This is a genomic window from Ideonella sp. (assembly GCF_041914305.1).
In the GTDB taxonomy this organism is placed as follows: domain Bacteria; phylum Pseudomonadota; class Gammaproteobacteria; order Burkholderiales; family Burkholderiaceae_C; genus Ideonella.
Genome location: NZ_JAYSDQ010000023.1, coordinates 55693 through 112427, shown reverse-complemented (window position 1 = coordinate 112427; position 56735 = coordinate 55693). Strand labels below are relative to the sequence as shown.

The following is a 56735-nucleotide window of genomic DNA, read 5'->3' as shown; positions in this document are numbered from 1 at the left end:
CCGGGCGCACCAGCCGGTAGGTGCCCACCGTGTCGCCCGGCTGCGGCTCGCCGGCCTCGCTGGCCCAGGCAGGCGAGGGCGCGGGGTCACCGACGGGGGGCCACAAGGTGTCGGGCGATGTCGGGGCCGGCAGCGGCAGCGCGGCGAGCCAGGCGCTGGCCGGGCCCTGCTCGCGGTCGAGCGTCTCGTCGACCAGTCGACTCCATGCATCTTTGTGTTCTACGGCCATCCCTCGAATGCCCTGGTGTCCTGTCCCGCAAATAACTGCCATTGAGATTCGACCAGATGGCGATGATCGGGTGTCCAGCCATCAGGGCAGATACCCAGCGTATCTGCCCTGATGGCCGGGCGCGCGAGCGCGCCATCTGGTCGAACCCGAAGGGCGGGCCGAAATGGGGCGCTCGCAGCGTCGCCAAGCCGGGCAGATACCACGAGGTATCTGCCCGGCCCGTCGTCTCGCGATCATCCCCATTGCGGCCCGTCGCAATGGCAGTGATTTGCGGGACAGGACACTGGCTGCGGCTGCCGCATTGGACGGTGGCGCCACGACTTGCGCAAGGTGCCCGGCGGCGTTGCCCCCTTCGTTCTGGGGACGACCGGCAAGCAAGCGAAAGACATTGTGTCTTTGCAAATGCGAATGGTTCGCAATACAATGCGAATCCAGCCAGCCTTTCGGCCTGCCTCGTTCGCCCCATCGTTGTTCGTTTGTTCGTTCGTTCGATGGCGCGCCTGTAGGTGGCGCCGCTGCCAGCCAACAAGTCCGAACCCCCGAGGCCGCTCCGCCAGGCGCGGCCTTCTTGTTGCGCCGTGGCGCCGAGGCCTGCTTTGTCCCTGTCGTCTGCCTTTTCGCCGAACCGCGGCCTGCCCCCTGCCTTGCTGGGCCGGCCGAGCGTGCCGGTGCCTGCCTGGGCGCGGCGTGGCCTGGTGGCGGGGGTGGTGGCGGCCCACGTCGGCGGGGCGTGGGGCCTGATGCAGATCGCTTCGGTGCGCGAGGCGGTGGCCGAGGTGGCGCCGCTGGTCGTCGACTTCATCGCCGCCCCACCGCCCCCATTGCCGCCCAAGTCACCACCGCCGCCTTCGCCGCCGGTGGTGCCGCGCACGTTGCCGCCGCCGCCGGCCCCGGTGATCGCCACCACGCCGGCCGTCGAGCCAGCGCAGGCTGCGATGGTGGTGCCGCCGTCGCCGGCCGACCCGCCGGCCCCTGCCGAGCCCTCGGCGCCCCCTGCGCCGCCCGCGCCGCCGGCTCCTGCGGTGGCGCGCACCATCCCCGCCACCGCGGTGAGTTACCTCGAGCCGCCGGCCCCGGTCTACCCCCTCGCATCGCGCCGCCTGCACGAGCAGGGCGAGGTGCTGCTGAAGGTCGAGATCGGCACCGATGGCCGTGCCAGCCAGGTGTTGGTGTCGCGCTCGTCCGGCTCGCCGCGGCTCGACAACGCCGCGCTCGCCGCCGTGCGCGCCGCCCGCTTCAAACCCTATACCGAGAACGGTGTGCCCCTGGTCGTGTGGACCACCGTGCCGATCCAATTCGAACTGGAGAACAAGCCGTGACTGAGCAGGGCACCTTGGGCATCGCCCACTTCCTGGGCCAAAGCGATGCGGTGGGCAAGACGCTGCTGGCGATCCTGCTGCTGATGTCGATCACCTCGTGGGTGCTGATCGCCACCAAGGGCCTGACCTCGTTCTTTCGCAAGCGCCGCTCGGAAGCTTTTCTGAGCCTGTTCTGGAACGCCACCTCGCTCGACGAAGTGCAGGCCGAGATCACCACCCACGGCGTGCAAGAGCCGTTCGCCCACCTGACCGCGCACTCGATGCACGCCAAGGCGCACCACGCCAAGTACGGCGCGGCCAAGCTGGCCGAAGCCGGCAGCGAGCAGGAGTTTCTGACCCGCACGATCAAGAAGGTGCTCGACGAAGAGACGATGCAGCTCGAAAGCGGCTTGACGCTGCTGGCCACGATCGGCGCCACCGCACCGTTCGTCGGCCTGTTCGGCACCGTCTGGGGCGTGTACCACGCGCTGGTCGCCATCGGCATGAGCGGCGCGGGCACGCTGGACAAGGTCGCCGGCCCGGTCGGCGAGGCGCTGATCATGACCGGCCTCGGCCTGGCGGTGGCGATCCCGGCGGTGATGGCTTACAACTGGCTCGCCCGCAGCAACCGCGTGCTGACCGCCAAGCTGGATGCCTTCGCTTTCGAACTGATGTCGTTCCTGACGCTGGGCCAGACGCTGCGCCAGGGGGCTGAGCCGAACGGCAACGTGCACGCCATGCCAGCGCGCGCCGGAGCTTGAGATGGCCTTCGCCAGTTTCGACTCGCAGCGCGCCGCCGCGCCGATGGGCGAGATCAACATGGTCCCGCTGATCGACGTGATGCTGGTGCTGCTGGTGATCTTCATCGTCACCGCGCCGCTGCTCACGCACGCCGTCAAGCTCGACCTGCCGCAGGTCAGCTCGCAGGTCAACGAAGTGAAGCCGCAGAAGATCGAATTCGCGATCGATGCCAGCGGCCAGCGCTTCTGGAACGGCGAGCCGGTGACGCGCACCGACGCCGCGCAGCGCTTTGCCGCCGCCGGCCGGCTGCAGCCGGTGCCCGAGGTGCATCTGCGCGCCGACCAGGCCGTGGCCTACCGCGCAGTGGCCGAGACGCTGGCCGATGCGTCGAAAGCCGGCCTGCACAAGATCGGCTTCGTCAGCCAGCCCGAAGCGCCCTGACCGTTGGCGCGGCGCAGGTATCCGCGCGGCCAACCCGTTATTTCCACACCATGCCCACGCCAGCCGCTCGCCAGCCAGGGACAACCCAGACCTGACTCCCGAGGGACTCTCCTTGAACTCGAACAAACCCACCGCCACCCCCGCGGCACTGCCGCTGAGCCTGCGCGCCGCCACGCTGGCGCTCGTCTTCGGCACCGCCCACGCGCAAACCACGGCGCCGGCCGCGGATGCCGCCAAGACCGACGCCAGCCTGCCGCCGATCAAGGCCACCGCCACCGCCGAGCGTGACAACAGCCAGGCCACGACCGGCGGCAAGTTCGAGACGCCGCTGCGCGATGTGCCGCAATCGATCACCGTGATCGACCGCAAGATGCTCGACACGCAGGCCGCCGCATCGCTGAAAGACGCGCTGCGCAACGTGCCCGGCATCACGCTCGGTGCCGGCGAAGGTGGCGTGATCGGCGACAACATCAACCTGCGCGGCTTCTCGGCCCGCACCGACGTCTACCTCGACGGCATGCGCGACCGGGGCCAGTACACCCGCGACGTGTTCGCGCTGCAGGCGGTCGAGGTGCTGAAGGGCCCGTCGTCGATGTTGTTCGGCCGCGGCTCCACCGGCGGCGTGATCAACCAGATCAGCAAGAAGCCTGAAGCGCGCGACCGCGGCGAGCTGGGCGCCACCATCGGCACCGACGGCTACTTTCGCGCCACCGGTGACTTCAACAAGGCCCTGTCGGACAGCGCGGCCTTTCGCGTGACCGCCTTCGGCCAGCAGATCGAGTCGACCCGCGACGTGACGAAGAACAAGGACGCCGGCGTGGCGCCCTCGGTGCGCCTGGGCATCAACACGCCGACCGAGTTCTCGGTGGCCGCGCTGATCCAGCGCAACCGCGACATCCCCGACTACGGTTTCCCGTTTGTCACCACAGCCGGTGCCGGCACCGCGCGCCAGCCGATCGACGCGCCGGCGCACAACTTCTACGGCTACACCGACGACCAGTTCAACCAGGACGTCAACCTGCTGAGCCTGACGTTGCAGCACAAGGCCAGCAGCACGACGACCGTGCGCACCCGCCTGCAGCTGAGCGACAACCGCACCCATGCACGCGCCAACCCGCTGGGCGCGGTGGTCCATGTCAACGGCACGGTGCCGACGCTGGACGACGATCTGAACGACCTGAGCGCAGCACGCTCGACGCGTGAGCGCCAGCTGAAAGACACCTCGGTGATCAGCCAGACCGACGTGACCACCAAGTTCAACTCGGGCCGCGTGGTTCATCAGTTGACCGCCGGCGTCGAGTTCGCGCGTGAGCGCAACCGCGACGACCGCTACGCCTGGAAGACGCCGGTCGACGCGGCGACGATCAACCTGGGCGCGCCGGTCTACGCCGGCATCAGCGGCGAGCACGCGCTGTCGCGCACGACGACGACGATCGCCGACACGGCCGCCGTCTACCTCAACGACCAGATCGAGCTGACGCCGCAGTGGAAGCTGGTCGGCGGCCTGCGCAACGAGCGCTTCATGGTTCACTCGGACCTGGTCAAGTACACGCTGCCGGCGGGCTTCCCGGCCGACACCACCGAGGCCGCGGCGCCGAAGTCCGAAAGCATGTGGAGCCCGCGCGCCGGTGTGCTGTTCCAGCCCGATGCGATGCAGACCTACTACGCGTCGTACGGCACCTCGTTCAACCCGTCGGCCGAGACGGTGACGCAAAGTGCCAGCACGGCCACGCTGGGGGCCGAGCGCAACCGCTCGTTCGAGCTCGGTGCCAAGCTGGACCTGCTGGACGGCGAGCTCAGCGTCACCGGTGCGTTGTTCCGCATCGAGAAGACCAACCCGCGCACGCAAGACGCCGCTGGCACCCAGGTGACCGAAGGCCTGATCCGCGTCGACGGGCTCGAGCTCGGGGCCACCGGCCGCCTCAGCCCGCAGTGGGAGGTGTTTGCCGGCTACACCTACCTGAACGGCAAGATCGTCGAGTCGCCGCAGATCGGCAGCAACGCCGATGCCGGCATCGCCGCCGAGGGCAAGACCGCGCCCAACACGCCGCGCCACAACGCCACGCTGTGGACCACCTACCGCCTGACCCCGCAATGGGAGCTGGGCGGTGGTGCGCAGTTCGCCAGCGAGCGCTGGCTGAACAACTTCGAAAGCGCCAAGGTCGACGGCTACACCCGCTGGGACGCAACGCTGGCCTACCTGCAGAAGTCGTGGGAGGTGCGGCTGAACCTGCAGAACCTGAGCGACGCGCTGTACTTCGAAGCCAGCAGCGCCGGCCGGGCGACGCCGGTGCGGGGCCGCACTGCGCTGGTCAGCGCGCTGGTCCGCTTCTGAGCCTTCACACCAAGCGAGGGCCCGGTTCATGATCGTGCAGATTCCCGCCGTGCTGACGCCTGATCAGGTGCAGGCGGCGTGCCACGCGCTCGACCGGGCGCCCTGGGTCGACGGCCTCGCCACGGCCGGCCACCAGGGTGCGCAGGTCAAGCGCAACCGCCAGCTGGCCGAGGGCTCGCCACTGGCGCGCGAGTTGGGCAACGTGGTGCTCGCCGCGCTCGAGCGCCACCCGCTGTTCATCAGCGCGGCGCTGCCCAACGAGGTCTACCCGCCGATGTTCAACCGCTACGAAGGCGGCGAGACCTTCGGCGCGCATGTCGACAACGCGGTGCGCCTGCTGCCCGGCAGCGGGCGCAAGCTGCGCACCGACCTGTCGGCCACGCTGTTTCTCACCGAGCCACGCAGCTACGACGGCGGCGAGCTGCTGATCGAAGACACCTACGGCGCGCATGCGGTCAAGCTGCCGGCCGGTGATTTGGTGCTGTACCCGTCGACCAGCCTGCACCGGGTCGAGCCGGTCACGCGTGGCGTGCGGCTGGCGTCGTTCTTCTGGGTCCAGAGCATGGTGGCCGACGAGGGGGAACGCAACCTGCTGTTCGACCTGGACACCGCGATCCAGCGCCTGAACCAGACCGGCGCCGACGACGCGGCGCGCCTGCAGCTGACTGGCTGTTACCACAACCTGCTGCGGCGATGGATCAAGGTCTGAGCACCCTCGAGCCGGCGGCCAGCGCGCTGGCGGCGGCCGTGCAGCGGGCGCAGCGGCGTGCGCAGTGGCTGAAGGCCATCTTGCCGCTGCACTGGATCAGCTCGGCCTTGACGCTGGCCGGGCTGCTGCTCTTTGCGCTGACCGGCATCACCTTGAACCACGCCGGCAGCATCGAGGCCAGGCCGGTGTTGCGCAGCGGCAGCTTCGAGCTGAGCCCGGCCGAGCGCGGCGCGTTTGCCCGCGGCGCACCGCCGGCCGGCGGCAGCGGGCGGGCGCCGCTGCCACTGTCGCTGCACCAGCCCTTGCAAGAGCGCCTCGGTCTGCAGTGGGCCGCCGACACCGAGGCCGAATGGAGTGCCGACGAGGTCTACCTGTCGCTGCCGCGCCCGGGCGGTGACGCCTGGCTGCGTGTGGACCGGGCCCGCGGCAGCCTCGAATGGGAAGACAGCGACCGCGGCGGGGTCGCCTGGCTGAACGACCTGCACAAGGCGCGCCACACCGGGCTGGTCTGGCGCGCCTTCATCGACATCTTCGCCATCGCCTGCGCCTTCGCGGCGGTCACCGGCTTGCTGCTGCTGGCCCTGCATGCGCGCCGCCGGCCCAGCACCTGGCCGCTGGTGGCCGCCGGCCTGTTGTTGCCGCTGTTGCTGGCCGTCTACGCCGCTCACTGAGGATTGCCCATGATTGTTCGCACCACTGTCTCGTTAGGTGCCGCGCTCGCGCTGGCGCCCCCGTCGGCCCAGGCGGCCGAGCTGGCGCTGCAGCTGGAGCTGCCGCGCCTGGGCGTGGCCGAGTACCACATGCCCTATGTGGCGATGTGGCTGCAGCGCGCCGGGGATCAAGGCTTTGCCGGGCATCTGGCCGTCTGGTACGACCTGAAGAAGAAGGACAACGGCGGCGCCAAGTGGCTGCGCGACCTGCGCCAGTGGTGGCGCCAGGGCGGGCGCGATGCGCAGATGCCGGTCGACGGCATCAGCGGTGCGACACGCGCGCCGGGCGAGCATGTGGTGCAACTGGGTGGTGCCAAGGCGCTGGCGAGTTTGCCGGCGGGCGACTACGAGGTGGTGGTCGAAGCGGCCCGCGAAGGCGGCGGCCGCGAGGTGCAGCGCCTGCCGCTGCACTGGCCGCCCGCCGGTGCGACCCTGGCCAAGGCCCAGGGCGAACACGAGTTGGGCCGACTGAGCCTGCAAGCCAAACCCTGAAACAGGACGGACACGCCATGCAGCCACTCACCTTGCAAGTGCGCACGCTCGTCGCCATGGCGGCGGCATTGGTCTCCTTCAGTGCCGCTGCCCACCACCCCTGGCTGCTGCCCAGCCAGACGCTGGTCGACGGCAAGGAGGGCATCGTCGCGATCGATGCCGCGGCCACCGAAGACCTGTTCGAGTTCGACAACCGCGGCCTGTCGCTGGATGGGCTGGTGATCACCGCGCCAGACGGCGCGCGCGTCGTGCCGACGGCGGTCAACACCACGTCGCGCCACCGCTCCAGCTTCGAGCTGAAGCTCGACCAGCCTGGCACCTACCGCGTGGCGAACCTGAGCCAGGGCGTGATGGTCAGCTACCGGCTGGGGGGCGAGACCAGGCGCTTTCGCGGCACCGCCGAGGCCTGGGAGAAAGAGCGCCCCGAGAAGGCCGAGGACGTGCGCGTGATTCAGTTCGCCAGCCGGGTCGAGACCTTCGTCGCGCGCGAGAAACCGAGCGACAAGCCGTTCACACCCACCGGGCAAGGGCTGGAGCTGATCGCGCTCGATGCGCCGGTGGACCTGAGCGACGGCGACCACACGCGCTTTCGCCTGCTGCTCGATGGCCAGCCGCTGGCCGATGCCGCGCTCAGCCTGCTGCGCGGCGGCAACCGCTACCGCTACAAGATGGGTGAGCTGACGCTGAAGAGCGACGCGAAGGGCGAGGTCACCGTCGCCTGGCCCGAGGCCGGCCGCTACTGGCTGGGTGTGAGCCACAGCACGCCGGCCGAAGCCACGAACCTGCCGCCGTTGCGCCGCCTGAGCTACAGCGCGACGCTGGAAGTGCGGCCGAAGTGAGCGGTGCCACGGCCACCGGCGACGCGCTGGTGCTGCTGCCGCCCTCGGCCCCCCTGGTGGCGGCCCCGCGCGGCGCGGTGTTGCACCGGCTGACGGGGCAGAGCATGGGCAGCGTATGGCGGCTGGTGCTGGCCGCCCCGCCTGCAACGCCGCTGGCGGTGGAGCAGGCACGCATCGAGGCCTGTCTGACCGAGTTGGTGCGCCAGATGAGCCACTGGGCGCCGGACTCGGCGCTGAGCCGCTTCAACCGTCTGCCGGCGGGGCAATGGCAGACGCTGGCGCCCGACTTCGCGCGGGTGATGCGCCTGGCGCTGCACGTGGCCGAGCAAAGCGACGGTGCGTTCGACCCAGCGCTCGGCGCGTCCATCGACTGCTGGGGATTCGGGCCCACCGGCCGCTTCGACAGTGCGGGCTTCTCGGTGCCTGCCGTGGCCGATGCGCAGCCGCCCGGCGTCTGGCGTAGGCTCAGGCTGGAAGGGGACCGCCTGCAACAACCCGGCAACTGCCAGCTCGACCTGTCGGCGATCGCCAAGGGCTACGCGGTGGACGCGGTTGCAGCGGTGATGCGCGCTGCAGGTCATCACCACTTCCTGTTCGAGCTCGGGGGTGAGCTGCGTGGCGAAGGGCTGAAGGCCGACGGCCAGCCCTGGTGGGTGGCGCTGGAGCGCCCGCCCGGCGCGGCCGGCTTGCCACCGCTGCGCGCCGCACTGGTCGGCCAGGCCATCGCCACCTCGGGCGACTACCGCCAGGGCTTTCGCGATGCGCAAGGCCGCTGGTGCTCGCACACGCTCGATCCGCGCAGCCAGGCGCCGGTGCGGCATGCATTGGCCTCGGTCAGCGTGCTGCACGAACGCTGCGCCGACGCTGACGCCTTGGCCACGGCGCTGTTCGTGATGGGGCCGGACGAAGGTCTTGCGTGGGCCAACCGACACGGCGTGGCCGCCTGGTTCGTGGCCCGCGACGACACCCGCGGTTGGCGCGAATGGCCCAGCGAGGCGCTGCAAGCCTGGTTAAGCGATTGACCGGCTCAGGCCAGCAGCGGGGCGATGTGTGCGAGGGCCCGTTCGACGTAGTCGTCTTTCTCGCCCACCGGCGCCACGTAGTGCAAGGCACTTCGCGCGGCCTCCAGGCCCTCGCTGTGGGCGATGACCCAGCCTGCCAGATACGCCGAGGCGAGGCAGCCGCCGGCGGTGGCGATCCGGCCGCGGGCGAACAGCGGCTGGTTCAGCACCTCGACCCCGGCTTCTTGCACCCAGGGCTTGGTGATCAGGTCGGTGCAGGCGGGCACGCCGGCTAACAGGCCGAGCTTCGCGAGGATCAGCGTGCCCGAGCACTGGGCGCCGATCAGCTGGCGCGCCGGGTCGAGCCGCAGCTGCTGCATCAACGCCGCATCGGCCACCACCTCGCGGGTGCGGATGCCGCTGCCGACGATGACCGCGTCCGCGGTGGCCGCTTGATCGAGGCGCGACTGCGCCATCACCGTCACGCCATTCATCGAGGTGACCGAAGGCGCCGGGCAGCACAGCGTGACGCGCCAGCCCGGACGCTTGACCCGGTTCAGCACGCCCAGGGCGATCAGCGAGTCGAGCTCGTTGAAGCCCTCGAAGGTGAGGATGGCGATGTGCATCGCGGCGGCGTCGTTGCTCAGGAGCCGGTGACGGGGTTCTGCGTCACGAACACCAGGCCGAAGGCGCCCCACGACAGGGTCTTGCCATTGGCCGTCGTGTACGACGCGACGCCCAACGAGTGGTAGGTGGACACGAACGCGGTCAGCGCGCCGAGCCCCAACGCGCCTGCGATGGGGCTGCGTTCGGAGGTGGCCTGCTTGATCTTCTCGCGGTGTGTCTCGGCCGACGGGTTCAGCACGATGGCAGCGACGAAGACGGCGGCGGTGACGAGGGCAGAGGTGATTGCACGGGCCATGGTGACGGGGCGTTGCTGCAGAAGTCAGCCCAGCATACCGCGGCGTTCGGTCACTCGACTTTCAGCGTGTAGGTCACGGCCTGGACCATGCTCGGCAGGACGCCGCCGAAGTTCAGCGTGTGGGTGCCCGGGCTCAAGGGCTTGAGCATCACGTAGTAGCCATTGGCCGCCGACGGAAAGACCCGCACCTTGGGCTCGGCCAGGGCGCCCATGTCGAAGCACTGCCTGGTCGCCTGCCGATGCGCCATCGGGTCGGCCAGGCGGCGGCCGTCGAGATCGACGATCAGCGCGCTGGCGTCGTTGGTCAACCCGGCCGCGGTGCTCATCACCGTCATGCAGTTCGACCGACCGTCGGGGCGCGGCATCGCGACGTAGTTGATCAGCGGGAAGAACAGGTACTTGCCGCTGGGGACCGTGCAGGTGCGCACCGTCCGGTGGGTGCCGTAGGTGCCGGCGAGAAACCACACCGAGCCGCTTTGCTTGCGGCCGCACAGCGCGCCGCTTTGATCACCGACCGGGCTGTCGTCGCGGTCGAACGAGCCCGCCCATTGCCACCACGCCCGCGACCACTCGGCCTGCGTCAGGCCCGCCACCGGTTCGTCCGGCGGCACCGACCAGTCGCTTTGCGCATGGCCGATGGTGGGGGTGAGCGCCGCCGTGAGCGCGGCGACGCACAGCGCCAGCCGGCAGCCGGTGAATGGGTTCATGGTTTCTCCCTCGTTTCGATGTTCTGGTCACCGGTGGTGACCCGCGGCGCCATTTTCACGCCTTGCGCGCAGGCGACGCCGTTGTCGACGCTGGCGCCGCTTTCGGATGTGGCAGCTGCCGGCCCGTCAACCCAGGCGAAACGACGGGCCTGGGCTTTCAGGGCCTTGCGCGACCGCGTCGTGCAGGGCCCGCAAGGCCGCCACGATGGTGCCGGACACCGCGGGTGAGTCGACCATGCCGTCTTCGCCCAGGTGGGCGCCCAGCAGCGGGATGCTGACCGAGGCGGGCTCGATGATGCCGGCCGACATCGTGCGCAGGGTTTCACGCAGCGCGTCGTCGGCGTGGTGGGCGCGTGGCGAGGCGTTCCACACGGCCACCGGCTTGTGCACGAAGGGCTCGAAGCTGACGAGCCAGTCGAGCGTGTTCTTGATCGTGCCGCTCACGCCGTGGGCGTATTCGGGGCTGGCGATCAGCAGCGCGTCGGCCCGCGCCACCGCGTGGCGCAGGGCCAGCACCGGGGCGGGTGGGGCGGGCTCATGATCGGGGTTGAACAGCGGCAGCACGCCCAAGCCCGTGAACGGCTCGACCGTGATCGGTGGTGGGGCCAGCCGCGCCGTCGCGCGCAGCAGCGCCGAGTTGATCGACGCGGCACGCAGGCTGCCCGACAGCGCGAGGATGTGGAAGGTGGCCAACAAGAAGCTCCGAACGAAGGCGCCGAGTGCCTTGCGAGCCCGCCACGGTAGCGCATCGGCCGATGCCCGACACGCGGGCAGGTCTCACGCGGTGTTCAAGGCGAATGCCAGGGTCTGGCCGTCGGCGGGGACATGGAAGCGGTGCGCCAGCCCGGCGCGGTGGGCCGCCTGGACCAGCGCTGCGCGCGGGGTCGGGCAGTGGTCCAGCGCTTCGAGGTGGTTGGCGATGAAGATGCCCTGGCCGAGTGCGGCCAACTCCAGCGCCTGGGGGCCGTCCATGATGAGTTCGCCGCCCAGGTCCATCGCGGCACCGCCGGCTGGCACCACGCAGACCGCCGGGGCGTTGTCGCGCACGCATTGCCGCACCGGCTCGCTCAGCACCGTGTCGCCAGCGAGATAGACGCTCGGCTCGCCAGGCTGCTCGATCAGGTAGCCGTGGCCGTGCGCCATCAGGCGGCCGACCCAGCCTTCGCCATGCAGGCAGGGCACCGGCGTGATCGTGCCGTGGCCGAAGGGCGTCGGGCCCGTTGCCTGCAGCACCTGCACGTTCAGGCCCCGCTCGCGCAGGTGGTCGGCATCGTCGGGCATGCACAGCACCGGCAGCTGCCGCTCACGCAGCCAGCGCTTGCCGGCGCGGTCCAGGTGGTCGAAGTGGCCTTTGCGGCAGTGGGTGATCAGCGCGTGGGTCGCGCTGTCGAGCAGCGCCGGTGCCTCGGCCGGCAGGTCGACCAGCGGGTTGCGGCGGCGCTGGCGGGTCAGCCACTTCAACGAGGGCAGCGTGCCCAGCGGCGCGAGCATCGGGTCGACCACGATGCGCGCGTGGCCGTAGTCGAGCAGCACGGTGGCGTTGCGGATCTGGGTGAGCTTCATCTCGGTTCGGCGGCCGGCGGCGGCGCGCAAGCAGGTGATGGCCCGATTGTTCGAGCGCTGCGCAGCGGTGAGAATGGCTTGAAATGACAAGTTGATGTCAATTCATGCCAAGGCCTGCTGTGTCTGCTGTGTCGTCGATCGAGGTTGGTTTGCTGCTGTACCCCGGCTGCATGCCGGCGGGCTTGTTCGCGGCGGCAGACCTGTTCCATGCCGCCAACCTGCGCGCCGGCCGGCCGCTGTTCCGGCTGCGGTGGGTGGCGCTGCAGGCCGGTGAGGTGCCGTGTGCCCACGGCACGCGCTTGCATGCCGAGGTGGGGCTGGCGGGCGCGGGGTGCCGGGCCTTGCTGCTGCCCGGCTTCTGGGCCCAGCAGCCGGGCCAGCTGCCTACCGGCCTGGCCGACAACCGCGAGCTGCTCCGGGCGCTGCGCGGGTTGGGCCGGCGCGTCGCGCTGTGGAGCTATTGCACCGGCGTGGCGCTCGCGGCCGAGGCCGGGCGGCTGGACGGCCAGCCGGCCACCGCGGCCTGGTGGATGGCGCCGTGGCTGGCCGAGCGTTACCCGAAGGTCGACTGGCAATGGCAGCACGCCTGCGTGGTGCAGCCGCAGCAGGCCACCGCCGCCGGTGTGCATGGTTACCTGCCGATCGTCAGCGCCCAGGTCGAGCGCCTGCTCAGCGCCGAGGCCTGGCGCGACGTGGCCCGCCTGATGGTGTTGCCGCGCCCCAGGCCCGCGGCACCGGTGTTCGACGGCCTGGCGTTGACGCCCGAGGCGCCGGCCTGGCTGCGCCGCTTGCGCGCGCTGGTGGAGCGCCTGCCCGCCAGCCAGGCCACGCTGGACCGGCTGGCGCACGAGCTCGGCCTGTCGGCCCGCACGCTGGCGCGCCACGTGCAGGCGGCCACCGGGGGGCCGGTGGGGGTGCTGGTGCGGCGCATCAAGCTGCACCAGGCCGCCGAGCGCCTGCTGCATGCCGACCAGAGCGTCGGCCAGGTCAGCGCGGCCCTCGGCTTCAGCGACGAGTCCAGCTTCCGGCGCAGCTTCAAGGCCGTGACGGGCCTGACGCCCGCGGCTTACCGCGAGGCGCACGCAGGTTGAGACTGACAACGATTCGCGGTCAGAGCGATCGAGCGCGGGATTGGCCGGACAGGCCGTTGGCCCTGCGGTGCGATCCGCCCCACAATCGCCGTTTTGACCCCGAACAAAGACCAGAAGGAGAAGGCCATGAAAGGCGACGCCAAGGTGCTGCAGTACCTGAATGCCCAGCTGAAGATGGAGCTGACGGCGATCAACCAGTATTTCCTGCACGCGCGGATGCAGAAGAACTGGGGCCTGGCGAAGCTGGCCAAGCACGAGTACGACGAGTCGATTGAGGAGATGAAGCACGCCGATCGCCTGATCGAGCGCGTGCTGATGCTCGATGGCCTGCCCAATCTGCAAGACCTGGGCAAGCTCTACATCGGCGAGTCGGCGGTCGAGACGCTGGATTGCGATCTGAAGCTCGAGGTGGCGGCGCAGGCGCACCTGAAAGAGGCGATCGCCTACTGCGAGACGGTGCGCGACTATGTGTCGCGTGAGCTGCTCAACGACATCCTCGAAGACACCGAAGAGCACATCGACTACCTCGAAACCCAGATCGGGTTGGTGGCGCAGATGGGTGAGCAGAACTGGCTGCAATCGGCCGCCGGCAGCCCCGGCAGCTGAGCCCAGGCGCGCTCAGCGCGAGGCGATCGTCAGCCGATAGCGGCCGTCGGCGAACGCGATCACCAGCGCGGCGTTGTCGCCGGCTCTGACGGCGCCGCGCGGCAGTTCGGGCGTCAGGCGTCGCAGCGCAGCCAGCGCGTCGCGCAAGGTGGGCAGGCGCTCGGCCAGGGCCTGGGCCATCGCCAGGCTGTCGCACTCGGGCTCCGGGTTGCCCGGCTCCGAGGGCCCGGCGGCCAGGCTGCATTGCGCCGGTTGGGCGTCTGCCGGTGCGGCCCAGCCGGCGACCTGGGCCTCCAGCGTGTGCAGCACCTGCTCGCGCAAAGCATGCGCAACTTCGGTGGGGACCGCGGCCACGGCCATCGGTGTTGGTGTGGCGGCTGGCGGCCGGCGTGTGCCGAAGACCGCGCCCGCGCTCGCCCCGCTGAATGGCAGGGACCAACGTGGCGGGCCGAAGGCGACGCCGGTCACGGCCGGTGCGGCCGTCGCCGGGGCCGCAGGCTGCGCGGGCGGCGCAGCGGCGGTGGCGGGTTCGGGCGCTGGCGGCAGCGCCGGCGTCTTGGCAGGTGGGCGCGCCGAAGGGGCGGGCCGGGCAGGTGCCGCGGCCACCCGTTCGGCGGCAACAGGCGCGGGCAGCGTTGGCCGCACCGCTGTGGCGAGCCGCAGCCACACCATCGGTGCGCGCTGCGGCGAGGTGGTGGGCGCCACCGGCGCAGGTGCCTGGCGCCACCACAGCAGCACCAGCACCCCATGCGCGGCCAGGCTCAGGGCCAGTGGCCAGGCGACAGGGCGTTGCCGGTGCTGCATGCGGTGACGCGCGAGGCGGCGGGTGGCCCGGTCAGTACTTCACCTCGCCGTGGATCACGCGCGGCGCGGCGGTGACCTCGGGCTTGGCGCCGATGTAGACCGGCGACGCCGGGTCGCTCGGGTTGCGCAGGTCGTCGGCCGTGGGCAGCGCCAGCCCGTCCGGCAGGGCCAGGCCGGCCGTCTGGCAGACCGAGATCTCCTTGCGCGCGAAGCGGATCTCGCGGTCCAGCCACTTGACGAGGTAGGTCGTGCCGTCGACGCTGACGCGGCCCAGCGTTTCGTCGAACGGGATCACGAAGGCCGGCACGTAGCGCGAGTCGGGGGTGTCGCAGCTGACCTTGGCGTTGGTCAGGCGCGAGACGCATTCGCCCGGGATGCCCCACAGCTCGCCGAAGCCGCCGTACTGCAGCACCAGCGTCTTGCCGGCGTAGTCGCCATAGGCAGCACCGGCGGGCACGGTGTAGTTGACCTGCAGCGGAGCGTCGAAGTTGACGAAGGCACCCTGGCTGTTCTTCAGCGCGGCGAACTGGTTCCACTGGTTGGGGCCGGTCTCCCACTGGTAGTAGGCGTCGAGCTGCTCGATCTTCTCTTCGCAGAAGTGGGTGCTGTCGCCGGTGCAGCGCGCGTCATCGAGGCTCGCGAACAAGCGGCCGCTGCGCAGGCCGTTCTGGTAGCGCGGGTTCGAGGCGAGGGCCTCGGCGTTGGTGGCGGTCACCGCCTGGCCGGCGCCGTCTTTCAGCAACGCATCGGCGGCGCTGGTGCTGTAGTCCACCGTCGCCTCGGCCGGGCCCCAGCGGTTGTAGGTGGCGGGCACGAACGGCGACTCGGCGACCGAGCCGTTGGTGAAGTAGGCCGCGATGGTCTCGGCCGTCGGGCACTCGCGCAGGCAGTGCAGTTCGGCGGGCATGTCGGCCGGGTAGACCAGGTCCTGCTGGCGGTAGACCACGTTCAGGTGCGCCGCATCGACCGGCGCGCCGCCGGTGGCGATCGGGATGTACAGCTCACCGCCCAGCGATTGCGACCAGCCGCGCATGCCGCCGATGGTGCCGAAGTAGGACGCGGGCACCGACTTCTCGACCTCGTAGGTGCGGCTCTGGCACGGGCCGTTGTCGCACACGACCTCGCCGCTGACGCGGAACTCGCCGGCCGTGTTGTCCCAGTGCATCTCGTACTGGCGGTTGGGCTGCGCGCCTTCGAAGAAGCCGTCCATCTGCCAGACCCAGGTCTGGAACGGCAGCTTGTCGATGTCGGCCAGCGTGCGTGTCTGCTTGGTGTAGCGCATCAGGCGGCCGCCGGCCTTGGCCAGGGTGTAGTCGGTCTTGACCGGGTCGTGGCCGTCCTGGTATTCGACCCGCTGCACGGTGGCGCCGTTGGCCAGCGCCGGGGCGTCGGCCGGCAGCCAGAGGCCCCAGTAGCCCATGTGTCCGCTGTAGCGCTGGCCATCACCGGCGGTGAACTCGATCGGGAAGCCCGAGTGGCGCTCGATGCGGGCACCGCTGGCCGCGTCGTACAGGCCATAGCGCCAGACCGACATCTGGGTGTCGGCGTCGCTCGCGTCGCGGCTGAAGCACTGGTCGCTCGCGCCGTCGGAGCGGCGGAAGTAGTCGGCGTTGTAGGCGAAGCGGTAGTTCACCGTGCCGTCGCCCTGCTGGTAGCTGAGCCGGCCGGCCCCGCCGTCGGCCCCGCTGCTGGTCAGGCGCAGGGCCTTGGTCGAGCTGTGATCGCCGCCGCCTTCGATCTCGAAGTAGCTGATGCCCTCGGCATTGCCGTCGAGGTAGCCGTTCATCATGCAGGGGCCGTCGCCGCCCTTGCCGCAATAGTCGAGCCGGAAGATGCCGTAGGGGTTGCTGTCGCTCGGGGCTTCGGTCGCGCTGATGTTGACGAAGATCGTCGCGGCGAAGTCCTTCTCTTTCTCGTCGATCCAGGTCTTCACGCGCATCGGCTCGTCGTTCGAGCCGCGCGCGGAGTTGACGGTCGACGTCATGTAGGCCGGGGCCGAGGTGCTGGCGCTGTCGGCGCCGGAGTTCGAGCTGCTGGCGCGCGCCTCGGGGTCGCACTTGTTGCCGTCGACCAGCGCGATGTAGTTGCCCTGGTTGACCAGCGCTTCGGGCCGCATCGCGCCCATCACGCAGGTGATCATGTTGACCTGCGAGATGCCGCGCGAGGTGGCATCTTCGACATGGCTTTGCTGTGCATCGGTGCGGTAGGCCGAGCTGCTGGCGGGGGCGGCCAGCGTGGCCGAGCAGGCGACGAGGGCGGCGGCGGCCACGGCAATGGCGCGCGGCGGGCAGGGCAGGCGATGGGTCATGGACAGGCTCCTGGCGTGCGGGCGGGTCATTGGGCGTTCTTGGCGGTCACGACCGACACGCTGGTCGGCGTGGCCACGCCTTGCACCTGGCTGGCGCCACCACTGACCGGCGGCGGTGCTTCGGTGCTGGACCCCGAGCCGCCGCCACAGGCGGTCAGCACGAGCGGGATGAGGCAGGCGGCCAGCGTCGTGGAGGCAGGGCGGAGCAACGGCATGAGGGTCCCTTCGGAGCAGGTGGGCAGGAACGAGCGCGCGACGGGCGGGTGGCGGCGTTCGCAAGTCGTCCCTGGGTTGTCGGCCCCGGCGGGGGCTGGTGAAGGTGTCCCGGGCGTGCGTATTGCGCGGTCGAACGCAGGAAAAACCCCGCTCATCAAATGTGAATGAGAAAGATTCCCATTACTGAGTACACTGAGAGCGCTTCATTTGCTGCTGTCCACGGCCATGATCGTCTGCCTCTGCCACCGTGTCTCCGACCGCGACATCCACCGGGTCATCGGCGAAGGCGTCACCAATTTCGAGTTGCTGCAAGACCTGACGCGCGTGGCGTCGAACTGCGGCAACTGCCTGGACTGCGCGCAGATGATCTTCGAGGAAGCCTGTGCCGCCCGCGGCTGCGGCGAGAAGCATGTGCACGCCGCGGGGCTGACGGCAACAGCCGCCCCCTGACGCCGGCCTGAGGGCCGCAACCCCTAGAGCACGACCCCTGCACGCGGGTTCGCGACCGCGGCAGGCCCCAGGCACCGGTTAGAGTCCCTGCCCAGCGGCGACCGGCCGCTTGAAGAGGGAGCACGGCGTGCAAAAGAAATGGGCCATCGCCACCGGGGCGATCGTGGTGGCCGCGGTGGCCATCGCGGTGGTGACACTGCGTTATTCGCGCTACGGCGGGCACATCAGCGGCCTGGGCATGGACCTGCGGCAGCCCGCCGCCTACATCGCCACGCCGTCGCTGACCGCGCTGTCGCGCGACATGGTCCAGGCGCCGGTGTTGCGCGAGCTGCTGACCGAAGACTTCGTTTTCTACTACGAAGCCCATGAAGACCGGCTCGGCCTGGCCGGCGCGATCAAGCGCGTCGCCTACGAGCACGAGACCACCTTCACCGACGACCTGATGGCGCTGGCGCTCGACCAGCCGGCCGAAGTGGCGCTGTGGGCCGACGACCGTGGCGCGGCGCGCCACTGGGCGCTGGCGATGACACGCGGCGCGCTGGCCAAGGCGATCCAGGGCCTGGGGGCGATCGCCGCCAAAGACAAGCAATTGACCTTGGTGGCCGAGGTGCCGCTGGCGAGTTTCGGCCTCGAGTCGGTGCCGGTCTATGCGCTCAGCCTGTCGCCGCGGCGCACGCTGGCGATCGCCTCGCGCGGCAACCGCGTGGTGGTGCTGTCCGACCCCGGCCTGCTTTTCGACAACGAGCGCCAGCCGGACCCGGAGGCCACGAAGGTCCTGGCCAGCCTGCTCTCGGCTGACGAAGGCGAGCAGGGGCTGTGGCGGCGCCAGTTCGGCCTGCCGGCCCCCGGCACCAACCACACGCTGGTGGCGGGCGGCCCGCTGCTGGCGCTGGGTTACCACCGCTTCATGCCGGCCTTGCAGGCGCTGCGGGTCGACGTGGCACCCGGCGGCGCCAGCCTGCGCAGCTTCGTCCGCCAAGGCGGTGCCTGGCCGACGTCCCCTTGGGCGGCGGTGCCGGCGCAGGCCGCGGCCTGCAGCGTGTTGCCGGTGGACTGGGCGGCAGCCCGCACCGTGTTGTCGGGCGCCAAGGGCGGCAACGCCCCGGGCGGTGACGCCACGGCTGCGCTGGCCGAGATGGCGCAGGGCTTCGACGGCCCGGCGGCGGTCTGCTGGTATGCGAAGTCGCAGCTGCACACGCCGCTGCTGGTGGCCCACGCCAAGGGCCCGGCGCCGAGCGCGGCGACACAAGAGGCCTTCATGCGCTGGTGGCTGCCCAAGGGCGCGCAGTGGGAGGCCGGCGACAAGGCCGCGGCCATCACGGCGCCCTACGGCAGCCAGAAGCAAGACGATGCGTCCGGCTACCGCGCCGCCTTCCGCCGCGTGGGTGACTGGTGGTTGTTCTCGCCCGACGAGGCGCTGGTGGCACGCGCCGAAGATGCGATCGCCCGCCGCTACCCCAGCGTGGCCGACACGCTGGGCGGCCAGGCCGCGCTGGCCGTGGCCGCACCGGCGCAGGTGGCCGAGCTGCTGCGCCGCGAGGCCCTGGCGGTGCTGCCGCAAGAGCAGGCCGCGATGCGCCAAGCGGCCGAAACCCAGCTGCTGCCGCGCCTGGCCGCGTTCGGCCAGTTGCCGGCAGTGCAGGCGGTGCCGCAGGGCCAGCGTGACGCGCAAGGCTGGATCGCGCTGGACTGGCGCCCCGTGTCGCCGGCTGCCGCGCCATGAGCACGTTTCGGCCCCAGCGGCGCCAATGCCTGGCGAGCCTTGCGGCCCTGGCGAGCGCCTGGGCCTGGCCGGCTCATGCCGGCGAACAACCTCGGCTCGACCCCGCCCAATCCCGCCAGCTGCGCGACTGGATCACGGTGCTGATCCACGCCCAGGTCGAGCAAGGCCCGACACCGCGCTGGACCCACCGCGACTGCGCCGGCCTGGTCCGCTTTGCGGTGGCCGAGGCGCTGCGTGAGCACGACCTGGCCTGGCGCCGCTCGATGGGCCTGCTGGGCAAGCGCCTGCCGCCCGACCTGGACGCCAGCGCTGCCGCGCCGCTGCGCCACAACTGGCGCCGGGCCGACGGCAGCCAGGGGGCGTTCGTCTCGGCGATCGAGCTGGTGCAGTCCAACACCCGCTTCGTGAGCCGCCAGCTGGCGCAGGCGCAGAGCGCCGACCTGCTGTTCTACGACTTCGGCGACGACCAGCACCTGATGGTCTGGATGGGCTCGTACATCGCCTACCACACCGGGCGCATCGAGAAGGGCGACAACGGCCTGCGCGCGCTGCGCCCGTCGCAGCTGATGGCCTGGTCCGACACCCGCTGGCGCCCCGCCACCGACAACCCGAACTTCGTCGGCCTGCACAGGCTGGCGTTCATCGCATGACGACGACCCTGCTCCGCCGCGCCTTCTTCGCGCTGGCGCTGACCCTGGCCACGCTGGTGCCGACGATGGTCACCGCGGCCGACGACCAGCCGCTGCCCAACGACCACACGCCGTTCGTCGGCGAGCCGTTCTTCCTGCTGTCCGATGCCACCTTTGGCAGCGGCGAGCCGGCCAAGGTGCGGCTGGAGATCAACAACCCCGACCAGTTGTCGACGGTCGGCGGCGTCGACATCGTGCTGTACCGCGTGCCCGAGCCGCTGGCCTTCTTGCAGAAGCAGCGCAACCTGCACCGCATCCAGGTCGAGGGCAAGCCGGCCGGCGAGGGCCTGGCCAACACGCTGACCCACCTGTGGGACAGCTGGGTCGTCAAGGCGCGCATTGCGTGGCAAAAGCTGTTCAGCGGTGATGCCCGCCGAGCGGTGACCGAGCAAGCGCCCGAGCTGAAGACCTCGCCCACGCTGCGGCGCCCGTCGACCTTCGAAGAGCCGCCGCAGTTCAAACCGCTGCCGGGGCTGCCGGTGGTCGAGCGCATTCGTTACCCGGTGCACCAGGCCAAGGCGATCGAGCCGCCGAAGGACCTGAAGCTCGCCGGCAGCTCGAGCGAGTTCATCCAGCCCAGCGCCGGCAATGTCTTCATCCCGCTCGGCGCGCAAAAGCCCGGGCTGTACCTGGTCGAGGCGATGGCCGGCCAGCACCGCGCGACCACGCTGCTGTTCGTCAGCGACACGCTGGCGCTGACCAAGGTCTCGGGCGCGCAGATGCTGGTCTGGAGCGCCCACCGCGCGCAAGGCCAGGCCGTGCCGGCGACCCAGGTCGTGTGGACCGACGGTGTGGGCGTGCTGAAGACCGGCGCCACCGACGCGCAAGGCCTGCTGCGCATGGACAAGCCCGCGGCGCCCGAGCAGACCTACGTCTTCGGCGAAGACCCGGCCGGCGGTGTCTTCATCTCGGAAAACTTCTACTACGACAGCGAGATCTACAACGCCAAGGTCTACGCCACCACCGACCGGCCGCTGTACCGGCCGGGCGACATGGTGATGCTCAAGGTCACCGGCCGCGAGTTCAAGAACGCGCGTGACTCGGTCGCGCTGGCCGATGGCGACATCGGCCTGGTCGTGCGCGACCCGGCCGGCCAGGTGGTCGCGACCCAAACACTCAAGTTCAGCGGCACCAGCGGCGCCGATGGCCGCTTCCAGCTGCCCGACAACGCGGCGGCCGGCGGCTACGAGCTGATGCTGACGCTGCGCGGCGACAACTACACCGCGGCCTTCCGCGTGGCCGACTACCAGAAGCCGCACTTCGAGATCCAGTGGCTGCCCGACAAGGCCGACTTCGCCACCGGCGACCCGGTGGCCGGTGCGATCCAGCTCAGCTACCCCGACGGCAAGCCGGTGGCCAACGCGCGCCTGAGCCTGAGTGCCCGCGCCCAGGCGCTGAGCATGGTCGAAGGCGAGCTGGACTACAGCGGCTCGTTCCCGCTGAAACTGTCGCAGGACGAACTCGTCACCGATGGTTCCGGCAAGGCGCAGTTCAAGCTGCCGGCCGCCGAGCAACCCAGCCGTTATGTGCTGACCGTGCTGGCCACCGATGGCGCGGCCTACCGTGTGCGCAGCACGCGCGAGCTGCTGGTCGAGCGCGGCAGCGCGGCCTGGCTGCTGGCGCCGGAGCGGCAGTTCTCGAAACCGGGCGAATCCTTGAGCTTTCGCTGGAGCCCGAGCCGCCGCGCGACCGACACCACGCCGGCCCAGCCGCTGCGCTGGGAATGGCTGCGGCTCGAAGACCGCCAGCGCAGCAGCGGTGACCTCACGGCGCCGGGCACCGCGGCCGGGGGCGCGGTGGCGATCAGCTTCCCGCAGCCGGGCTCGTACACCGTGACCTTGCGCGACGCGCAAAAGCGCATCGTCGCGGCCACCTCGCATTGGGTGTCGGGCGAGGGCCTGAAGGCACCGGCCGGCAGCATCGCGATCGTCTTCGACAAGGCCAAGTACAACCCCGGCGACACCGCAGAGGCGCTGGTCACCTTCCCCGAGCCGGTCGACCAGGCGTTGCTGACGCTGGAGCGCGAGCGTGTCGAGGCGGCGGCCTTGCTGACCCGCGGCGGCGAGGGCTTCACGACCGAACGCCTGGGCCCGACGCAGTGGAAGGTGAAGCTGCCGGTGACCGAGGCGATGAGCCCCAACGTCACCCTCTCGGCGGCCTATGCCAAGCACGGCGACAGCGTGTTCCAGAACCAGGGCCTGAGCGTCGCGCAGCCGCGCGTCGCGCTGGAGTTCAAGCCCGACAAGCCGGTCTACGCGCCGGGCGACACGGTCAACGTCGAGCTGAGCACCACGGTCGGCGGCAAGCCGGTGGCGGCCGAGGTCGCGGTCGGCGTGGTCGACGAGATGATCTACGTGCTGCAGCCCGAGATCGCGCCGACGATCGACGACTTCTTCTACCACCCGCGGCGCAACAACGTGCGCACCAGCGTGTCGCTGTCGTTCATCGGCTACGACCTGGCAACGCGCAAGCTCGGCGAGTTGCCGGGCCGCCGCGGCGAGCCGCAGCGCGCGGTGAAGGTGCTCGAGCGGCCGCGCCGCGACAACATCGACACGGCGGCCTGGGAGCCACGCCTGCGCACAGACGCGTCGGGCCGCGCCCGCTTCAGCTTCAAGATGCCCGACTCGCTGACCCGCTGGCGCCTGACCGGCCGCGCCGTCGATGCCAAGGGCCTGGTCGGCCAGCAGGTGGCGTGGGTGCGCAGCGACAAGGCCTTCTATGCCAAATGGACCAGCCCGGACTGGCAACGCGTGGGTGACCAGGCGCAGGCCAGCATCGCGCTGTTCAACCAGGGGCGTGACGCGCAAGAGGTCGAGTGGGCGGCGCAAGGCGCCGGTGTGTCGCAGCAGGGCAAGCTGAGCCTGAAGCCCGGCGCCAACTTCGTGACGCTGCCGCTGAAGGCCGAAACCCTGGGCGCGCTGGACCTGACCGTCACGCTGCGCCAAGGCGGCAAGGTGGTCGACACGCTGGCGACGCCGCTCAAGCGTGTGCCGGTGGCGTGGAGCAACCCGCGCGAGCTGGTGCTGGACCTGACCGCCGGCCCCGCCGCGCTCAGCCTGCCGGCCGACGCGCGCAAGGTCCGCGTCACGCTCGCGGCCGATCCGGCCGTCGGTGCCTTCAGCCGCTGGGTCGACGACCTGGTCGAGTACCCGTACGGCTGCGTCGAGCAGACCGCGAGCCGCATGCTGCCGCTGTCGATCGCGCTGCAGTCGTTGTCGGCCGCGCAGCAGCCGCTGGCGCCGATGTTGACGCAGCGCTTGTCCACGGCGCGCCTGTCGCTGGCGCAGATGGCCGGCCCGCAGGCGCAGTTCGGCTGGTGGGGCCGCGGCATGGCCGATGACCCTTTCCTCACGGCCTACGCCTACTACGCCGACTGGCGCGCCACGCAGGCGCTGCGTGCGCCGTTGCCGGCCGCGCACTGGCAGCGCCTGCTCGACGTCTACGCGAAAGAGGGCGCCAAGACCTCGCCGCTGCAACGCGCGCTGGCCCTGCACTGGATGCAGGAGATGGGCTTGCCGGTCGGCTCGATGGTCGATGCGTTGCTGGAGGAACTGGTCGCCGCCAAGGCCGAAGGTGATGCCGCGGCGGCGGGCCAGCGCGGCAGCGTCGTGATGAGCGACGAGGCCAGCGGTGCGCGCGACATCGCGCTGGTGCTGGCCGGCTTCACCGCCGGCTCGCGGGTGAGCGCGCCGCAGCGCGCCGAAGTCGACGCCGCCGCGGCGCGCCTGGCGCCGTCGCCATCGCCGTTGGTGCAGAGCCTGCTGGTGCTGGCGAAGAAGGGCGGGGCGGCGCAGGCCAATGCGCTGCTGGCCCAGGTGCGCGGCGAGCAACCGACCTTCGACCGCGCGCAGGCCCTGGTCTGGCTGCACAAGGCGTTGGGCAGCACGCCGGATGTGCGCGCCGAGGCGGGCAGCCTGCCGGCGCCCTGGGTGGCGTCGCGCGGCAGCATCGGGCAGCCGCTGTGGACGCTGCCGGCGACCGCGGCCAAGCCCGCGACGCTGGCGGCCAGCGGCGGTGCCAAGGTCGCGTTCGTCGCCTTCGACAGCAGCGAAGCCGGCAACGCGCCGGCGCTGCCGGTGCAGATCGAGCGCCGGCTCTATCGCGTGGTGCCGCAAGCCAAGCCCAAGGCGGATGCTGCTTCGGCCCCGAGTGGCAACGCGCCACCCTCAGCGCCTGACGAGGGCCACCTGACCGTCAAGCTCGAATTGGTGACACCCGGCACGCCGCTGGACACCAACACGCTGTACCTCGACGCACTCGACGTGAAGAGCCAGCAGCCCTTGCACTGGGGCCTGCTGGAGGTGGCGTTGCCGCCCGGCGCAGCGGTCGAGGCCGGCACCTGGGGGCTGGACCTGCAGGGTGACGAAGCCGGCAAGACCACGCCGCTGGAGCGCGCCGTTCACCAGGCGATACCGCTGGGCTATGCGGTGCCGGTGGAAAAGCTGGCGGGCGGTGAATCGGTGACCTACCGCCACCTGCTGCGCTTCTCGCAGCGTGGCCGCTACCAGCTGCCGCCGGCGCGGCTGTACCGCATGTACGAGCCCGAGGCCAAGGCGCTGGAAGCCGGCAAGGGCTGGGCCACGGTGGAGGTGCGCTGAGCTTGGACGGGAAGACCACGAGCCTGTTGCGCAGCGTGCGGGTCGGCCTGGCGACGCTGACGCTGCTCGCCTGCGCCGGCGCGGCCCAGGCGGCGCCCGCCCCGGCGCTCGTCTGGCGTGCCGGCGACGGCTCGCTCGCCCATGCGCCGGCGAATGTCGACCCACCGGCCAGCGCGCCGCTGGGCAGCGTCTGGAAGCTGTTCGTCTACAGCTACCTGCAGACCACCAATGCGCAGGAGCCGGTCTACCGCTGCGAGCGCGCGCAGCGTGAGCCTGGCGACGAATACTGCTGCGAGCCTGGTGAAAGTATCGGCCGCGACGCGGCGCTGCAACGCAGCTGCGGCGCCTACTTCGAGCCCAAGCGCCTGGGCCTGAAAGACGCCGACTGGCAACGCTTCTGGGCCGCGCGCAACGCACCGGCTTGGCTGCGCCCGCTGGCATCGCTGCAACCGGCCACGCAGGTGCCGATCGCCAGCCTGCTGGAGGCGCTGCAGCGGGTGCCCTACGGCGCCCGCCTGGCCGCGCGCCAGGCCCTGCTGCCCAACACCTTGCGCGACATCGGCGTGCTGGACGCGCTTGGCAGCTCGCCGCGCTTCAAGACCTGGTCCTGGTTCGACGCCAAGGGCGAGCGCTGGGGCGGTGGTGCCGGCTGGCTGGCCGACGGCTCGCCGTTCTGGTTCGGCGCGCCGGGTACCGGCCGCATCGCGCTGCAGCGCAACGCCGAGATGATCGCGGCGGCATGGAACGCGCGTGGCTTGCTGCATGCGCCGCCCGACGCCGCGGCCCTGCAGGCCCAACCCTGCGTCGACGTGAACTTCTTCAGCCGCTACCCGCTGACCCAGGTGCTGCGCGACGACAACCAGCCGGCACCGCTGGGGCCGCTCGCGCCGCTGTCGCGTGGTGGGCAGTACGCGCTGCACTTTGCCAACGGCCCGAAGCTGATCGTGCCGGGGCAGCCCGAGTTCCAGCTCACCGGCAGCTTGAAGGCGCCGCGCCTGCAGGCGCGCTTGCCGCTCGAAGACTACGTGGCCCGTGTCGTCGACCGCGAAGGCGACGGGCGCGAAGTGGCCGCCGCGCGGGCATTGGCGATTGCCGCGCGCAGCTGGTTGCGGCAGAACAGCGGGCCGGCGGCGGGTGCCGATGGCGGCTGCCTGCAGGTCGACGACGACAGCCGCGCGCAACGCGTCAGCCCGCGCCCGCCCACGCAGGCGGCGCGCGCCGCTGCGGCGTTCACCGCCGGCCTGGTGCTGACCGGGGCGCCCGTGCGCTACCAGCTCGACGGGCCCCAGCCCCAGGTGATGGCCTGGCGCCAGACGGTGGCCGCCAGCCGCGCCGGCGTCGGCGTCGAGGGCCTGCTGCGCGACGCGTTCCCCGCGGCCACGCTGGCCGGCTGGAGCGACGAGAGCGACTGCGAGCCGATGCCGCGCGCCGCGGCCTGGCTGGCCGAGCGCGAGCCGCGCTGGCGCAAGGTGCTGCGCGCCGAGGCCGGCTACGAGCCGCTGGACAACGCGCCGCAGGTCTGCGCGCTGTCACAAGGCGTGCCGCATGCCGACCTGCGCCGCGGCCGCCTGTTCGTGCGCGAGTGGTCCAGCCGCGATGGCCGCGTGTCGCTGATCCACGAGTACCTGCACCTCACCTTCCGCCGCCACCCGAACGGGCGCGACGAGGCCTACATCGAGCGCTTGGCGCAGCAATTGGCGGACTCATGACATCCACCCCCCTTCATCGTTCGATCGCCGTCGCGCTCATCGCCTTGGGCCTGGGCGTACCGGTGTTGGCGCAAGAGGCAGGCCGCCCGGTGATCGACACGCCGGCCGGCGGCTGGCGTGCCAGCGACAGCACGCAGCGCGACTTCGTGCAGACCGTCCACTACCCGGCGTCCAACGTCAACACCGAAGGCCGCAGCGCCAGCGCGCTGATCGCCGGCCGCATCGCCAAAGACCTGGCCGCCGCGCCGGCCAAGGCGCGCCAGCCGGCCCGGCTGGTGGTCGACGGCGTCGCGCTGCCGCTGGACGCGGCGCAGGACGGGCGCTTCTCGCGCCCCTGGTCGTTCGGCCCCGGCGCGCATGGCGTGGCGGTGCGCGGGCCCGGCGGCGCCGGCATGCCCGAGCGCCGGGTCCAGTTCTACGAGGCCAACGCGAGCCGCGTGGCGCCCAAGCTGCGCGTGGTGCTGAGCTGGGACACCGACATGACCGACATCGACCTGCACGTGGTCTCGCCCGACGGCCAGCACGTCTGGTACGGCCAGCGCGTGGCCGCCAACGGTGGCGCGCTCGATGTCGACGTGACCACGGGCTTCGGCCCCGAGATCTACGCCCACCCGAACCCGATGCCCGGCATCTACCACGTCTATGCCCAGTACTTCGGCGCCGGCGAGCGCGAGGACGCGCTGACCGTCGCGCAGGTCGCGGTGATCGAGAACGAGGGCACGCCGCGCGAGAAGCAGCAGGTGTTCCGCGTGCCGCTGCGCAAGCCGGGCGAGCTGACGCTGGTGCGCTCGTTCGTGGTGCCGTGAGATGGCGATGAAGGCACGAGCTGCTTCGCTGCTGGTGCTGGCCCTGGGGGCTGGCGCTGGCGTGCACGCCGCCGATGGGGCCGAGCGCACGATCCAGCGCCCCGCCGGTGGCTGGACGCACAGCGGCCTGATCGAGACCACCCAGCACGTCGAATACGCCTACCCGAACAACTTGATTGACCGCGGCGGCCAGCGTGGCCGCACGCTGATCGAAGGGCGGCTGAAGCAGCTGGGCACTCACCGCCAACCGCCGACGCTGGTCGTCAACGGCAACGCGATGCCGCTGTACAGCGACGAGCAGGGCCGTTTCGCGCGGCCCTATTCGTTCGGCCCCGGCAGCAACGGCATCGAGCTGCGCGGCACCGACGGCAAGGTCGTGCAACGCACCCAGTTCTACGAGGCCAATGCGCTGAAGACGCAGGCCAAGGTGCGCGTGATCCTGGCCTGGGACGACCCGCAGGCCGAGCTGGACCTGCACGTGCTGACCCCCGACGGCGGCCACGCCTTCTTTGCCAACCCCATCCTCGCCAACGGCGGCGGGCTCGATGTCGACAGCGTCGACGGCGCCGGCCCGGAGATGTTTTCGCTCGCCGCGCCGGTGGCTGGCGTGTACCACGTCTACGTCAACTACTGGGGCAACTTCGGCGCCGAGGGTTACCACTTCGACGAATCGACGCGCCAGCAGCCGGTGATCAGCGCGCGCATCACGCTGGTCTTCGACGAGAACACCGGCGCCGAGAAACGCGAGACCTTCACCGTGCCGATGCGCAAGATCGGCGACCTGACGCTGGTGCGCTCGTTCCGGCGGGGGTGATTCAACTGTCGGCCGACCTCGCTTTCCACCGTCCTCTACGGAGCCTCGAGATGGCATCGATCCGAAAGCACTTCCTGTTGGCCGCGGCCTGGTGCATCGCGTGGTGCCTGGGCACCCTGGCCCCAGCGGCCGAAGCGGCACCGGTGCTGCTGAAGCCGGTGGCCGTGAAGGCGTCGGCCACCAGTGCCGACAGCCGCGCCGACGATGCGACCGATGGCGATGTGAACACCCATTGGGTGTCCGGCAAATTCCCCAAGCAGTGGATCCAGCTCGACTTCGGCCGCCCGGTGGCGATCGGCCAGATCCGCCTGCTGACCAGCCAGAACCCGACGGGCGCCACCACCCACACCATCTCCGTGGGTGACGACCCCAACCACCTGCGCGTGGTGCGCAAGTTCAGCGGCCTGACCAGCGACAACCAATGGCTGGCGCACAGCGGTGACGGCCAACACGGCGACCGGCTCGGCCACGCCCGCTATGTGCGCATCACCACCACCCAGAGCCCGTCCTGGGTGGCCTGGCGCGAGATCGAGGTCTACCAGGGCGTCGAATACCTGGGCTACTTCGGCAGCGATTTCGAAGGTCAGTTCACCGGTGACCCCGCAGCCGAGACCGCCGCGGCCGGTGCCAACCTGACCTGGATCCGCTCGTTCGACAAGGACGTCATCGGGGCGCGCCTGGTCGCTGCAGAGACGGTGAAGAGCAAGTCCGTGCTGGTGCTGGATTCGCAGCTTTTCTACATCGACGACCAGGGTAAGCTGACCTTGCGGCCGGACGACGAACGGCACGCCCTGCTGGACGTCGTCTCTCGAGTCGCCGCCGACCATGAAGGCACCATCGCCGCGGTCTACGCACTGGACGAGCCCTACCTCAATGGGGTGATGACTGGAACCCTGCAAGACCAGATGAGGCGGTACTTGCTCCAAGCAGCGGCCGACCTTCGCCATTACTTCCCCGGCAAACCCGTTGGCGCCATCATCTCGGTCGACCCGCGAGAGTTTGACCTCGAAGCCAAGTACTTCAAGATGTTCGACTGGGTTGGCTTCGACTGCTACGGTGAGTGGGCCGCGTGCGGCCCAGTTCCAAAACGCAGCATGCGCTACCTCATCGACACGCTGCGCAGCAAGCTCGGCCCCAGCCAGCGCATGATCGCCACGCCCTGGGCCTTCCGCTACGACGACACCGGCACCGGCCTGCAGGCGCAGAACGAGCTGGTCGACAACATCAACCACTGGCACGCCGAAGTCCTGGGCGACGGCAAGTACGTGGCGGTGGCGCCGTTCCTGTGGAACAGCCTGGACCTGAACGCCAATGGCATACCCGACACCGGCGCCAAGGACCTGCCTTGGGCCAAGGAGCGGGTCTTTCAAATGGCCCGCCAGTTGCTGCACCCCGGGGACACCCAGGTCTTCCCGGTCGCGGTTCGCGCGTCGGGTAGCTACGAGACCAACTACCCCTTCGCCGCCACCGACCGCGACAACGCCGACAAGTGGAATGCCGGCGGCCCGGCGACGCAGTGGATCGAGTTCGACCTCGGCGGTAGCCGGCCGATCTCGAAGGTCCAGCTGCTCACCGCGCAGAGCCCGGCGGGCGCCACCGCGCACCAGCTCTACGGGGCCGGCCACGACAGCGGCACCGGTGCCTGCCCCGCTGAACTCGGTGGCTATGCACCCCTCGGCGACGCGTGGGTCGGCGTCACCGACGACAACCAGTGGCTCAGCTGGAAGGGCACCGCCAACATCGCCTGCCTGCGGGTCGTCACGACCCAGAGCCCGTCGTGGGTCGGCTGGCGTGAGATCTCGATCTGGCGGCGGTAGCCTGCTGGTCGCCGGCCGCGGGCTCAGCCAGCCGGTTTTGAAGCGCCGGCCTCGCCGGCCTGCATCTCGTAGCCGTGTTCGTCGGTGCCGACGATCACGAAACCCAGGCGCTCGTACAGGTGTCTCGCTGGGTTGTGGGTCAGCACCTTCAGCTTCAGCGCGACGCCCGCGGCGCGCGCTTCGGCGACCAGGCCACGCACCAGCGCCGCCCCGATGCCGCGGCCCTGCTGCTCGGGCAGCAACTGCACCTGGATGATCCACCACTGGTGCGGCTCGCGGTGCAGCTTCCACAGCCCGACCGGGCGGCCCTCGACCTCGACGACCTGGGCCTCGTCATAGAAATTGCGCACCCGCGCCTCCATCTCGGCCGACGTCTGGACGATGCCGGCCGCACGGTGGTGCGGGTCCATCGCCACTTCACGCAGGCGCAGCAGAAAAGGCACGTCGGCCTCTTCAGCGGCGCGCAGCGTGAAGGTGGGCGGGGTGCTCAACCTCAAACGGCTGCCAGCGCCCGGGTCAGCTCGTCTTGCAGGTCCTGCACGTCTTCGACGCCGACCGACAGGCGGATCAGCGTGTCGCCGATGCCGAGCTTGGCGCGCTGCTCGGCCGGGATCGACGCGTGGGTCATGATGGCCGGGTGCTCGATCAGGCTTTCGACGCCGCCCAGGCTCTCGGCCAGTGCGAACAGCTCGCAGGTTTCGAGGAAGCGGCGCGCGCCGGCCAGGTCGCCCTTCAGGTCGATCGAGATCATGCCGCCGCCGGCGCGCATCTGCCGCTTGGCCAGCGCGTGCTGGGGGTGGCTCTCCAGCCCCGGGTAGTGCACCTTGGCGACCTTGGGCTGCGCTTCGAGCCACTGCGCCAGGTGCAGTGCGCTCTGCGAGTGCCGCTCCATGCGCAGCGCCAGCGTCTTCACGCCGCGCAGCGCGAGGAACGAGTCGAACGGCCCGGCGATCGAGCCGATCGCGTTGTGCAGGAAGGCCAGTTGCTCGGCGATCTCGGCGTGGCGCGGCTCCTTGCCGACCATCGCGACGCCGCCGACCACGTCGGAGTGGCCGTTGAGGTACTTGGTGGTCGAGTGCACGACGATGTCGAAGCCCAGTTCCAGCGGGCGCTGGCCCCAGGGGCTGGCGAAGGTGTTGTCGGCCACGGCCAGCAGGTTGTGCTGGCGCGCGATGCCGGCCACGGCTTCGAGGTCGATCAGCTTCAGCAGCGGGTTCGACGGCGTCTCGACCCAGACCATCTTGGTGTTCGGGCGGATCGCCGCGCGCACCGCCGCCGGGTCGGTCATGTCGATGAAGCTGAACTGGTGTGCGGCGCTGCGCCGGCGCACGCGCTCGAACAGGCGGAAGGTGCCGCCGTACAGGTCGTCGCTGGCGATGATGTGGGCGCCGCTGTCGAGCAGCTCCAGCACCGTCGACATCGCGGCCAGGCCCGAGGCGAAGGCGTAGCCGCGCTGCGCGTTTTCCAGGTCGGCCACGCAGCGCTCGAAGGCTTCGCGGGTCGGGTTCTGCGAGCGCGAGTACTCGTAGCCCTTGTGAACGCCGGGGCTCGACTGCACGTAGGTCGAGGTGGCGTAGATCGGCGGCATGATCGCGCCGGTGGTCGGGTCGGGGTGTTGCCCGCCGTGGATCACGCGGGTGTTGAAGCCGTGTTCTTTCATGTTGATAAAAGCATGTTGGTGGAGGGTGAGCCGGCGACGGGCCGCTCCCTAGCCGGCTCGTTCCCCTCGGGGGACGGACCGGAGCGAAGCGGAGGGCCTAGGGGCGCGTTTATGCGAGATTTCTCCGCAGGTGGTTCAGCAGGTCGAAGCGGGTGATGAGACCATAGAAGCCGTCGCGGTCGGCGATCACCGCGACCAGGCCCTGCTTCAGCGTGGCGGTCAGTGCAGCAATGCCGGCAGTGGGCGACAGCGTTTCGACGCGCTCGCTCATCGCGCTCTTCACGGTCTCGCGGAAGCCGGCCGCGTCGCCCTGCACCCGCAGCAGCACGTCCGACTCATCCAGCAGGCCGACCAGGCGGCCATCGACCAGCACCGGCAGCTGCGAGATGTCGGCCGCGCGCATGCGCTGGAAGGCGGTCAGCAGCGCGTCGTCGGGCGACACGCTGACGACGGCGTCGTCTTCCATCCGGCGCGAGATCAGGTCACGCAGGTCACCCACCACTGGGCGCTGCAGCAGGCCCTGGTCGAACATCCACGCGTCGTTGTAGACCTTCGAGAGGTAGCGTGTGCCGGTGTCGCAGACGAAGGTGACGACGCGCTTGGGCGTGGTCTGTGCGCGGCAATGGCGCAGCGCCGCGGCCACCAGCGTGCCGGTGGACGAGCCCGCGGCGATGCCCTCGCGTTTGAGCAGCTCGCGCGCGGTGCTGAAGCTCTCGGCATCGTCGATCGTGTAGGCGTGCTTGACGCCCGACAGGTCAGCGATCGACGGGATGAAGTCTTCGCCGATGCCCTCGACCGCCCACGAGCCGGCCTGGCCGATGTGGCCGGTGGCGATGTAGTCGCACAGCACCGAGCCCTTCGGGTCGGCCAGCACGAACTCGGTCTGCGGGTCGACGCGGTTGAAGTAGCGCTTCAGGCCGCTCAAGGTGCCGCCGGAGCCGACGCCGCAGACGATCGCGTCGACACGGTGGCCCATCTGCTGCCAGATCTCGGGCGCGGTGGTGGTCTCGTGCGCCAGCGGGTTGGCGGGGTTGTTGAACTGGTCGCTGTACCAGCTGTTCGGGATGTCCTTGGCCAATCGGGCGGCCACGTCCTGGTAGTAGGCGGGGTGGCCCTTGCCGACGTCGGAGCGCGTGATGTGCACCTCGGCGCCGAGTGCCTTCAGGTGCAGCACCTTCTCGGCGCTCATCTTGTCGGGCACCACCAGGCACACCTTGTAGCCCTTGGCGCGGGCGACCAGCGCCAGGCCCAGGCCGGTGTTGCCGGCGGTCGCCTCGATCACCGTGCCGCCGGGCTTGAGGCTGCCGTCGCGCTCGGCCGCTTCGATCATCGCCAGGCCGATGCGGTCCTTGATCGAGCCGCCGGGGTTTTGGGATTCGAGCTTCAGGAAGAGCTGGCAAGGGCCGGTGTCGAAGCGCGTGACTTGGAGCAGCGGGGTGTTGCCGATCAGGTCCAGCACCGCGGGACGCGATGTGGTGTCGAATGTCGACCCGCAGGCCGTGGCAGGGATGGTCGTCATGTGTCTCCGGAATGGCTGTGGCCCCGAGGGCGGGTAATCCCCCGGGGCGTGGGCTTGTGCGCTGGTTGCGCAGGGGTGGTCAGCATACGCCGAGCCGCACGCGGCTCGATATGCGGGCCGCGCATGTCGGCGCTTGTCGCCTAAGAAGACTGACGGGCGCGCCAGTGCGACGGCGGAACGCCCAGCCGCGCGGAGAACACGCGCGAGAAGTGGGCCTGGTCGGCGAAGCCGCAGGTGGCGGCAATTTCACCCAGCGGCAGGTTCGGCCGCTGCATCAGCTGCAGCGCCAGCTCGATGCGGCGCTGCAGCAGCCACTGGTGCGGCGGCACGCCGGTGGATGTGCGAAAGGCCCGCGCAAAGTAGCTGGTCGACAGCCCCAGCTGCGCCGCCACATCGGCGATCGAGATCGGCAGGCCCAGGTTCGTGCGCATCCAGTCGCTGGCGCGGCGCAACTGCCACGGTGCCAACGCGCCGGGCGGTGTGGCCGGCATCGGCCCGTCGGCGGGTGCGAGGTCGGGCGTGGTCGCTGCCGACGGCCAGGCCAGTGAGGTGCGTTCCGCCAGGAGGGTGTCGATGTTGTCGCAGCGCATGGGGGTGTCTGTGGGCCCGGTGATCTTCCCGGCCCGCGCGGCGTTGCACCAGCCGGGCCGGCACTTAAGAAAAAGCACCGGGCGGTCTAAGTGGAATCACCAGGGTGGTGGCCTCGCGCGGGCGGCCGCACCCGCGGCCGCGACGAACGGCTGACCACCGAGATGAATGGTCGGAGTGCGGCGACGCCTAACCGGGCTTGGACTGCGCCGCCACGCCTTGCGGCAGGCTGCGCACCAGCTCGGTCAGCAGCTGCGCGGCGTGGCGCTGCAGTGGGGTCGCGCGCTTATGGGCCGAGGTGGCCAGGCACAGCACGCTCACCAGATCGGGCTCGACGATCGGCTGGGCCAGCAGCTCGTCGGCGCGGCCCGAGGCGACCACGGCACTGGCGTTCAGCACCGCATGGCCGTAGCCGGCGCAGACCAGGTCGATGATGGCCGCGATGCTGGAGACTTCCCACGCGATGTTCAGCGTCAGCCCCGCCAGCGTGGCCTGTGATTCGATCAGCCGGCGGATCACGTGCTGGCGCTCGGGCACCACCAGCGGGTAGCGCGCGAGCGATTTCAGCGCCACCGTGCCGCGCGCCTTGCCTTCGGCGCTGCGGGCGGCGCTGACCAGGCACAGCGGCTCTTGCAGCAGCGGCTGGATCGTCAGGTTGCTGGCCGCCTCGGGGTTGTAGACCAGGCCCAGGTCGACCCGGCCGGTGGCCAGCCATTCGGCGATGTGCGACGACAGGCCTTCGACGATCGCCAGGCGGGCCTTCGGCAACTGGCGCCGGAAGCCGTCGATCAGCGGCAGCGTCAGCTGGCGGCCGATGCTGGGCGGCAGGCCGATCGTGATGCGGCCGATCGGTTCGTCGCGCTGCGCGCCCATGTCGTCACGCGCTTGCGAGACGTGGTTGAGGATCGCCACGCTGTGCTCGAACAGGCGCTGGCCCGCTTCGGTCAGCGTGACGCCGCGGCCGTTGCGCAGCAGCAGGGTGTCGCGCAGCTCGACCTCGAGCGCGCGCACCTGGCGGCTCAGCGCCGGCTGCGCAATGTCCAGCGCCAGGGCGGCCTTGCTGAAGCTGCCCAGCTCGGCGACGCTGACGAAGTATTCGAGTTGCTTGAGGTTCATGCGGCGGGGTGGCGCCTTGATGATACGGCGCCACCCCGCGGGTCACGGCCTGGGCGAGCCGGGCTGGAAGTACAGCGCGGCCTGGCCTTCGACCGACTCGCGCGCGGCCGGCGACAGGTACCAGCCCAGCGGCACCAGGTCGCCGTTGTCGAGCTGGTCGTAGAACAGCGGGGTGGGCGCGTCGGGCTGGTTGGCCAGCTCGGCGGCCAGGGCGGCCGGCGCCTGGCGGCCGTGCGCACCGATGCCGGACACGTTGACCAGCGCCACCGCCGGGCCGAGCAGGTCGGCCAGCAGGTCCAGCCGATGGCGGTTGGCGGCGCGCAGCAGGTCGGCGTTCAACTCAGCGTCGCTGGGGTGCACACGCGGATCGAGGCATGGCACCGGCGGGCCGTCGAGCGGCGCGCGCTCGCAGTCGATGCGCGGCTGGCCGTTGCGGATCAGGATCAGCCGCGCCTTCCACGGTGGCGGCAGCCAGCCCTGCAGGCTGCGCCACAGGTCGGCCAGGCTCGCGGTGCCGCTGTTGTCGTGGTAGCCACCATCGGCCAGGTGGCCGCGGGTGCGGGTCTGGCCGGGCTCGGGGGGCAGCGCGGCCAGCGGGTTGATGAACGGGAAGCGGGCCGAGCTGTGGGCCGCGGTGATCAGCGGCGGCCAGGCGCCGAGCTCGGCCACCAGGTCGTGGCTGGCCGGCAGGTCCAGGCCGTCGAGTGTGCCGAGCACCGCGCGGTTGCCCGATTCGACCCAGGTGCTGTTCAGCAGCATCGGCGGCACGCTCGGCGGGTTGCCTTCGGAGCTCGGCAAGTCGCCGAGCGAATCGCCGAGGTGGCCGAACTGGCGGATCCATTCGCGCTCGAACGGTTGGGCCCGGCTCAGGTGCACGCAGCCGGGCTGGCTGCAGGCCAGGTCGAGCGGGCCGAGCTTCATCGTCGTCGGCAGCACGCGGGCAAAGGCGTCTTCGAACATCAGCCCGCCGATCAGGGGCGACAAGCCGTCGAGCTGGCGGAAACCCGTCTCGACGCAGGCGCGGACCGAGTAGCTGCTGGCCACGAGCGGCGCGTCGACGCCGCTCGGGGGCGGTGGCGCCGAAGCGGCCGAAGCGCCCGGTGGCGGCACCGCGCTGGCTGATGAAGCGGCGTCGCGCGTGTGGGCCAGGCAGGCGCGGTAGACCGCGATGCCGACCGAGCCGCCGGAGACACCGCTCAGCGCGGCGATGCGCTTGTCGATGGTCGGGTCGGCGTCGTGCAGCCGCGCCAGCACCTGCGCCGTCCAGTAGGCGCTGCGGATGCCGCCACCTTCGGCCGCGATCAGCAGCACCTCGGCCTGGCCGGGGGGCGGGTTGGCCGGCAGCTCCAGCACCCAGCTGCCCAAGGCTTGGCCGGGCGGTTGGCGCGGGCCGGGGCTGCGGGTGTCGGCCCGCGCGACCAAGGGTGCGCTGCTGCGGTCGACCGCTTTCAGCGCCAGCGTGGCGAACACCGCCAGCGCCACCGCGACCAGCCCGCGCACGAGGTTGAAGCGCGGGGCGCTCCAGCGCGGGAACATGCGGTTCGGCCCGTCGTGCGGGTAGCAGAACAGCAGCCACTGCGCTGCGCCCATCAGCACCAGCACGCCCATCGCATTGATGCCATGCCAGCGCAGCGTGGCCAGGTCGGCCGAGCGGGGCGCGGTCAGCGGCAGGCGGTGGTTGTCGGCCCAGCCCAGGCCGGCGAACAGCGCCACCAGCAACAGCAGCAACAGGCTCCATGCGACGGCGCGGCGTTGCTCGGCCAAGGTCAGCAGCCCGGCCACGCCCAACCACCAGTTCAGCGACAAGGCCAGCAGCGCGATCGTGGCCGGGGCCTGCGCCGTCACGTCCGGCCGCCAGGCCATCACGACGCGCAGCGCCGCCATCAGCAGCAACGCGATCAGCGGCCAGATGACCGGGTGCACCAGTGGCGAGAACCAGCGCATCAGCAACCGGGCCAGCGGCGCCAGCGCGCCGAGCCAGCGCTGGCTGCGCTGGATGCAGGGCGCGTCGCCGGGTGACGGCGCGCCGGGTGCGTGCAGCCCCTGGCGCTGCTTCAGCACCTCGGAATCGCCCCACAGCAGTTTGTAGAAATCGGGCTCGCTGTTGTAGTAGTGGGCTGGCTCGGCCAGTGACAGGCGCCGGCGCAACTGCAGCAGGAACAACCCGAAGCCCAGCGCCGCCACGCCAAAGCCCAGCAGCCCGATCAGCGTGCCGCTCAGCTGCCCGGCCACGGTGCCGGGCTGGGCCGCGCGCAGGCCGGCGGTGATCGCGTCGCCCACGGTGTAGGCCACCAGGCCGGCGACCATCACCAGCGGCACCAGCGAGATGGCCCGCGCCCAGCCGCGCGCGAACGCGCCGACGCGCGCCGGCACCCCCGTGCCGCCACCCAGCGCCAGGCCCGGCCTCTGCACCATGCCGGCCAGGCGGGTCCACAGCCAGCACGAGTAGGCCAGCATGCCGACCGCGACCGCGCACAGCCCCTGCACCAGGCGGCGCCAGAGCAGGGCCGTGGGGCTCGCGGCGGGGTCGGGGTAGGCCAGGCCGAGCAGCACGTCGCGGCATTGGTCCAGCACCAGCGTGAACAGGCCGAACATCACCAGCACCGCCAGCACATAGCGGCTGCGCCCGATCACGCCGGCCACCCCGGCGCGCCAGCCGGCGCGGGCCATGGCCTCGTTGCGCTGGTGGCCTTGCGCCAGGTCCAGGTCGAGCCCGAACCACCAGACCAGCGAGCCGATGACGATCGGCAGCAGGGCCAGGCCGATCATTGCGGGCTTCCACTGGTGGGCCCAGGCCCACGGGGCGGGCAGCGCGGCCTGGGCCGCCCGCTGGCAGGCGGCAGGCGCATCGGCCAGGCCCACCAGCGCCAGCACCGTGACCACACCGGCGAGCAGGGCGCCCAGGCCGAGGCACAGCATGCCGTCGCGGCGGTCGGCCGGCGCGCGGGCCCAGCGCCACAGCACGGCCAGCAACAGCAGGCCGATCACCAGGCTGCAGCCGGCCGCCCAGGGGCTGACACCCAGCCGCAGTGCGCCGGCGAAGTTCTCGGCCAGGTCCACCAGCACCAGCACGGCCACGCTGCCGGCGCCCAGCCACGGCAGCACGCGCGAGACGGTTTGTGCGATCAGGCCCGGCCCCGGTTGCAAGGCATGGTGCAGGCAGCGCCCCGTGGCCAGGAACAGCGCCGCGTACAGCGGCACGAACAGCGCACTGTCGACCAGCACATAGGCGGCGGCACTGCGCCAGCGCAGCGCGAACTGGCACCACAGGTTCACCGCGGCCGACACGCTGTCGCCACGCGACCAGCCGAGCAAATCTTCGATGCCGTAGCCCGACGGCAGGCGCAGCGCGAACTGGGTGGTCAGCAGCGCCAGCGCGACCAGGCCGCTGCCGGCGGCGAGCCAAGCCAGCGGGGCGATCGAGAAGTCAGCCTCGCGGCGGTCGCCGCCAAAGCCACCTGATGCGGACCAGCCGCCACCACCGTCACCGCCCGTCGTCTCGCCGGGTTGCAGAACCGCCGTGTCGCCATCTGCGATCGCCATCGCACGCTCCTCGCCGCTGGGGTGGGCGCGAGCATAGTCGGCGGGTCAAGGCTTGCCATCCCCTCGATGGGGCATGGCGTGGCGGGGCGCCCCGGTCAGCGTGGGGTGTAGATCGGCGCCGAGGCGCCTTGGGCCGGTGGTTCGGCCGGCCGGGCCGGCGAGGCCACTGGGGGCGGCAGCCGCGGCGCGGTGACCTGATGCTCAGGCGTGCCGGCGGGGGCGCGTGCCACGCGAGTGCGGCCGCCGCCCATCACCAGCACCACCTGGTCCCCTTCGCGCAGGTCTTCGACAGATTTGGCCTGCATGATCGAGCGCCGTTCGCCATTGCGCAGCTGGACGACGATCTCCCAGCCGGGCTCGGTGGCCGCGTCGCGCTCAATCGCGTCGCCGATCAGGGCGCCCGCCACCATGCCCACCACGCCCAGCACCATCCCCTCGCGCCAGCCGCCGACATTGGAGCCGGCCACGCCCCCGGCCACCGCGCCGATCGTGGCGCCCGCGCCGGTCTGGTAACCACTCTGCACCATCACCGGGCGCAGGCTCAGCACGGTGGCGTCGACGATGTGCGAAGCACGCTGGGTGGCATAGTGGGGAACGGCGTCGGGGCGGGCGACGACGCAGCCACTGAGGGTGACGACAGCGGCCATGGAGACCAGTGCGGCGGCGGAGAAGGGATTGCGCTTCATGGCGACGGCGGGGGGAGAGCCTGGGTCAGGCGATGAATGGCCAACGAAAGCCGGGCCGGCCGCGTTGACACAGGTTGAATCAGATTCTGAGCAGCAGGCGCGATGGAAGTTCGGCCGCCGGGTAAAGAACTGTGTCGCCGCGCTCGACCGAGCGTGCGAACTCAGCCCTGCTCAATCATGGAGCCGGCTGTTGCGCGGCACGCTGGCCAGCAGAAAGTCCATCTGGTCGGCCAGGATGCGGCGCCCGCGCAAGATCATGTCCTCGTGCAGGCTGGGCACGTAGGGCAGGTACATCAGGCTCATCCGCGCTTCTTCGGGCAGGCGGTTGCCCTTGTGGCCGTTGCAGCCGCGGCAGGCGGTGATGCAGTTCATCCAGCTGTCCTGCCCGCCGCGCGACACCGGCACGATGTGCTCGCGCGTCAGGTCGTCGAACGCGAAGCGGTGGCCGCAGTAGGCACACATGCCGCGGTCGCGGACGAACAGCTTCGGGTTGGTCAGCGCCGGCGACTGGCGCCAGGCCCGCGAGGGCACCGCGCCGCGCACCGCGATGATCGGGTGCACCTCGATCCGCGACTGCACGCCGGTCGTGCGCTGCACACCACCGCGCAGCACGTGGCAGGTGTCGCCCAATGTCCAGGCAATGCTGTCGCTGGCATAGAGCACGGCCGCTTCGCGGACCGTCATCCATGCCTGCGGTCGGCCGGACACATCGAGCTGCAAGACCTCCATGAGGGCGCACCTTCGCTTCACCCGTGGTGGGTTCAGCGCACAGCATAGCTCGCTTGCGTGACAAGTCTCAACCCGTGGCTTTGTGGGCGCGCTGCGTTTGGCACGGCATCGGGCCCGGCGTTTTCACGGGTAAACCCTCGCCTGTGCCGCATTTGCTGCAGCATCTAGGCCAGCAACCCTAGAAAAAGTCTCGTCGACAGACGCGCACGACCCAGCGATTTCTGCAAAATAGAACGATCGTTCGTTTCTTGCCTGATCCCGGCCCACGGGCCACCCACCAGGTCTTCGCCGTGTCGTCACTGCCTCTCGAACCCCGCCGCACCGGCAGCACTGCCCGCTCGCTGCAAAAAGGCCAGGCCACGCGCGCCAACATCCTGGAGGCGGCGCTGGCGCTGGCGTCGAACATGGGCCTCGAAGGCCTGTCGATCGGCGCGCTGGCCGAGGTGACCGGCATGAGCAAGTCGGGCGTGTTCGCCCACTTCGGCTCACGCGAGGAGCTGCAGATCTCCGTGATCCGCGAGTATCACGCCAAATTCGAAGAAGAAGTCTTCTTCCCCGCGATCCGCGAAGAGCGTGGCCTGCCGCGCCTGGTGGCCCTGTTCGAGAACTGGGTCAAGCGGGTCGCGGTTGAAATCGATTCGGGCTGCATCTACATCAGCGGCGCGGTCGAGTTCGACGACCGGCCGGGCCCGGTGCGCGATGCGCTGGCCGACATGGTGCTGGCCTGGCACCGTGCGATGGGCCGCGCGATCGAGCTGGCGGTCGAGGTGGGCGATCTGCAGCCCGACACCGACCCGGGCCAGATGCTGTTCGAAGTGCACGGCCTGATCCTGGCGCTGCACCACGATGCGCGTTTCCTGCGCAGCCCGGGCGCCGTCGAGCGTGCGCGCGTCGGCTTCGCCCGCACGGTTTCCCACTACGCCATGCCGGGCGCCGTCGACCGCGTGTCGCTGCCGTCCTTGCATTCCCCCACGGCCCGGGTTTCAAAAGCCAGCCGATAACTCGTCCATTTCCCCCGTCTCAAGGAGTCACCATGGCCCAGTACAACCCGCCCCTGCGCGACATGCAGTTCGTGCTGCACGAAGTGATCGATGTGGTCAACGAGTTCAAGGGCATTCCGGCCTATGCGGACGTGGACGCCGACACCATCAACGCGGTGCTGGAAGAAGGCGGCAAGTTCGCATCGGAAGTGCTGTTCCCGCTGAATCTGAGCGGTGACGCCGAAGGCTGCACGCACGACAAGACGACGCACGCGGTCAAGACGCCCAAGGGCTACAAGGAGGCCTATGCGAAGTACGTCGAGGGCGGCTGGCCGGCACTGAGCTGCGACCCGGCCTTCGGCGGCCAGGGCCTGCCGCACACGGTGAACCAGTGCTTCTACGAGATGCTCAACAGCGCCAACCAGGCCTGGACGATGTACCCCGGCCTGAGCCATGGCGCCTATGAGGCGCTGCAGGCCCACGGCACCGAAGAGCAGAAGAAGACCTACCTGCCCAAGCTGACCAGCGGCGAGTGGACCGGCACGATGTGCCTGACCGAGCCGCACTGCGGCACCGACCTCGGCATGCTGCGCAGCAAGGCCGAGCCGCTGGGCGACGGCACCTACAAGATCAGCGGCCAGAAGATCTTCATCTCCGCCGGTGAGCACGACATGGTGGAGAACATCATCCACCTGGTGCTGGCCCGACTGCCCGATGCGCCGCAAGGCTCGAAGGGCATCTCGCTGTTCATCGTGCCGAAGTACAAGGTCAATGCCGATGGTTCGGTGGGCGAGCGCAACGGCATCCACTGCAACGCCATCGAGCACAAGATGGGCATCCACGGCAACTCGACCTGCCAGCTGATCCTGGAAGACGCGATCGGCACGCTGGTCGGCGAGCCGAACAAGGGCCTGATGGCGATGTTCGTGATGATGAACGCCGCCCGCCTGGGCGTGGGCAACCAGTCGCTGGGCCTGACCGAAGTGGCCTACCAGAATGCGGTGGCCTACGCGAAAGACCGCATCCAGATGCGCTCGCTGTCGGGCCCCAAGGCGCCGGACCAACCGGCCGACCCGATCATCGTGCACCCGGACGTGCGCAAGATGCTGCTGACCGCGCGCGCCTTCGCCGAAGGTGGCCGTGCGCTGGCGATCCACACCGTGGTGCAGCTCGACAAGGCGCTGCACGACGAAGACGAAGACGTGCGCAAGCAAGCCGACGACGAAGTCGCGCTGCTGACGCCGATCATCAAGGCCTTCATCACCGACAACGGCTGGCTGGCCACCTCGCATTGCATGCAGGTCTTCGGCGGCCACGGCTACATCCACGAGTCGGGCATGGAGCAGTACGTGCGCGATGCCCGCATCAACATGATCTACGAAGGCACGAACACCGTGCAGTCGCTCGATCTGCTGGGCCGCAAGATCCTGTCGGACAACGGCAAGAAGCTGAAGGCCTTCGGCAAGAAGATCGCCGCGTTCGTCGAGGAAGAAGGCATCCGCGAAGACATGCAGGAGTTCATCAACCCGCTGGGCGACATCGGCGACAAGGTCACCAAGCTGACCACCGAGATCGGCATGAAGGCCTTCGGCAACCCCGACGAAGTGGGCGCCGCCGCGGTGGACTACCTGCGCGTCGTCGGCCACATGACCTTCGCCTACTTCTTCGCCCGCATGGCCAAGGTGGCGCTGGACGCGCAGAAGGCCGGCAAGACCGACCCGTTCTACACCGCCAAGCTGGTCACCGCGCGCTTCTACTTCGCCAAGCTGCTGCCCGAGACGGCCGGCCTGATCCGCAGCTGCCGCGCTGGCCTGCAGCCGCTGATGGCGATGGACGAAGCGCTGTTCTGAACCGTCACGCCCGGAGGAGACAAGACATGCAAAAACATACCATCACCCGCGCCCTGCTGGCCGCCGCCTTGTTGGCAGCCGGCCCGCTGGCCTGGGCCGACACCACCTCGCCGGTCGGCCTGTGGAAGACCATCGACGACGCCTCGAAGAAGGAGAAGTCGCTGGTGCGCATCATCGAGGCCGGCGGCGTGCTGGTCGGCAAGATCGAGAAGCTGCTCGATCCCAACGAAAAGTCCGACGTGGTCTGCGACAAGTGCAGCGACGAGCGCAAGAACCAGCCGGTGGTCGGCCTGACCATCATCCGCGGCGTCAAGCAAGACGCCGACAACACGGCCTTGTGGGACGGTGGGGACATCCTCGACCCCGCCAACGGCAAGGTCTACAAAGTGCGACTGAAGCCGGCCCAGGACGGCAAGGCCCTCGAAGTGCGTGGCTTCATCGGTGTACCGATGTTCGGCCGTTCGCAAACATGGATCCGCGTCGAATGACGCCTGAAGGAGAACACAAGATGAGTCGATTCCAGGTTCGCAAGGTTGCCGTGTTGGGCGCCGGCGTGATGGGCGCGCAGATCGCCGCCCATCTGGTCAACGTGAAGGTGCCGGTCGTGCTGTTCGACCTGCCCGCCAAAGAAGGCCCCAAGAGCGGCATTGCGCTCAAGGCCATCGACAACCTGAAGAAGCTCAAGCCCGCCCCGCTGGGCGTGCCCGAAGACGCGGCGCGCATCCAGCCCGCGAACTACGAAGAGCACCTGGAGCTGCTGAAGGACTGCGACCTGATCATCGAGGCGATCGCCGAGCGCATGGACTGGAAGCTGGACCTGTACCAGAAGGTCGCGCCGTTCATCGCCCCGCACGCGATCGTCGCCTCGAACACCTCGGGCCTGTCGATCACCAAGCTGGCCGAGGCGCTGCCCGAATCGATCAAGCCGCGTTTCTGCGGCATCCACTTCTTCAACCCGCCGCGGTACATGTACCTGGTGGAACTGATTCCGACGCCCACCACCGAAGCTGGCTACCTGGACCAGCTGGAGTCCTTTGTCACCACCACCGTGGGCAAAGGCGTGGTGCGTGCGAAGGACACGCCGAACTTCGTCGCCAACCGCGTGGGCATCGCCGGCATGCTGGCCACCATCCACGAGGCCGAGAAGTTCGGGCTGTCCTATGACGTGGTCGACGACCTGACCGGCAAGAAGCTCGGCCGCGCCAGCTCGGGCACCTTCCGCACCGCGGACGTGGTCGGCCTGGACACGATGGCGCACGTCATCAAGACGCTGCAAGACAACCTGAAAGACGATCCGTTCTACCCCAGCTACGCCACGCCGCCGGTGCTGGCCAAGCTGATCGAACAGGGCGCGTTGGGGCAGAAGGCCGGTGCCGGCTTCTACAAGAAGGTGGGCAAGGACATCCTGCGCCTGGACCCCGCCAAGGCCGACTACGTGCCGGCCGGCGGCAAGGCCGACCCGATCGTCGAGCGCATCCTGAAGAAGCCCGCGGCCGAGCGCCTGAAGCTGCTGCGTGAATCGACCAACCCGCAGGCGCAGTTCCTGTGGGCGATCATGCGCGACTCGTTCCACTATGTGGCCGTGCACCTGGCCGACATCGCCGACTCGGCGCGTGAGATCGACTTCGCGATGCGCTGGGGCTTCGGCACCAAGCAGGGCCCGTTCGAGATCTGGCAAGAGGCCGGCTGGCAGCAAGTGGCCACCTGGGTCAAGGAAGACATCGACGCCGGCAAGGCGCTGTGCAAGGCACCGCTGCCCGCCTGGGTCTTCGATGGTCGCACCGGTGTGCACACGCCCGAAGGCTCGTGGTCGGCTTCGCAGAACCGCTACATCCCGCGCTCGAACCTGCCGGTCTACAGCCGCCAGCACTTCCCCGAGAGCCTGGTGGGCGCCGGCGCGACCGACCCGCTGAAGGCCGGCACCGAGCTGTTCCGCAACGACGACATCCGCGTCTGGACGCTCGACAACGAAGTCGTCATCGCCACCATCACCTGCAAGCTGCACCTGATCAGCCCGGCGGTGACCGAAGGCCTGCTGAAGGCCGTCGAGTTGGCTGAAAGCCGCTACCAGGGCCTGGTGATCTGGTCGCCCGACGATGTGTTCTCGGCCGGCGCCAACCTCGAAGCGCTGATGCCGGTGTTCATGAAGAGCGGCAGCAAGGGCATCAACCCCGAGGTCAAGAAGCTGCAGGACGCGCTGCTGCGCGTGCGCTACGCCAGCGTGCCGGTGGTTGCCGCGATGCGCGGCATCGCGCTGGGCGGCGGCTGCGAGATCGCGGTGGCCTGCGCCAAGCGCGTGGCCGCGATGGAAACCTACGTCGGCCTGGTCGAGGTGGGTGTCGGCCTGCTGCCGGGTGGCGGTGGCCTGACCTATGTCGCCCGCCGCGCGGCCGAGAACGCGCAGAGCGGCCCGGGGTCCGATCTGCTGAACTTCCTGAAGGGCGGCTTCGAGGCCGCGGCGATGGCCAAGGTGGGCACCAGCGCGATCGAGTCGCGCAAGCTGGGCTACCTGCTCGACAGCGACGTGATCGTGCCGAACAAGGACGAGCTGCTGTATGTGGCGATCAGCCAGGCCAAGGCGATGGCCGATGCCGGCTACCGTGCACCGGCCAAGGCGCAGATCCCGGTCGCCGGCCGCATGGGCATCGCCACCATCAAGGCGAGCCTGGTGGGCATGCGTGACGGCAACTTCATCAGCCAGCACGACTTCCACATCGCGAGCCTGATCGCCGACGTGGTGTGCGGCGGCGAGGTCGAGGCCGGCACCGTGGTGACCGAGGAATACCTGATGACGCTCGAGCGCAAGCACTTCTGCAGCCTGCTCGACCACCCGAAGACGCAAGAACGCATCATGGGCATGCTCCAAACGGGCAAGCCGGTGCGCAACTGATTGGAGCGACGAACCATGACCAAGCAAGTGCAAGACGCCTACATCGTCGCCGCCAGCCGCACCCCGATCGGCAAGTCCGGCCGCGGCTACTTCAAGAACACCCGCTCGGACGACCTGCTGGTGCGCGCCGTGCAGGCCGCGCTGGCGCAGGTGCCGTCGCTGGACCCGAAGGCCATCGAAGACGGCATCATCGGCTGCGCGATGCCCGAAGGCGAGCAGGGCGCCAACATGGCCCGCATCGCGATGCTGCTGGCAGGGCTGCCGACGTCGGTCGGCGGCATCACCGTCAACCGCTTCTGCGCGTCGGGCCTGTCGGCGATCCAGATGGCGGCCGACCGCATCCGCGTCGGTGAAGCCGACGTGATGCTGGCTGGTGGTGCCGAGAGCATGAGCATGATCCCGATGACCGGGGTCAAGCCCTCGTTCAACCCGAACGTGTTCCTGAAGGACGAGAACGTCGGCATCGCCTACGGCATGGGCCTGACCGCCGAGAAGGTCGCCCAGCAGTGGAAGGTCAGCCGCGAAGACCAGGACGCGTTCGCGCTGGCCTCGCACCAGAAGGCTTTGGCCGCCCAGGCCGCCGGCGAGTTCGGCGACGAGATCTGCCCGTTCGACGTGATCGAGCGTTTCCCGAACCTGGACACTGGCGAGATCAACCTGTCGACCCGCACCGTGAGCCTGGACGAAGGCCCGCGCAAGGACACCTCGCTCGAGGGCCTGGGCAAGCTCAAGCCGGTGTTCGCCGCCAAGGGCAGCGTCACCGCCGGCAACAGCTCGCAGACCAGCGACGGCGCCGGCGCGCTGATCCTGGCCAGTGAGAAGGCGGTCAAGCAGTACGACCTGAAGCCGCTGGCGCGCTTCGTCAGCTTCGCCAGCAAGGGCGTGCCGCCCGAGATCATGGGCATCGGCCCGATCGAGGCCATCCCCGCCGCGCTGAAGAGCGCCGGCCTGAGCCTGGCCGACATGGGCTGGATCGAGCTGAACGAAGCCTTCGCCGCGCAGGCGCTGGCGGTCATCCGCACCGTCGGCCTGAACCCGGACGTGGTCAACCCGATGGGCGGCGCGATCGCGTTGGGCCACCCGCTGGGCGCGACCGGTGCCATCCGCGCCGCGACGGTGGTGCATGCACTGCGCCGCCGCAAGCTGAAGTACGGCATGGTCACGATGTGCGTGGGCACGGGCCAGGGGGCTGCCGGCATCTTCGAAGCCGTCTGATGCCACGGGGCGCTCCGTAGGAGCCGCCCCCATCCGAAGGTGCGCGCGGAGCCGGCCCTGCCGGCCCGCTGCGCAAGCCCAGCCGGGGTTGCCCCTCGCGCCAGGCGCGCGCAGCGCCGCCGCCCATCAAGTGGCGTGCGCGGAGCCGGCTTTGCCGGTCCGCTGCGCGAGCCCCCTCGGGGGCAGCCCCCGGAAGGGGGCGTGGGGGCCTCATGCACATTCGTTTCCCCGCCACCGACGGCTTCGAGCTGGCTGGTACCTTGTATGGCAACCCCGAGACGGCGCGGGCCGCGGTGCTGATCGCGCCGGCGATGGGCGTGCCGCAGAGCTACTACACCGAGTTCGCGCGCTGGCTGGCCGGCCTGGGCCATGTGGTGCTGAGCTTCGACTACCGCGGCATCGCCGCGTCTCGCCCGCAGGCGCATGCCCGCTCGCTGCGCGGCTTCGAGGCCGACATCCACACCTGGGCCGAGAAGGACGCCGCCGGCGCGCTGCACTGGCTGCGCACCCAGGTCTCGCCCGAGCGGCCGCTGCACTGGGTCGGCCACAGCCTGGGTGGCCAGATCTTCGGCCTGCTGCCCAACCGGCACCTGGTCGACCGCGCGGTCACCGTGGCTTCGGGCAGTGGCTACTGGCGCGAGAACGCGCCCAAGCTCAAGCGCATGGTCTGGTGGATGTGGTACGTGCTGGTGCCGGTAACACTGCCGCTGGCGGGCTACTTCCCGGGGCGCCGGCTGAAGAAGGTGGGCGACCTGCCGCACGGCGTGATGGCGCAGTGGCGGCGCTGGTGCCTGTCGCCGCAGTACATGATGGGTGAGGGCGGCCCGACGCTGCAGCAACGCTATGCCGAGCTGCGCACGCCCATCCTGTCGCTCAGTTTCACCGACGACGAATTCATGTCTCAGCGCAACATCGAGTCGCTGCACGGCTTCTACGCCAACGCACCGAAATCGATGAAGCGCATCGCCCCGTCGGACGTGGGCATGAAGCGCTTAGGCCACTTCGGATTCTTCCGCCCTCAGTGCGAACCCAGCCTGTGGATAGAAATTGATCATTGGTTGAGGCCGTCCCCCCTTACCTAAGGGGGGTCCTGCCTTTGACCGATGCAAGCGGTCTTCCTAGCATCAGGGCTCTGGCCTCAAGGCATCGTCGGTACCCCGGCGCCGCTTGTCGAGGCCAGGTTCGTTCGGCGCCAAGCGATTCGCCAGCGCCGGCTCTAGTGTTCTTCAGGAGACTGCAAATGCAATCACGTCCCTCGACCCTGTGGCTCGCCATCGCCCTCATGATGGGCGCCGGTGCCACCGCGCAAGCCGCCGCCACGCGCGACCAGGCCTCTTCGGCCTCGGAAGCGGCTCAAGGCGTGCAAATGGTTCCCACGGGCAAGGGCTACGGCGTTCCCGCCAAGGCCGGTCAGTTCGTGCCGCAGGTTGAATCCAACCTGGCCAACGGCATCGACTACCACGGTGGTCCGGTGATGAAGGCCAAGGGTGGCCAGAACATCTACATCCTGTGGTACGGCAACTGGGCGACCCAAAGCCCGACCGGCAAGGCGATCGTGACCGACATGATCAAGAACATCACCGGCACGCCTTACTACAACATCAACACGACCTACTACCAGAACAACGCTCCTGCGAAGAACGTCAAGAACAAGGTCAACCTGAAGACCCAGATCGACGACGTCAACAAGTCGCTCGGCTCGGCCCTCTCGGACGCCCAGATCCGCCAGCTGGTGGCTGACGCCATCACCGCCGGCAAGTTCCCGGCCGACAAGAACGGCATCTACTTCGTGCTGACGACCAAGGACGTGAACGCGACCTCGGGCTTCTGCACCCAGTACTGCGGCTGGCACACCCACACCAGCGTGCTGTCGACCGACATCAAGTACTCGTTCGTCGGCGACGCTGCCCGTTGCATCGGCTCTTGCGCCGCGCAATCGGCCAGCAGCCCGAACGACAACCCGGGTGTCGACGGCATGGCCAGCGTGATCATGCACGAGATGGAAGAAGCCGCGAGCGATCCGGACCTGAACGCCTGGTGGCAGACCTCGACCGGCATGGAAAACGCCGACAAGTGCGCCTGGACCTTCGGCACGCAGCAAACCGCGCCGAACGGCTCGAAGTACAACGTGCAGTGGGGCCCCCGTAAGTTCCTGATCCAGCAAAACTGGGTCAATGCGAACGGCGGCAAGTGCGCGATGTCTTATCCCTGATGATGGGACTTGACCGCTTGGTGCTGGCCACCGCCAGCGCTTTGCTGTTGAGCTCGGCGGCCGTCTCGGCCGCCGAGCCGGCCGGCGACCAGCCGCCGCCGCGACAGCGGGTCGTGACGATGACCCGCTTCGTGAAGATCTTCAACGATCACGAGTACGACCTGATCGATGCGGTGCGCGCGGGCGACAAGGGCAACCTGGATCGCCTGGTCGCGGCCGACTTCGAGCAGCGCAATGCCGCCTCACCGGCGGTGCCCGTACCGCGCGACGACTGGATGGCGGCCAACGAATTGAAGGCACCGGGCCAGGCCCTGGTGACCGAGCTGGCGGTGCACGACCGCGGCGAGCTGGCCATCGCCAGCTTCAGGCTCAAGTTGAAAGACCGAGACCTGTTCATCGTCGACGTGTGGCGCCGCAAGGGTGCCGATGCCTTCGAGCTGCTGACGCGCTACGCCAGCCCGATCGCCGGCACGGGTAACCCCCCGCCCGTGGCCCCCACCGGCAAACGCTGAATCGCCTCGGGTTGACCCGAGCGGGCTTTGGAGAGCACTCTCCAGGCCCACACCACCGCGGCCGCGGGTGGCGCTGTCAGAATCGGCAGCACCCCCGCGGCCATCTTCATGGCCGCTGCCCTTTGAAGGAGACGCCATGTCGATCAAGACGGCCACGCTGAACGGCGTGGCGACGATAGAAATCGCCCGCCCCGAGAAGAAGAACGCACTGACGCAGGCGATGTACCAGGCGATGGCCGATGCCATCAACGCCGCGCAGGACGACGGCGCCGTGCGCGCGCTGTTGATCACCGGCCAGCCCGGCATCTTCACCTCGGGCAACGACATCGAAGACTTCATGCAGCGGCCGCCGCAAAGTGCCGACTCGCCGGTCTTCCGCTTCATGCAGGCGCTGGTCGGCAGCGACAAGCCGGTCGTCGTCGCGGTCACTGGTGCGGCCATCGGCATCGGCACCACGCTGCTGCTGCACTGCGACTTCGTCTATGTCAGCGACGAGTCGCGCTTGGCCATGCCCTTCGTCGGCCTGGGCCTGGTGCCCGAGTTCGCTTCCAGCCTGCTGGTGCCCGAGCTGATGGGCCATCGCCGCGCGGCCGAGAAGCTGCTGTTGGGCGATCCGTTCACCGGCGAGCAGGCGGTCGAGTGCGGCCTCGCCAATGCGGTGCTGCCGGCGGCCGAGGTGGTGGCCCACGCGCGCCGCGTGGCCGAGCGCTTCAATGCGCTGCCGCCCGGCGCCGTGCGCGACAGCAAGCGCCTGATGCGCGGCCCGCAACGCGAGCAGGTGCTGAAGACGATCGCCACCGAGGCCGAGCTGTTCGGCCAGCGCCTGCGCAGCCCCGAGGCGATGGAGGCCTTCCAGGCCTTCTTCCAGAAGCGTCAGCCGGACTTCTCCAAGTTCGCGTGATGCCTCGATGAGCCTGCCGGCCAAGTTGGCGCTGGCGCCCTTGCTGCTCTGGCAGGGGCGGCAGGTGCGGCGCCGTGCGCTGTGCCTGCCCGAGGCCAGCGGGCCGCGTGAAGGCGTGGCCGGCCACGGCACCGGCGAGCCGTGTCTGCGCCTGCTGGTGGTCGGCGATTCGTCGGCGGCCGGTGTCGGCGTGGCGCATCAGCACCAGGCCCTGGCCGAGCCGCTGGCGCGGGCCTTGGCCAAGCGGCTGGACGGCCCGGTGGCCTGGCAGCTGATCGCGACCACCGGCCACCGCGCCGCCGACGCGCTGGCTGCGCTGCAGACGGCGCCGGCATTGGCGCCGGCCGACGTGATGCTGGCCGTGCTGGGCGTCAACGATGCGGTCGCGATGTCGCCCGCCGGGCCCTGGCTGGCCACGCTCGACGCGCTGCATGCCTGCGCGGCACAACGCGCCGGCGTGCGCCTGAGCTGGCACACCGCGCTGCCGCCGATGGGCCGCTTTCCGCTGCTGCCGCAGCCCTTGCGCTGGGTGATGGGCCTCGAAGCGGCGCGGCTGGACCGGGCATTGGGCGCCCACCTGCCGACTCGCCATGACCGCCGGCTGGCCGTCTTGCCGGCCACACCCGCCGGCACCTTGCAGCCCGGCTGGATCGCCGACGACGGCTTCCACCCGGGCCCGCAAGGCTACCGGCGTTGGGCCGAGGCACTGGCCGAGCAGATCGCCAGCGACGCGGCCCTGCCGTTGGGTTAGCTCTCTTTGGGGATCTTGCGCGGCTGGCCCTGCATGTCGATCGCGACATAGGTCAGCTTGGCCTCGGTCACCTTGACCACGTACAGGTCTTGCGGGTTGCGCTCGGCGTAGACCTCGACATGGACCGTGATCGACGTGGTGCCGATGCGGGTGACCGTGGCGTAGAAGCTCAGCAGGTCGCCCACCGACACCGGCTGCTTGAAGACGAATTCGTCGACCGCGACGGTGGCGATGCGGCCTTTGCTGACGCGCATCGGCAGCACCGCGCCGGCCAGGTCCATCTGGGCCATGATCCAGCCGCCGAAGATGTCGCCATTGCCGTTGGCATCGGCCGGCATCGGCATCACGCGCAGCACCAGCGTTTTGTCGTCGGGCAAGCGTTGCGCCAGCGGCTCGGGCACACTGGGCTTGGTGGCCGCCTGCGCGGCGGCGTTGGGGTCGGCATCGGTCATGGTGTCCCGTCCTCTCACTTTCATTTGTTGTCCGAGCCGATTCTTCCACGATGCGTCGTCAATCACTGGCTGTCGAAAGCCCCCCTGCCACGGGGGCCTCTGCCAAGCGTCTTCATTCCGATGGCCAGACGCTCAAGCGCCTGCTGCCCTACATCTGGCGCTACCGGTGGCGTGTGGCCGCGGCGCTAGTGTTCCTGGTCTCGGCCAAGGTGGCCAACCTGGGCGTGCCGCTGCTGCTCAAGACCCTGGTCGACCACCTGAACCTGCCACCCGGCGACGCGCGTGGCCTGCTGGTCGTGCCGGCGGGGCTGCTGCTGGCCTATGCGGCGCTGCGCCTGTCGACCAGTGTGTTCACCGAGTTGCGTGAGCTGGTGTTTGCCAAGGCCACCCATGGCGCGTCGCGCCAGATCGCGCTGGAGACCTTTCGCCACCTGCACGCGTTGAGCCTGCGCTTTCACCTCGAGCGGCAAACCGGCGGCATGACACGCGACATCGAGCGTGGCACGCGGGCGCTGCAGTCGCTGGTCTCGTATTCGCTCTACACGATCCTGCCGACGATCGTCGAGCTGGTGCTGGCGCTGGTGCTGCTGGCCACCAAGTTCGACCTCGGCTATGTGTGGATCACGCTGGCGGCATTGGTGTGCTACGTGCTGTTCACGATCACCATCACCGAGTGGCGCACGCAGTTTCGCCACAAGATGAACGAGCTCGATTCGCGCGCCCACACCCGCGCAATCGACTCGCTGCTGAACTACGAGACGGTCAAGTACTTCAACAACGAGGCCTTCGAGGCCCAGCGCTACGACACCGGGCTCGACGCCTACCGCCGCGCGCAGATCAAGTCGCAGACCTCGCTGTCGCTGCTGAACACCGGCCAGCAGCTGATCATCGCCGGCTCGCTGCTGGCGATGCTGTGGCGCGCGACCAGTGGTGTCGTCAGCGGCCAGCTGACGCTGGGCGACCTGGTGCTGATCAACGCGTTGCTGATCCAGCTCTACATCCCGATGAATTTTCTCGGCGTGCTGTACCGCGAGGTCAAGCAGAGCCTGACCGACCTGGACAAGATGTTCACGCTGCTGGAGCGTGAGCGCGAAGTGGCCGACAAGCCCGGCGCGCCGGAGTTGCAGGTGCGAGGCGCCACGCTGCGCTTCGAGAACGTGGCCTTCGCCTACGACCCGGCGCGGCCGATTCTGCAGTCATTGAGTTTCGAGGTGCCGGCCGGCAAGACGGTGGCGGTGGTCGGCGCCAGCGGTGCCGGCAAGAGCACGCTGGCCCGGCTGATCTATCGCTTCTACGACGTGCAGGCCGGCCGCATCACGATCGACGGGCAAGACATTGCCGAGGTCACGCAAGACAGCCTGCGGCGTGCGATCGGCATCGTGCCGCAGGACACCGTGCTGTTCAACGACACGATCGAATACAACATCGCCTACGGCCGCGCTGGCGCCTCGCGGGCCGAGGTCGAAGCCGCGGCCAAGGCGGCGCACATCCACGAGTTCATCGTCGCCCAGCCGCTGGGCTACGACACGGTGGTGGGCGAGCGCGGGCTGAAGCTCTCGGGCGGCGAGAAGCAGCGCGTGGCGATCGCCCGCACGCTGCTGAAAGACCCGCCGGTGATGATCTTCGACGAGGCCACCTCGGCGCTCGACTCGGCCAACGAACGCGCGATTCAGGCCGAGCTGAAGAGCGTGTCGCGCGGCAAGACCACGCTGGTGATCGCGCACCGCTTGTCCACGGTGGTCGATGCGCACGAGATCCTTGTGATGGAGGCGGGCCGCATCATCGAGCGCGGCTCGCATGCGGTGCTGTTGGCCCAGGGCGGGCGGTATGCTCGCATGTGGCAGCTGCAGCACACCACACAAGAACGGCGGGAGACAGATGGACACCAAGTGGCTTGAGGACTTCATCAGCCTGGCCGAGACGCGCAGCTTCTCGCGCTCGGCCACCTTGCGCCATGTGACCCAGCCGGCGTTCTCGCGCCGCATCCAGGCCCTCGAGGCCTGGGCCGGCATCGACCTGGTCGACCGCTCGTCCTACCCGACCCGTTTGACGCCCGCCGGCGAGACCTTTCACGCCCAGGCGCTGGAGATCCTCGGCAACCTGCAGGCCACGCGCAACATGATGCGTGGCCACCAGGTGGCGGGGCAGGACATGGTCGAGTTCGCGGTGCCGCACACGCTGGCCTTCACGTTCTTCCCGCACTGGCTGATGGACCTGCGCAAGCGCCTGCCCACGCTGAAGAGCCGGCTGATCGCGCTGAACGTGCACGACGCGGTGATGCGCATGACCGAAGGCAGCTGCGACCTGCTGATCGCCTACCACCACCCGACGCAGCCGTTGCAACTGGCGCCCGACCGCTACGAGATGCTGAGCCTGGGCACCGAGACCTTGGCGCCCTATGCCAAGGCCGGCGCCGACGGCCAGCCGCTGTGCAGGCTGCCGGGGCGCCTGGGTGCGCCGGTGCCGTTCCTGAGCTACGCATCGGGCGCCTACATGGGGCGGCTGGTCGAGCAGATCATCAAGCACGCGCCGACGCCGCCGGTGCTCGACCCGATCTACGAGACCGACATGGCCGAGGGCCTGAAGGCGATGGCGCTCGAAGGCCACGGCCTGGCGTTCCTGCCCGCCAGCTCGGTGCGCAAGGAGCTCAAGGCCAGGCGCCTGGTGGCGGCCGGCTCCAGCGACTACGAGATGACGATGGAGGTGCGCATCTACCGCGAGCGCCCCGAGGTCGCGCGCCATGTGAAGGCCGGTGCACAAGAGTTGTGGGGTTTCTTGCAGTCGCGACAATGACTCGCGCCGCGTCATAGTGAAAACCCTCACCCGTCATGCGCGCCGTGCATAAGGCGGCCAACAATCGGCATTGGCCCGGTGGGCGAGGCACCGCTACAGTCCGCGCCCAACGCTGTGGTTGGCTCGGTTCCTGCTCCACAGCGGCGCCGGGGCGGTACGGGCTTGCACGTAGTCCTGATGGCGGTGATTGACGTTACACCTGCACCCTGTATCCATTCGAAGGAGTTCGCATGAAGAAAACCCTGCTGGTCCTGGCTGCGTTCGCAGCTGCGGGCGTCGCCCAGGCCCAGAGCAACGACACGCTGAAGAAGATCAAGGACACCGGTGTGGTGACCATGGGCGTGCGCGAATCTTCTGGTGCGCTGTCGTTCACGCTGGGTGACGGCAAGTACGTGGGCTACCACGTCGAGCTGTGCCAGCGCGTGCTGGCCGACGTCGAAAAGCAAGTCGGCAAGAAGCTGGAGATCAAGTACCAGCCGGTCACGTCGCAAAACCGCATCCCGCTGGTGCAGAACGGCACCGTCGACATCGAGTGCGGCTCGACCACCAACAACGCGACGCGCCAGAAGGACGTGGCCTTTGCCGTCACGACCTATGTCGAGGAAGTGCGCATCGCCACGCATGCGAACGCCGGCATCACGTCGATCAGCCAGCTGAACGGCAAGAAGGTCGCCACCACCACCGGCACGACCTCGGTGCAGACGCTGCGCAAGAACGAGCGCGCCACCGGCGTGAACTTCGAAGAAGTCTTCGGCAAGGACCACGCCGACAGCTTCCTGCTGCTCGAGTCGGGCCGTGCTGACGCCTTCGTGATGGACGGCCAGATCCTGGCCGGCCTGATCTCGAAGTCCAAGAACCCGAACGACTTCAAGATCGTCGGCGAAGTGCTGTCGGTCGAGCCGATCGCGATCATGATCCGCAAGGACGACCCGGCCTTCAAGAAGGTGGTCGACACCACGCTGACCGGCCTGATGAAGTCGGGCGAGATCAACAAGATCTACGACAAGTGGTTCATGCAGCCGATCCCGCCGGCGAACACCAAGGTCGGTCTGCCGGCGTCCGAGGCCACCAAGGCCGCGTGGGCGAACCCGAACGACAAGCCGATGGAAGACTACGCGAAGAAGTAAACCATCTCAGCGCAAACACCGTGGCCTCGGGCCCGGTGTTTGCATAGGCTGACGGCGCGGCGCCGGAAGGTTGCCGCGCCTTTTCTTTGTGCGCCGGGGGATCGAACACGTGGCGAATTGGGATTGGCAGGTGTTCTGCAAGGACACCATTGATGGGGAGGTCGTGCCGCGCTGCTTTGGCAGCAATGGCAGCATCACCTACCTCGACTGGATGCTTTCGGCCTGGGGCTGGACGCTGTCGGTGTCGCTGCTCGCGCTGGCCGTGGCGCTGGTCGTCGGCTCGCTGATGGGCATCTTTCGCACCACACCGAGCAAACCGCTGGTGTGGCTGGGCAATGCGTGGACCGAACTGTTCCGCAACATCCCGCTGCTGGTGCAGATCTTCGTCTGGTACCACGTGATCCCTTCGCTGATCCCGCCGCTGCGGGGCGTGCCGAGCTTCATCTTGATCGTGATGGGGCTGGGCTTCTTCACGTCGGCGCGCATTGCCGAGCAGGTCAAGGCAGGCATCCAGAGCCTGCCCAAAGGCCAGCGTTATGCCGGCCTGGCGATGGGCCTGACGCTGCCGCAGACCTACCGCTACGTGATCCTGCCGATGGCGTTTCGCATCGTCGTGCCGCCGCTGACCAGCGAGAGCATGAACATCATCAAGAACTCGTCGGTGGCGTTCGCGGTGTCGATCGCCGAGCTGACCCAGTTCGCGATGCAGGCGCAGGAAGAAACCTCGCGCGGCATCGAGATCTACCTGGCGGTCACGGGCCTGTATTTCATCTCGGCCTTCGCGATCAACCGCATCGCCAAGGTGATCGAAGGGCGCATGCAGGTGCCTGGCCTCATTGGTGGAGGCAAGTGAGATGAATCTCGACTTTGCCTTCCTCGACTGGGGCGTCGTCTCCAGCTTCGTCGCCAAGGGCTTCTTCTTCTCGCTCCAGCTGACGCTGATCGCGATGATCGGCGGCACCATCATCGGCACCTTGCTGGCGCTGATGCGCCTGTCGGGGCGCCCGTGGCTCGTCTGGCCGGCGGCGGCCTATGTCAACACGCTGCGCTCGGTGCCGCTGGTCATGGTGATCCTGTGGTTCTTCCTGCTGATCCCGATGCTCATCGGGCGGCCGATGGGCGCCGAGCTGTCGGCCATGATCACCTTCACCGTGTTCGAGGCGGCCTACTACTCCGAGATCATGCGGGCCGGCATCCAGAGCGTGCCGCGGGGCCAGGTGTTCGCGGGTTATGCGGTGGGCATGACCTACCGCCAGTGCATGCAGCTGATCGTGCTGCCGCAGGCCTTCCGCAACATGCTGCCGGTGCTGCTGACGCAGACCATCATCCTGTTCCAGGACACCTCGCTGGTCTACGCGATCGGTGCCTACGACCTGCTGAAGGGCTTCGAGGTCGCGGGCAAGAACTTCAACCGCCCGGTCGAAACCTACCTGACCGCCGCGGTCGTCTACTTCGTGATCTGCTTCAGCCTGTCGATGACCGTGCGGCGCCTGCAGAAGAAGATTCAGATCATCCGATGAAATGCCAGCCCCGGCTGCGGGGCACCGGCCGGCCAGGGGCGGCCCGTCGCTCGGCCGGGTCTCGACAAGGAGA

General features: G+C 69.5%; 52 protein-coding genes. 34 read left to right on the top strand and 18 right to left on the bottom strand.

The window, feature by feature from the left end; translation table 11 throughout:
* A partial coding sequence (locus ACE3SG_RS25080; RefSeq protein WP_374568972.1) for a hypothetical protein occupies window positions 1-229 on the bottom strand: 229 nt, incomplete at its 3' end.
* Window positions 230-825: 596 nt separating this feature from the next.
* Here ACE3SG_RS25080 and ACE3SG_RS25075 point away from each other — a divergent pair.
* The 9 genes from ACE3SG_RS25075 to ACE3SG_RS25035 all read left to right on the top strand — a co-directional run bounded on the left by ACE3SG_RS25075 (window position 826) and on the right by ACE3SG_RS25035 (window position 8816).
* Window positions 826-1548 (top strand): energy transducer TonB, encoded by a 723-nt coding sequence (locus ACE3SG_RS25075; RefSeq protein WP_374568971.1) that lies wholly within the window; start codon window positions 826-828, stop codon window positions 1546-1548.
* Window positions 1545-2288 carry a MotA/TolQ/ExbB proton channel family protein gene (locus ACE3SG_RS25070; RefSeq protein ID WP_374568970.1) on the top strand — a complete coding sequence of 248 codons (744 nt, stop codon included), beginning with the start codon at window positions 1545-1547 and terminating at the stop codon, window positions 2286-2288. The genes ACE3SG_RS25075 and ACE3SG_RS25070 overlap by 4 nt, the downstream gene beginning before the upstream one ends.
* Window position 2289: 1 nt before the next feature.
* Complete coding sequence (locus ACE3SG_RS25065; RefSeq protein ID WP_374568969.1) at window positions 2290-2709, top strand: ExbD/TolR family protein; 420 nt, start codon at window positions 2290-2292, stop codon at window positions 2707-2709.
* A gap of 112 nt (window positions 2710-2821) precedes the next feature.
* The gene (locus ACE3SG_RS25060; protein WP_374568968.1) at window positions 2822-5044 is read left to right on the top strand and encodes a TonB-dependent receptor; all 2223 of its coding nucleotides are present in this window, start codon (window positions 2822-2824) and stop codon (window positions 5042-5044) included.
* A 28-nt stretch (window positions 5045-5072) separates the two neighbouring features.
* Window positions 5073-5753: a Fe2+-dependent dioxygenase gene (locus ACE3SG_RS25055; RefSeq protein WP_374568967.1), complete on the top strand. Its 681-nt coding sequence runs from the start codon at window positions 5073-5075 to the stop codon at window positions 5751-5753.
* Complete coding sequence (locus tag ACE3SG_RS25050) at window positions 5738-6424, top strand: PepSY-associated TM helix domain-containing protein (protein WP_374568966.1); 687 nt, start codon at window positions 5738-5740, stop codon at window positions 6422-6424. The genes ACE3SG_RS25055 and ACE3SG_RS25050 overlap by 16 nt, the downstream gene beginning before the upstream one ends.
* Window positions 6425-6433: 9 nt before the next feature.
* The gene (locus tag ACE3SG_RS25045; protein ID WP_374568965.1) at window positions 6434-6955 is read left to right on the top strand and encodes a DUF2271 domain-containing protein; all 522 of its coding nucleotides are present in this window, start codon (window positions 6434-6436) and stop codon (window positions 6953-6955) included.
* Between the two features lie 17 nt (window positions 6956-6972).
* Window positions 6973-7794: a DUF4198 domain-containing protein gene (locus ACE3SG_RS25040; protein WP_374568964.1), complete on the top strand. Its 822-nt coding sequence runs from the start codon at window positions 6973-6975 to the stop codon at window positions 7792-7794.
* Entirely contained in the window at window positions 7791-8816 is a 1026-nt protein-coding gene (locus ACE3SG_RS25035; RefSeq protein WP_374568963.1) for an FAD:protein FMN transferase, read from the top strand. The genes ACE3SG_RS25040 and ACE3SG_RS25035 overlap by 4 nt, the downstream gene beginning before the upstream one ends.
* A 5-nt stretch (window positions 8817-8821) precedes the next feature.
* Here ACE3SG_RS25035 and ACE3SG_RS25030 read toward each other — a convergent pair whose 3' ends face one another.
* From ACE3SG_RS25030 to ACE3SG_RS25010, 5 genes are all read right to left on the bottom strand, one after another.
* Window positions 8822-9421: a DJ-1/PfpI family protein gene (locus ACE3SG_RS25030; RefSeq protein ID WP_374568962.1), complete on the bottom strand. Its 600-nt coding sequence runs from the start codon at window positions 9419-9421 to the stop codon at window positions 8822-8824.
* Window positions 9422-9438: 17 nt separating this feature from the next.
* Complete coding sequence (locus ACE3SG_RS25025; protein ID WP_374568961.1) at window positions 9439-9717, bottom strand: hypothetical protein; 279 nt, start codon at window positions 9715-9717, stop codon at window positions 9439-9441.
* A gap of 50 nt (window positions 9718-9767) precedes the next feature.
* The gene (locus tag ACE3SG_RS25020; protein WP_374568960.1) at window positions 9768-10424 is read right to left on the bottom strand and encodes a hypothetical protein; all 657 of its coding nucleotides are present in this window, start codon (window positions 10422-10424) and stop codon (window positions 9768-9770) included.
* A gap of 126 nt (window positions 10425-10550) precedes the next feature.
* Window positions 10551-11120 (bottom strand): NADPH-dependent FMN reductase, encoded by a 570-nt coding sequence (locus ACE3SG_RS25015; RefSeq protein ID WP_374568959.1) that lies wholly within the window; start codon window positions 11118-11120, stop codon window positions 10551-10553.
* An 81-nt stretch (window positions 11121-11201) separates the two neighbouring features.
* Window positions 11202-11987, bottom strand: a complete 786-nt coding sequence (locus tag ACE3SG_RS25010; RefSeq protein ID WP_374568958.1) for an MBL fold metallo-hydrolase — start codon at window positions 11985-11987, stop codon at window positions 11202-11204.
* A gap of 104 nt (window positions 11988-12091) precedes the next feature.
* Here ACE3SG_RS25010 and ACE3SG_RS25005 point away from each other — a divergent pair, with 104 nt between their 5' ends.
* A complete protein-coding gene (locus ACE3SG_RS25005; protein WP_374568957.1) occupies window positions 12092-13078 on the top strand; it encodes a GlxA family transcriptional regulator in 987 nt (328 codons plus the stop codon).
* A gap of 126 nt (window positions 13079-13204) precedes the next feature.
* Window positions 13205-13684 carry a bacterioferritin gene (gene bfr / locus ACE3SG_RS25000; RefSeq protein ID WP_374568956.1) on the top strand — a complete coding sequence of 160 codons (480 nt, stop codon included), beginning with the start codon at window positions 13205-13207 and terminating at the stop codon, window positions 13682-13684.
* 12 nt (window positions 13685-13696) lie between these two features.
* On the opposite strand, the gene ACE3SG_RS24995 is transcribed toward bfr, so the two are convergent.
* From ACE3SG_RS24995 to ACE3SG_RS24985, 3 genes are read right to left on the bottom strand one after another with little or no spacing between them, the layout of a single operon-like run.
* Window positions 13697-14488: a hypothetical protein gene (locus tag ACE3SG_RS24995; protein WP_374568955.1), complete on the bottom strand. Its 792-nt coding sequence runs from the start codon at window positions 14486-14488 to the stop codon at window positions 13697-13699.
* A gap of 31 nt (window positions 14489-14519) precedes the next feature.
* Window positions 14520-16796 carry a hypothetical protein gene (locus ACE3SG_RS24990; protein ID WP_374568954.1) on the bottom strand — a complete coding sequence of 759 codons (2277 nt, stop codon included), beginning with the start codon at window positions 16794-16796 and terminating at the stop codon, window positions 14520-14522.
* A 26-nt stretch (window positions 16797-16822) separates the two neighbouring features.
* The gene (locus ACE3SG_RS24985) at window positions 16823-17011 is read right to left on the bottom strand and encodes a hypothetical protein (RefSeq protein ID WP_374568953.1); all 189 of its coding nucleotides are present in this window, start codon (window positions 17009-17011) and stop codon (window positions 16823-16825) included.
* A gap of 226 nt (window positions 17012-17237) precedes the next feature.
* On the opposite strand from ACE3SG_RS24985, the gene ACE3SG_RS24980 reads away from it, so the two are divergent.
* The 8 genes from ACE3SG_RS24980 to ACE3SG_RS24945 all read left to right on the top strand — a co-directional run bounded on the left by ACE3SG_RS24980 (window position 17238) and on the right by ACE3SG_RS24945 (window position 29618).
* Window positions 17238-17462, top strand: coding sequence for a bacterioferritin-associated ferredoxin (locus tag ACE3SG_RS24980; protein WP_374568952.1), 225 nt, complete (start codon window positions 17238-17240; stop codon window positions 17460-17462).
* A gap of 127 nt (window positions 17463-17589) precedes the next feature.
* Complete coding sequence (locus ACE3SG_RS24975; protein ID WP_374568951.1) at window positions 17590-19185, top strand: DUF2138 family protein; 1596 nt, start codon at window positions 17590-17592, stop codon at window positions 19183-19185.
* Window positions 19182-19835 (top strand): DUF1175 family protein, encoded by a 654-nt coding sequence (locus tag ACE3SG_RS24970; RefSeq protein ID WP_374568950.1) that lies wholly within the window; start codon window positions 19182-19184, stop codon window positions 19833-19835. Before ACE3SG_RS24975 ends, ACE3SG_RS24970 begins: the two co-directional genes overlap by 4 nt.
* Window positions 19832-24472 carry an alpha-2-macroglobulin gene (locus ACE3SG_RS24965; protein WP_374568949.1) on the top strand — a complete coding sequence of 1547 codons (4641 nt, stop codon included), beginning with the start codon at window positions 19832-19834 and terminating at the stop codon, window positions 24470-24472. Before ACE3SG_RS24970 ends, ACE3SG_RS24965 begins: the two co-directional genes overlap by 4 nt.
* A gap of 2 nt (window positions 24473-24474) precedes the next feature.
* Window positions 24475-26181 carry a DUF2300 domain-containing protein gene (locus ACE3SG_RS24960; RefSeq protein ID WP_374568948.1) on the top strand — a complete coding sequence of 569 codons (1707 nt, stop codon included), beginning with the start codon at window positions 24475-24477 and terminating at the stop codon, window positions 26179-26181.
* On the top strand, window positions 26178-26987 hold the full coding sequence (locus tag ACE3SG_RS24955; RefSeq protein ID WP_374568947.1) for a YfaP family protein: 810 nt from the start codon (window positions 26178-26180) through the stop codon (window positions 26985-26987). Before ACE3SG_RS24960 ends, ACE3SG_RS24955 begins: the two co-directional genes overlap by 4 nt.
* Before the next feature lie 7 nt (window positions 26988-26994).
* Window positions 26995-27801: a YfaP family protein gene (locus ACE3SG_RS24950; protein WP_374568946.1), complete on the top strand. Its 807-nt coding sequence runs from the start codon at window positions 26995-26997 to the stop codon at window positions 27799-27801.
* Window positions 27802-27851: 50 nt separating this feature from the next.
* On the top strand, window positions 27852-29618 hold the full coding sequence (locus tag ACE3SG_RS24945; protein ID WP_374568945.1) for a discoidin domain-containing protein: 1767 nt from the start codon (window positions 27852-27854) through the stop codon (window positions 29616-29618).
* Window positions 29619-29641: 23 nt separating this feature from the next.
* Here ACE3SG_RS24945 and ACE3SG_RS24940 read toward each other — a convergent pair whose 3' ends face one another.
* The 8 genes from ACE3SG_RS24940 to ACE3SG_RS24905 form a co-directional block, all read right to left on the bottom strand.
* Window positions 29642-30109 (bottom strand): N-acetyltransferase family protein, encoded by a 468-nt coding sequence (locus tag ACE3SG_RS24940; protein ID WP_374568944.1) that lies wholly within the window; start codon window positions 30107-30109, stop codon window positions 29642-29644.
* Window positions 30110-30111: 2 nt separating this feature from the next.
* Window positions 30112-31278, bottom strand: coding sequence for a PLP-dependent aspartate aminotransferase family protein (locus ACE3SG_RS24935; protein WP_374568943.1), 1167 nt, complete (start codon window positions 31276-31278; stop codon window positions 30112-30114).
* A gap of 109 nt (window positions 31279-31387) precedes the next feature.
* Window positions 31388-32797 (bottom strand): pyridoxal-phosphate dependent enzyme, encoded by a 1410-nt coding sequence (locus ACE3SG_RS24930; protein WP_374568942.1) that lies wholly within the window; start codon window positions 32795-32797, stop codon window positions 31388-31390.
* 140 nt (window positions 32798-32937) lie between these two features.
* Window positions 32938-33387 (bottom strand): helix-turn-helix transcriptional regulator, encoded by a 450-nt coding sequence (locus ACE3SG_RS24925; protein ID WP_374568941.1) that lies wholly within the window; start codon window positions 33385-33387, stop codon window positions 32938-32940.
* A gap of 187 nt (window positions 33388-33574) precedes the next feature.
* A complete protein-coding gene (locus ACE3SG_RS24920) occupies window positions 33575-34501 on the bottom strand; it encodes a LysR substrate-binding domain-containing protein (RefSeq protein ID WP_374568940.1) in 927 nt (308 codons plus the stop codon).
* A 42-nt stretch (window positions 34502-34543) separates the two neighbouring features.
* The gene (locus ACE3SG_RS24915; protein WP_374568939.1) at window positions 34544-38044 is read right to left on the bottom strand and encodes a hypothetical protein; all 3501 of its coding nucleotides are present in this window, start codon (window positions 38042-38044) and stop codon (window positions 34544-34546) included.
* 95 nt (window positions 38045-38139) lie between these two features.
* Entirely contained in the window at window positions 38140-38730 is a 591-nt protein-coding gene (locus ACE3SG_RS24910) for a hypothetical protein (protein ID WP_374568938.1), read from the bottom strand.
* A 171-nt stretch (window positions 38731-38901) separates the two neighbouring features.
* Entirely contained in the window at window positions 38902-39459 is a 558-nt protein-coding gene (locus ACE3SG_RS24905) for an HNH endonuclease (protein ID WP_374568937.1), read from the bottom strand.
* A 290-nt stretch (window positions 39460-39749) separates the two neighbouring features.
* Between ACE3SG_RS24905 and ACE3SG_RS24900 the strand changes: the two genes are divergently transcribed.
* From ACE3SG_RS24900 to ACE3SG_RS24855, 10 genes are all read left to right on the top strand, one after another.
* Window positions 39750-40460 carry a TetR/AcrR family transcriptional regulator gene (locus tag ACE3SG_RS24900; protein ID WP_374568936.1) on the top strand — a complete coding sequence of 237 codons (711 nt, stop codon included), beginning with the start codon at window positions 39750-39752 and terminating at the stop codon, window positions 40458-40460.
* A gap of 32 nt (window positions 40461-40492) precedes the next feature.
* The gene (locus ACE3SG_RS24895; protein WP_374568935.1) at window positions 40493-42289 is read left to right on the top strand and encodes an acyl-CoA dehydrogenase C-terminal domain-containing protein; all 1797 of its coding nucleotides are present in this window, start codon (window positions 40493-40495) and stop codon (window positions 42287-42289) included.
* 26 nt (window positions 42290-42315) lie between these two features.
* Complete coding sequence (locus tag ACE3SG_RS24890; RefSeq protein WP_374568934.1) at window positions 42316-42777, top strand: DUF2147 domain-containing protein; 462 nt, start codon at window positions 42316-42318, stop codon at window positions 42775-42777.
* A 20-nt stretch (window positions 42778-42797) separates the two neighbouring features.
* The gene (locus tag ACE3SG_RS24885) at window positions 42798-45179 is read left to right on the top strand and encodes a 3-hydroxyacyl-CoA dehydrogenase/enoyl-CoA hydratase family protein (protein WP_374568933.1); all 2382 of its coding nucleotides are present in this window, start codon (window positions 42798-42800) and stop codon (window positions 45177-45179) included.
* Between the two features lie 15 nt (window positions 45180-45194).
* A complete protein-coding gene (locus ACE3SG_RS24880) occupies window positions 45195-46394 on the top strand; it encodes an acetyl-CoA C-acyltransferase (RefSeq protein ID WP_374568932.1) in 1200 nt (399 codons plus the stop codon).
* A gap of 212 nt (window positions 46395-46606) precedes the next feature.
* Entirely contained in the window at window positions 46607-47476 is an 870-nt protein-coding gene (locus ACE3SG_RS24875) for an alpha/beta fold hydrolase (protein ID WP_374568931.1), read from the top strand.
* A gap of 158 nt (window positions 47477-47634) precedes the next feature.
* Complete coding sequence (locus ACE3SG_RS24870; RefSeq protein ID WP_374568930.1) at window positions 47635-48606, top strand: hypothetical protein; 972 nt, start codon at window positions 47635-47637, stop codon at window positions 48604-48606.
* Window positions 48607-48608: 2 nt separating this feature from the next.
* On the top strand, window positions 48609-49118 hold the full coding sequence (locus ACE3SG_RS24865) for a hypothetical protein (protein ID WP_374568929.1): 510 nt from the start codon (window positions 48609-48611) through the stop codon (window positions 49116-49118).
* A gap of 136 nt (window positions 49119-49254) precedes the next feature.
* Complete coding sequence (locus tag ACE3SG_RS24860) at window positions 49255-50019, top strand: enoyl-CoA hydratase (RefSeq protein ID WP_374568928.1); 765 nt, start codon at window positions 49255-49257, stop codon at window positions 50017-50019.
* Between the two features lie 7 nt (window positions 50020-50026).
* A complete protein-coding gene (locus ACE3SG_RS24855; RefSeq protein ID WP_374568927.1) occupies window positions 50027-50770 on the top strand; it encodes an SGNH/GDSL hydrolase family protein in 744 nt (247 codons plus the stop codon).
* Here ACE3SG_RS24855 and ACE3SG_RS24850 read toward each other — a convergent pair.
* A complete protein-coding gene (locus tag ACE3SG_RS24850) occupies window positions 50767-51222 on the bottom strand; it encodes an acyl-CoA thioesterase (protein WP_374568926.1) in 456 nt (151 codons plus the stop codon). The genes ACE3SG_RS24855 and ACE3SG_RS24850 overlap by 4 nt on opposite strands.
* A gap of 50 nt (window positions 51223-51272) precedes the next feature.
* Between ACE3SG_RS24850 and ACE3SG_RS24845 the strand changes: the two genes are divergently transcribed.
* The 5 genes from ACE3SG_RS24845 (at window position 51273) to ACE3SG_RS24825 (ending at window position 56662) form a co-directional block, all read left to right on the top strand.
* Window positions 51273-53120 carry an ABC transporter ATP-binding protein/permease gene (locus ACE3SG_RS24845; RefSeq protein ID WP_374568925.1) on the top strand — a complete coding sequence of 616 codons (1848 nt, stop codon included), beginning with the start codon at window positions 51273-51275 and terminating at the stop codon, window positions 53118-53120.
* Window positions 53101-54015 carry a LysR substrate-binding domain-containing protein gene (locus tag ACE3SG_RS24840; RefSeq protein ID WP_374568924.1) on the top strand — a complete coding sequence of 305 codons (915 nt, stop codon included), beginning with the start codon at window positions 53101-53103 and terminating at the stop codon, window positions 54013-54015. Before ACE3SG_RS24845 ends, ACE3SG_RS24840 begins: the two co-directional genes overlap by 20 nt.
* A 230-nt stretch (window positions 54016-54245) precedes the next feature.
* Window positions 54246-55142 (top strand): amino acid ABC transporter substrate-binding protein, encoded by an 897-nt coding sequence (locus ACE3SG_RS24835; RefSeq protein ID WP_374568923.1) that lies wholly within the window; start codon window positions 54246-54248, stop codon window positions 55140-55142.
* 109 nt (window positions 55143-55251) lie between these two features.
* Window positions 55252-55995: an amino acid ABC transporter permease gene (locus tag ACE3SG_RS24830; protein WP_374568922.1), complete on the top strand. Its 744-nt coding sequence runs from the start codon at window positions 55252-55254 to the stop codon at window positions 55993-55995.
* Window position 55996: 1 nt separating this feature from the next.
* Entirely contained in the window at window positions 55997-56662 is a 666-nt protein-coding gene (locus ACE3SG_RS24825) for an amino acid ABC transporter permease (RefSeq protein WP_374568921.1), read from the top strand.
* Window positions 56663-56735: the final 73 nt, after the last annotated feature.

Excerpts from the sequence above, each read along its gene's own strand:
- ACE3SG_RS25065 (WP_374568969.1), top strand. The coding sequence starts at position 2,290 with ATGGCCTTCGCCAGTTTCGACTCGCAGCGCGCCGCCGCGCCGATGGGC.
- ACE3SG_RS25055 (WP_374568967.1), top strand. The coding sequence starts at position 5,073 with ATGATCGTGCAGATTCCCGCCGTGCTGACGCCTGATCAGGTGCAGGCG.
- ACE3SG_RS25050 (WP_374568966.1), top strand. The coding sequence starts at position 5,738 with ATGGATCAAGGTCTGAGCACCCTCGAGCCGGCGGCCAGCGCGCTGGCG.
- ACE3SG_RS25045 (WP_374568965.1), top strand. The coding sequence starts at position 6,434 with ATGATTGTTCGCACCACTGTCTCGTTAGGTGCCGCGCTCGCGCTGGCG.
- ACE3SG_RS25040 (WP_374568964.1), top strand. The coding sequence starts at position 6,973 with ATGCAGCCACTCACCTTGCAAGTGCGCACGCTCGTCGCCATGGCGGCG.
- ACE3SG_RS25030 (WP_374568962.1), bottom strand. The coding sequence starts at position 9,421 with ATGCACATCGCCATCCTCACCTTCGAGGGCTTCAACGAGCTCGACTCG.
- ACE3SG_RS25025 (WP_374568961.1), bottom strand. The coding sequence starts at position 9,717 with ATGGCCCGTGCAATCACCTCTGCCCTCGTCACCGCCGCCGTCTTCGTC.
- ACE3SG_RS25020 (WP_374568960.1), bottom strand. The coding sequence starts at position 10,424 with ATGAACCCATTCACCGGCTGCCGGCTGGCGCTGTGCGTCGCCGCGCTC.
- ACE3SG_RS25010 (WP_374568958.1), bottom strand. The coding sequence starts at position 11,987 with ATGAAGCTCACCCAGATCCGCAACGCCACCGTGCTGCTCGACTACGGC.
- ACE3SG_RS25005 (WP_374568957.1), top strand. The coding sequence starts at position 12,092 with ATGCCAAGGCCTGCTGTGTCTGCTGTGTCGTCGATCGAGGTTGGTTTG.
- bfr (WP_374568956.1), top strand. The coding sequence starts at position 13,205 with ATGAAAGGCGACGCCAAGGTGCTGCAGTACCTGAATGCCCAGCTGAAG.
- ACE3SG_RS24995 (WP_374568955.1), bottom strand. The coding sequence starts at position 14,488 with ATGCAGCACCGGCAACGCCCTGTCGCCTGGCCACTGGCCCTGAGCCTG.
- ACE3SG_RS24990 (WP_374568954.1), bottom strand. The coding sequence starts at position 16,796 with ATGACCCATCGCCTGCCCTGCCCGCCGCGCGCCATTGCCGTGGCCGCC.
- ACE3SG_RS24985 (WP_374568953.1), bottom strand. The coding sequence starts at position 17,011 with ATGCCGTTGCTCCGCCCTGCCTCCACGACGCTGGCCGCCTGCCTCATC.
- ACE3SG_RS24980 (WP_374568952.1), top strand. The coding sequence starts at position 17,238 with ATGATCGTCTGCCTCTGCCACCGTGTCTCCGACCGCGACATCCACCGG.
- ACE3SG_RS24970 (WP_374568950.1), top strand. The coding sequence starts at position 19,182 with ATGAGCACGTTTCGGCCCCAGCGGCGCCAATGCCTGGCGAGCCTTGCG.
- ACE3SG_RS24965 (WP_374568949.1), top strand. The coding sequence starts at position 19,832 with ATGACGACGACCCTGCTCCGCCGCGCCTTCTTCGCGCTGGCGCTGACC.
- ACE3SG_RS24955 (WP_374568947.1), top strand. The coding sequence starts at position 26,178 with ATGACATCCACCCCCCTTCATCGTTCGATCGCCGTCGCGCTCATCGCC.
- ACE3SG_RS24950 (WP_374568946.1), top strand. The coding sequence starts at position 26,995 with ATGAAGGCACGAGCTGCTTCGCTGCTGGTGCTGGCCCTGGGGGCTGGC.
- ACE3SG_RS24945 (WP_374568945.1), top strand. The coding sequence starts at position 27,852 with ATGGCATCGATCCGAAAGCACTTCCTGTTGGCCGCGGCCTGGTGCATC.
- ACE3SG_RS24935 (WP_374568943.1), bottom strand. The coding sequence starts at position 31,278 with ATGAAAGAACACGGCTTCAACACCCGCGTGATCCACGGCGGGCAACAC.
- ACE3SG_RS24930 (WP_374568942.1), bottom strand. The coding sequence starts at position 32,797 with ATGACGACCATCCCTGCCACGGCCTGCGGGTCGACATTCGACACCACA.
- ACE3SG_RS24925 (WP_374568941.1), bottom strand. The coding sequence starts at position 33,387 with ATGCGCTGCGACAACATCGACACCCTCCTGGCGGAACGCACCTCACTG.
- ACE3SG_RS24920 (WP_374568940.1), bottom strand. The coding sequence starts at position 34,501 with ATGAACCTCAAGCAACTCGAATACTTCGTCAGCGTCGCCGAGCTGGGC.
- ACE3SG_RS24915 (WP_374568939.1), bottom strand. The coding sequence starts at position 38,044 with ATGGCGATCGCAGATGGCGACACGGCGGTTCTGCAACCCGGCGAGACG.
- ACE3SG_RS24910 (WP_374568938.1), bottom strand. The coding sequence starts at position 38,730 with ATGAAGCGCAATCCCTTCTCCGCCGCCGCACTGGTCTCCATGGCCGCT.
- ACE3SG_RS24905 (WP_374568937.1), bottom strand. The coding sequence starts at position 39,459 with ATGGAGGTCTTGCAGCTCGATGTGTCCGGCCGACCGCAGGCATGGATG.
- ACE3SG_RS24895 (WP_374568935.1), top strand. The coding sequence starts at position 40,493 with ATGGCCCAGTACAACCCGCCCCTGCGCGACATGCAGTTCGTGCTGCAC.
- ACE3SG_RS24890 (WP_374568934.1), top strand. The coding sequence starts at position 42,316 with ATGCAAAAACATACCATCACCCGCGCCCTGCTGGCCGCCGCCTTGTTG.
- ACE3SG_RS24885 (WP_374568933.1), top strand. The coding sequence starts at position 42,798 with ATGAGTCGATTCCAGGTTCGCAAGGTTGCCGTGTTGGGCGCCGGCGTG.
- ACE3SG_RS24880 (WP_374568932.1), top strand. The coding sequence starts at position 45,195 with ATGACCAAGCAAGTGCAAGACGCCTACATCGTCGCCGCCAGCCGCACC.
- ACE3SG_RS24875 (WP_374568931.1), top strand. The coding sequence starts at position 46,607 with ATGCACATTCGTTTCCCCGCCACCGACGGCTTCGAGCTGGCTGGTACC.
- ACE3SG_RS24870 (WP_374568930.1), top strand. The coding sequence starts at position 47,635 with ATGCAATCACGTCCCTCGACCCTGTGGCTCGCCATCGCCCTCATGATG.
- ACE3SG_RS24865 (WP_374568929.1), top strand. The coding sequence starts at position 48,609 with ATGGGACTTGACCGCTTGGTGCTGGCCACCGCCAGCGCTTTGCTGTTG.
- ACE3SG_RS24860 (WP_374568928.1), top strand. The coding sequence starts at position 49,255 with ATGTCGATCAAGACGGCCACGCTGAACGGCGTGGCGACGATAGAAATC.
- ACE3SG_RS24855 (WP_374568927.1), top strand. The coding sequence starts at position 50,027 with ATGAGCCTGCCGGCCAAGTTGGCGCTGGCGCCCTTGCTGCTCTGGCAG.
- ACE3SG_RS24850 (WP_374568926.1), bottom strand. The coding sequence starts at position 51,222 with ATGACCGATGCCGACCCCAACGCCGCCGCGCAGGCGGCCACCAAGCCC.
- ACE3SG_RS24845 (WP_374568925.1), top strand. The coding sequence starts at position 51,273 with ATGCGTCGTCAATCACTGGCTGTCGAAAGCCCCCCTGCCACGGGGGCC.
- ACE3SG_RS24840 (WP_374568924.1), top strand. The coding sequence starts at position 53,101 with ATGGACACCAAGTGGCTTGAGGACTTCATCAGCCTGGCCGAGACGCGC.
- ACE3SG_RS24835 (WP_374568923.1), top strand. The coding sequence starts at position 54,246 with ATGAAGAAAACCCTGCTGGTCCTGGCTGCGTTCGCAGCTGCGGGCGTC.
- ACE3SG_RS24825 (WP_374568921.1), top strand. The coding sequence starts at position 55,997 with ATGAATCTCGACTTTGCCTTCCTCGACTGGGGCGTCGTCTCCAGCTTC.